The organism is Streptomyces sp. NPDC088747 (assembly GCF_044751025.1).
Taxonomy (GTDB): Bacteria; Actinomycetota; Actinomycetes; order Streptomycetales; family Streptomycetaceae; genus Streptomyces.
In genome coordinates, this window is the sequence record NZ_JBIVKZ010000009.1 from 1 (window position 1) to 56,047 (window position 56,047).

50 protein-coding genes and 5 pseudogenes (1 of these 55 cut by a window edge) are annotated in these 56,047 nt (G+C 70.8%); 31 read left to right on the forward strand and 24 right to left on the reverse strand.

Features of this window, described 5'->3' with window-relative positions; all coding sequences use genetic code 11:
- Positions 1–1,088 precede the first annotated feature (1,088 nt).
- A complete protein-coding gene (locus ACIP79_RS21595) occupies positions 1,089–1,613 on the reverse strand; it encodes a DUF1877 domain-containing protein (RefSeq protein WP_401225668.1) in 525 nt (174 codons plus the stop codon).
- A gap of 242 nt (positions 1,614–1,855) precedes the next feature.
- Here ACIP79_RS21595 and ACIP79_RS21600 point away from each other — a divergent pair.
- The 4 genes and pseudogenes from ACIP79_RS21600 to ACIP79_RS21615 form a co-directional block, all read left to right on the forward strand.
- Positions 1,856–2,004 (forward strand): annotated as a pseudogene (locus ACIP79_RS21600) (DDE endonuclease); the annotation flags it as partial.
- Between the two features lie 10 nt (positions 2,005–2,014).
- Positions 2,015–2,862 (forward strand): annotated as a pseudogene (locus tag ACIP79_RS21605) (IS5 family transposase).
- A 166-nt stretch (positions 2,863–3,028) separates the two neighbouring features.
- Positions 3,029–3,079, forward strand: a pseudogene (locus ACIP79_RS21610) (hypothetical protein); the annotation flags it as partial.
- Positions 3,080–3,204: 125 nt separating this feature from the next.
- The gene (locus tag ACIP79_RS21615; protein WP_401226252.1) at positions 3,205–3,492 is read left to right on the forward strand and encodes a winged helix-turn-helix domain-containing protein; all 288 of its coding nucleotides are present in this window, start codon (positions 3,205–3,207) and stop codon (positions 3,490–3,492) included.
- A 96-nt stretch (positions 3,493–3,588) separates the two neighbouring features.
- On the opposite strand, the gene ACIP79_RS21620 is transcribed toward ACIP79_RS21615, so the two are convergent.
- From ACIP79_RS21620 to ACIP79_RS21635, 4 genes and pseudogenes are all read right to left on the reverse strand, one after another.
- Entirely contained in the window at positions 3,589–3,744 is a 156-nt protein-coding gene (locus ACIP79_RS21620) for a winged helix-turn-helix domain-containing protein (protein WP_401226254.1), read from the reverse strand.
- Positions 3,745–3,986: 242 nt separating this feature from the next.
- Positions 3,987–4,628 (reverse strand): annotated as a pseudogene (locus ACIP79_RS21625) (carbohydrate esterase); the annotation flags it as partial.
- A 168-nt stretch (positions 4,629–4,796) separates the two neighbouring features.
- Positions 4,797–6,206: an RICIN domain-containing protein gene (locus tag ACIP79_RS21630; RefSeq protein ID WP_401225670.1), complete on the reverse strand. Its 1,410-nt coding sequence runs from the start codon at positions 6,204–6,206 to the stop codon at positions 4,797–4,799.
- 379 nt (positions 6,207–6,585) lie between these two features.
- Positions 6,586–6,993 carry a RidA family protein gene (locus tag ACIP79_RS21635; protein ID WP_401225672.1) on the reverse strand — a complete coding sequence of 136 codons (408 nt, stop codon included), beginning with the start codon at positions 6,991–6,993 and terminating at the stop codon, positions 6,586–6,588.
- 126 nt (positions 6,994–7,119) lie between these two features.
- Here ACIP79_RS21635 and ACIP79_RS21640 point away from each other — a divergent pair, with 126 nt between their 5' ends.
- Together ACIP79_RS21640 and ACIP79_RS21645 are read left to right on the forward strand one after the other, a co-directional pair.
- The gene (locus tag ACIP79_RS21640; protein ID WP_383683995.1) at positions 7,120–7,500 is read left to right on the forward strand and encodes a winged helix-turn-helix transcriptional regulator; all 381 of its coding nucleotides are present in this window, start codon (positions 7,120–7,122) and stop codon (positions 7,498–7,500) included.
- Between the two features lie 119 nt (positions 7,501–7,619).
- On the forward strand, positions 7,620–8,402 hold the full coding sequence (locus ACIP79_RS21645; RefSeq protein WP_401225674.1) for a PIG-L deacetylase family protein: 783 nt from the start codon (positions 7,620–7,622) through the stop codon (positions 8,400–8,402).
- Between the two features lie 58 nt (positions 8,403–8,460).
- Here the strand turns inward: ACIP79_RS21645 and ACIP79_RS21650 are convergent, their stop codons facing one another.
- The 3 genes and pseudogenes from ACIP79_RS21650 to ACIP79_RS21660 form a co-directional block, all read right to left on the reverse strand.
- Positions 8,461–9,243 (reverse strand): class I SAM-dependent methyltransferase, encoded by a 783-nt coding sequence (locus ACIP79_RS21650; protein WP_401225677.1) that lies wholly within the window; start codon positions 9,241–9,243, stop codon positions 8,461–8,463.
- Between the two features lie 195 nt (positions 9,244–9,438).
- Complete coding sequence (locus tag ACIP79_RS21655) at positions 9,439–11,187, reverse strand: amidohydrolase (RefSeq protein WP_401225679.1); 1,749 nt, start codon at positions 11,185–11,187, stop codon at positions 9,439–9,441.
- Positions 11,188–11,368: 181 nt separating this feature from the next.
- Positions 11,369–11,521, reverse strand: a pseudogene (locus ACIP79_RS21660) (beta-1,3-glucanase family protein); the annotation flags it as partial.
- Positions 11,522–11,624: 103 nt separating this feature from the next.
- Between ACIP79_RS21660 and mmuM the strand changes: the two are divergent.
- The 3 genes from mmuM to ACIP79_RS21675 all read left to right on the forward strand — a co-directional run bounded on the left by mmuM (position 11,625) and on the right by ACIP79_RS21675 (position 14,538).
- Positions 11,625–12,566, forward strand: a complete 942-nt coding sequence (gene mmuM, locus ACIP79_RS21665) for a homocysteine S-methyltransferase (protein ID WP_401225682.1) — start codon at positions 11,625–11,627, stop codon at positions 12,564–12,566.
- A gap of 116 nt (positions 12,567–12,682) precedes the next feature.
- Positions 12,683–12,967, forward strand: coding sequence for a hypothetical protein (locus ACIP79_RS21670; protein WP_401225684.1), 285 nt, complete (start codon positions 12,683–12,685; stop codon positions 12,965–12,967).
- The gene (locus ACIP79_RS21675; protein ID WP_401225687.1) at positions 12,964–14,538 is read left to right on the forward strand and encodes an amidase; all 1,575 of its coding nucleotides are present in this window, start codon (positions 12,964–12,966) and stop codon (positions 14,536–14,538) included. Before ACIP79_RS21670 ends, ACIP79_RS21675 begins: the two co-directional genes overlap by 4 nt.
- A gap of 858 nt (positions 14,539–15,396) precedes the next feature.
- Here ACIP79_RS21675 and ACIP79_RS21680 read toward each other — a convergent pair.
- A complete protein-coding gene (locus ACIP79_RS21680; RefSeq protein ID WP_401225690.1) occupies positions 15,397–16,983 on the reverse strand; it encodes a carboxylesterase/lipase family protein in 1,587 nt (528 codons plus the stop codon).
- Between the two features lie 490 nt (positions 16,984–17,473).
- Here ACIP79_RS21680 and ACIP79_RS21685 point away from each other — a divergent pair, with 490 nt between their 5' ends.
- A complete protein-coding gene (locus tag ACIP79_RS21685; RefSeq protein WP_401225692.1) occupies positions 17,474–18,526 on the forward strand; it encodes a LacI family DNA-binding transcriptional regulator in 1,053 nt (350 codons plus the stop codon).
- Here the strand turns inward: ACIP79_RS21685 and ACIP79_RS21690 are convergent.
- Both ACIP79_RS21690 and ACIP79_RS21695 read right to left on the reverse strand, forming a co-directional pair.
- Complete coding sequence (locus tag ACIP79_RS21690; RefSeq protein ID WP_401225694.1) at positions 18,504–19,157, reverse strand: ThuA domain-containing protein; 654 nt, start codon at positions 19,155–19,157, stop codon at positions 18,504–18,506. The genes ACIP79_RS21685 and ACIP79_RS21690 overlap by 23 nt on opposite strands.
- A 34-nt stretch (positions 19,158–19,191) precedes the next feature.
- On the reverse strand, positions 19,192–19,824 hold the full coding sequence (locus tag ACIP79_RS21695; RefSeq protein ID WP_401225696.1) for a hypothetical protein: 633 nt from the start codon (positions 19,822–19,824) through the stop codon (positions 19,192–19,194).
- Between the two features lie 115 nt (positions 19,825–19,939).
- Between ACIP79_RS21695 and ACIP79_RS21700 the strand changes: the two genes are divergently transcribed.
- On the forward strand, positions 19,940–20,341 hold the full coding sequence (locus ACIP79_RS21700) for a VOC family protein (RefSeq protein ID WP_401225698.1): 402 nt from the start codon (positions 19,940–19,942) through the stop codon (positions 20,339–20,341).
- Between the two features lie 9 nt (positions 20,342–20,350).
- Here the strand turns inward: ACIP79_RS21700 and ACIP79_RS21705 are convergent, their stop codons facing one another.
- On the reverse strand, positions 20,351–21,067 hold the full coding sequence (locus tag ACIP79_RS21705) for a helix-turn-helix domain-containing protein (protein WP_401225701.1): 717 nt from the start codon (positions 21,065–21,067) through the stop codon (positions 20,351–20,353).
- A 10-nt stretch (positions 21,068–21,077) separates the two neighbouring features.
- The gene (locus ACIP79_RS21710) at positions 21,078–22,013 is read right to left on the reverse strand and encodes an AraC family transcriptional regulator (RefSeq protein ID WP_401225704.1); all 936 of its coding nucleotides are present in this window, start codon (positions 22,011–22,013) and stop codon (positions 21,078–21,080) included.
- Positions 22,014–22,093: 80 nt separating this feature from the next.
- On the opposite strand from ACIP79_RS21710, the gene ACIP79_RS21715 reads away from it, so the two are divergent.
- Positions 22,094–22,942: an NAD(P)H-binding protein gene (locus tag ACIP79_RS21715; RefSeq protein ID WP_401225706.1), complete on the forward strand. Its 849-nt coding sequence runs from the start codon at positions 22,094–22,096 to the stop codon at positions 22,940–22,942.
- A 17-nt stretch (positions 22,943–22,959) separates the two neighbouring features.
- On the opposite strand, the gene ACIP79_RS21720 is transcribed toward ACIP79_RS21715, so the two are convergent.
- Positions 22,960–24,132, reverse strand: coding sequence for a YihY/virulence factor BrkB family protein (locus ACIP79_RS21720; protein ID WP_383683968.1), 1,173 nt, complete (start codon positions 24,130–24,132; stop codon positions 22,960–22,962).
- A gap of 17 nt (positions 24,133–24,149) precedes the next feature.
- Between ACIP79_RS21720 and ACIP79_RS21725 the strand changes: the two genes are divergently transcribed.
- The 15 genes from ACIP79_RS21725 to ACIP79_RS21795 all read left to right on the forward strand — a co-directional run bounded on the left by ACIP79_RS21725 (position 24,150) and on the right by ACIP79_RS21795 (position 39,615).
- Positions 24,150–25,784: an acyl-CoA dehydrogenase family protein gene (locus tag ACIP79_RS21725; RefSeq protein WP_401225709.1), complete on the forward strand. Its 1,635-nt coding sequence runs from the start codon at positions 24,150–24,152 to the stop codon at positions 25,782–25,784.
- A 284-nt stretch (positions 25,785–26,068) separates the two neighbouring features.
- A complete protein-coding gene (locus ACIP79_RS21730; RefSeq protein ID WP_401225711.1) occupies positions 26,069–27,391 on the forward strand; it encodes a GAF domain-containing protein in 1,323 nt (440 codons plus the stop codon).
- Between the two features lie 415 nt (positions 27,392–27,806).
- A complete protein-coding gene (locus ACIP79_RS21735; protein ID WP_401225713.1) occupies positions 27,807–29,195 on the forward strand; it encodes a hypothetical protein in 1,389 nt (462 codons plus the stop codon).
- A 165-nt stretch (positions 29,196–29,360) separates the two neighbouring features.
- On the forward strand, positions 29,361–29,933 hold the full coding sequence (locus ACIP79_RS21740; protein WP_401225715.1) for a GNAT family N-acetyltransferase: 573 nt from the start codon (positions 29,361–29,363) through the stop codon (positions 29,931–29,933).
- 160 nt (positions 29,934–30,093) lie between these two features.
- Positions 30,094–30,177, forward strand: coding sequence for a putative leader peptide (locus ACIP79_RS21745; protein ID WP_309500612.1), 84 nt, complete (start codon positions 30,094–30,096; stop codon positions 30,175–30,177).
- A 133-nt stretch (positions 30,178–30,310) separates the two neighbouring features.
- Complete coding sequence (locus tag ACIP79_RS21750) at positions 30,311–32,005, forward strand: nitrite/sulfite reductase (RefSeq protein WP_401225717.1); 1,695 nt, start codon at positions 30,311–30,313, stop codon at positions 32,003–32,005.
- Positions 32,002–32,181 (forward strand): hypothetical protein, encoded by a 180-nt coding sequence (locus ACIP79_RS21755; RefSeq protein WP_383683959.1) that lies wholly within the window; start codon positions 32,002–32,004, stop codon positions 32,179–32,181. Before ACIP79_RS21750 ends, ACIP79_RS21755 begins: the two co-directional genes overlap by 4 nt.
- Positions 32,178–32,888, forward strand: coding sequence for a phosphoadenylyl-sulfate reductase (locus tag ACIP79_RS21760; RefSeq protein ID WP_401225719.1), 711 nt, complete (start codon positions 32,178–32,180; stop codon positions 32,886–32,888). The genes ACIP79_RS21755 and ACIP79_RS21760 overlap by 4 nt, the downstream gene beginning before the upstream one ends.
- A gap of 95 nt (positions 32,889–32,983) precedes the next feature.
- Positions 32,984–33,520 (forward strand): adenylyl-sulfate kinase, encoded by a 537-nt coding sequence (cysC, locus tag ACIP79_RS21765; protein ID WP_401226257.1) that lies wholly within the window; start codon positions 32,984–32,986, stop codon positions 33,518–33,520.
- Entirely contained in the window at positions 33,517–34,452 is a 936-nt protein-coding gene (cysD, locus tag ACIP79_RS21770; RefSeq protein ID WP_401225722.1) for a sulfate adenylyltransferase subunit CysD, read from the forward strand. The genes cysC and cysD overlap by 4 nt, the downstream gene beginning before the upstream one ends.
- A gap of 2 nt (positions 34,453–34,454) precedes the next feature.
- Positions 34,455–35,810, forward strand: coding sequence for a sulfate adenylyltransferase subunit 1 (locus ACIP79_RS21775; RefSeq protein WP_401225725.1), 1,356 nt, complete (start codon positions 34,455–34,457; stop codon positions 35,808–35,810).
- 230 nt (positions 35,811–36,040) lie between these two features.
- A complete protein-coding gene (locus tag ACIP79_RS21780) occupies positions 36,041–37,153 on the forward strand; it encodes an aliphatic sulfonate ABC transporter substrate-binding protein (protein WP_401225727.1) in 1,113 nt (370 codons plus the stop codon).
- A gap of 36 nt (positions 37,154–37,189) precedes the next feature.
- Positions 37,190–37,978, forward strand: coding sequence for an ABC transporter ATP-binding protein (locus ACIP79_RS21785; RefSeq protein ID WP_401225730.1), 789 nt, complete (start codon positions 37,190–37,192; stop codon positions 37,976–37,978).
- Entirely contained in the window at positions 37,965–38,870 is a 906-nt protein-coding gene (locus tag ACIP79_RS21790) for an ABC transporter permease (RefSeq protein WP_383684370.1), read from the forward strand. The genes ACIP79_RS21785 and ACIP79_RS21790 overlap by 14 nt, the downstream gene beginning before the upstream one ends.
- Positions 38,871–38,877: 7 nt before the next feature.
- Positions 38,878–39,615, forward strand: coding sequence for a sirohydrochlorin chelatase (locus ACIP79_RS21795; RefSeq protein WP_401225733.1), 738 nt, complete (start codon positions 38,878–38,880; stop codon positions 39,613–39,615).
- 677 nt (positions 39,616–40,292) lie between these two features.
- Here the strand turns inward: ACIP79_RS21795 and ACIP79_RS21800 are convergent.
- Complete coding sequence (locus tag ACIP79_RS21800; protein ID WP_401225736.1) at positions 40,293–40,895, reverse strand: TIGR03086 family metal-binding protein; 603 nt, start codon at positions 40,893–40,895, stop codon at positions 40,293–40,295.
- A gap of 88 nt (positions 40,896–40,983) precedes the next feature.
- On the opposite strand from ACIP79_RS21800, the gene ACIP79_RS21805 reads away from it, so the two are divergent.
- Positions 40,984–41,874 (forward strand): aldo/keto reductase, encoded by an 891-nt coding sequence (locus ACIP79_RS21805; RefSeq protein WP_401225738.1) that lies wholly within the window; start codon positions 40,984–40,986, stop codon positions 41,872–41,874.
- On the opposite strand, the gene ACIP79_RS21810 is transcribed toward ACIP79_RS21805, so the two are convergent.
- Positions 41,834–42,391: a DUF1697 domain-containing protein gene (locus ACIP79_RS21810; protein WP_401225741.1), complete on the reverse strand. Its 558-nt coding sequence runs from the start codon at positions 42,389–42,391 to the stop codon at positions 41,834–41,836. The genes ACIP79_RS21805 and ACIP79_RS21810 overlap by 41 nt on opposite strands.
- Positions 42,392–42,654: 263 nt before the next feature.
- Here ACIP79_RS21810 and ACIP79_RS21815 point away from each other — a divergent pair, with 263 nt between their 5' ends.
- Positions 42,655–44,952 (forward strand): MMPL family transporter, encoded by a 2,298-nt coding sequence (locus ACIP79_RS21815; RefSeq protein WP_401225744.1) that lies wholly within the window; start codon positions 42,655–42,657, stop codon positions 44,950–44,952.
- 190 nt (positions 44,953–45,142) lie between these two features.
- Here ACIP79_RS21815 and mgt read toward each other — a convergent pair whose 3' ends face one another.
- The 4 genes from mgt to ACIP79_RS21835 form a co-directional block, all read right to left on the reverse strand.
- Positions 45,143–46,351 carry a macrolide-inactivating glycosyltransferase gene (gene mgt, locus ACIP79_RS21820; protein ID WP_401225747.1) on the reverse strand — a complete coding sequence of 403 codons (1,209 nt, stop codon included), beginning with the start codon at positions 46,349–46,351 and terminating at the stop codon, positions 45,143–45,145.
- Positions 46,352–46,486: 135 nt separating this feature from the next.
- Positions 46,487–47,764, reverse strand: coding sequence for an ABC transporter substrate-binding protein (locus ACIP79_RS21825; RefSeq protein WP_401225749.1), 1,278 nt, complete (start codon positions 47,762–47,764; stop codon positions 46,487–46,489).
- Positions 47,764–48,597: a carbohydrate ABC transporter permease gene (locus ACIP79_RS21830; RefSeq protein ID WP_401225751.1), complete on the reverse strand. Its 834-nt coding sequence runs from the start codon at positions 48,595–48,597 to the stop codon at positions 47,764–47,766. The genes ACIP79_RS21825 and ACIP79_RS21830 overlap by 1 nt, the downstream gene beginning before the upstream one ends.
- On the reverse strand, positions 48,594–49,529 hold the full coding sequence (locus ACIP79_RS21835) for a carbohydrate ABC transporter permease (protein ID WP_401225754.1): 936 nt from the start codon (positions 49,527–49,529) through the stop codon (positions 48,594–48,596). Before ACIP79_RS21835 ends, ACIP79_RS21830 begins: the two co-directional genes overlap by 4 nt.
- 202 nt (positions 49,530–49,731) lie before the next feature.
- Between ACIP79_RS21835 and ACIP79_RS21840 the strand changes: the two genes are divergently transcribed.
- Positions 49,732–50,595: a phosphotransferase enzyme family protein gene (locus ACIP79_RS21840; RefSeq protein ID WP_401225756.1), complete on the forward strand. Its 864-nt coding sequence runs from the start codon at positions 49,732–49,734 to the stop codon at positions 50,593–50,595.
- Positions 50,596–50,699: 104 nt separating this feature from the next.
- On the opposite strand, the gene ACIP79_RS21845 is transcribed toward ACIP79_RS21840, so the two are convergent.
- The 4 genes from ACIP79_RS21845 to ACIP79_RS21860 form a co-directional block, all read right to left on the reverse strand.
- Entirely contained in the window at positions 50,700–51,422 is a 723-nt protein-coding gene (locus ACIP79_RS21845; RefSeq protein ID WP_401225758.1) for a 3'-5' exonuclease, read from the reverse strand.
- Between the two features lie 114 nt (positions 51,423–51,536).
- A complete protein-coding gene (locus ACIP79_RS21850; protein WP_401225761.1) occupies positions 51,537–52,775 on the reverse strand; it encodes an SAV2148 family HEPN domain-containing protein in 1,239 nt (412 codons plus the stop codon).
- Positions 52,776–52,890: 115 nt separating this feature from the next.
- Positions 52,891–54,240 (reverse strand): copper amine oxidase, encoded by a 1,350-nt coding sequence (locus tag ACIP79_RS21855; protein ID WP_401225764.1) that lies wholly within the window; start codon positions 54,238–54,240, stop codon positions 52,891–52,893.
- 74 nt (positions 54,241–54,314) lie between these two features.
- Positions 54,315–55,127 carry a Tat pathway signal sequence domain protein gene (locus ACIP79_RS21860; protein WP_401225766.1) on the reverse strand — a complete coding sequence of 271 codons (813 nt, stop codon included), beginning with the start codon at positions 55,125–55,127 and terminating at the stop codon, positions 54,315–54,317.
- 178 nt (positions 55,128–55,305) lie between these two features.
- On the opposite strand from ACIP79_RS21860, the gene glgX reads away from it, so the two are divergent.
- On the forward strand, positions 55,306–56,047 hold the 5' portion of the coding sequence (gene glgX / locus ACIP79_RS21865) for a glycogen debranching protein GlgX (RefSeq protein WP_383684343.1). It continues 1,367 nt past the right edge of the window; the window shows 742 of its 2,109 coding nt (coding positions 1–742); its start codon is at positions 55,306–55,308; the stop codon falls past the right edge of the window.

Genomic DNA, 56,047 nt, shown 5'->3' on the forward strand with positions numbered 1-56,047 from the left:
ACGCGGTAGGTCTTTCCGTCCCGGGTGATGCTCGCCAGCGCGTCCTGGGAACCGCCCCCGGAGAAAGTGACGTCAGCCGCGGAGGCTTTCGGTACGACCTCACCGGACGGGGTGGTCTCCAAGTTGGTGTCGACCGGGATCCACCCGGACGCCTTCTTCACACGCACCGGTACCGGATCAAACCCGACGGTAAACGTGCCGTCCGGCTGGGCCGTGACGAGTTGCGTGGGAGTCGTCTCCGCACTTACCTCAACGGGTGAACCGGATTCCGCGGCCTTTTGTGCAGCGGCGGCCTCGGGCGATAGGTCGCCCGTACCAGACGTCGCCGATGGGATATCCGAGGCTGTCGCGGGGCCCGCCTGGGCATTCGCTGCACCCATCAGGGGCACGAGAAGTACCGACGCCAAGACCCAGGTTCCCACCGGCACCCGTCTGCCGCTTGCACGCACGCCGACAGCGCGACGCCCCCCACCCCACCACATAGCCCCCACCTTGCTCTTTACAGGTCTCTCACAGCTGGGTGAGCAAAGCCCGGAGGGGCACTTCTCGTCAATCACATCCCGGCGACACCAAGTCGAGTAAATCCACCCAAACACCGCATTGAGAAGGTAAAGGAAAGGAACACGGTTAGCGATCTAGAGGACATGGGAAGACCAGGGAATCCCAAAGAGATCACTCGCAAACGCTCGCAAACCCAAAAGATCAACAAGATGAAGCAAATCACTGTCCGCTCATCGACCGTCGGGAAAGACCCGGAGAACTTTCCATCGCCGACCTCGTAACCGAGCCGTTCGGCCCACACCGACTCATCTCGCCGTCGCCACCAGCCGTGTAGGCGGACCACCCGTCGCCAAGGTCCGTTCCGCCCAAAGGGAGCTTCCGACCAGGCAACGACGGCGCACAGATGTAGGCATGCGGACCGCCCCCGTTACCTTCTTCGTGGCTCCACAATGGGGCCTTCAGGCCCGGCATGACTTCCCCCTCCTGTTGTCGATGCCTCCGGGGTGTGGACGTTCGCGTAATTCCCCAGCCGGAACGTCACGTAATTCCCCAGGTGCTGGGTCGTGAGCCGACTCTGAAGTCCGGGGTCAGTCCCACCAGAGCACGAGGAGGAGGTGCCGTTGGGATGCGGCAAGGTAGAACTCGTGCAGGGCATTGAAGTGCCCCAACAGGTACTTCCTCGGGCCGCCGACGATCTTGTCCGCCCCATGGCCGATCAAGGAAGCGGCTTCGGTGTCTTCGGTCGGCAGGACGGCCAGGACGGCCGAAAAGTCGATTTGGCCGAGCAGTTCCGAGACGCGGTCCACTTGAGCTTCAAGAAGCGCAGCGGGAGGCGGTCCGAAGGGACCGATGGCATGCGGGTGCGTGTTGAGGAAACCGAGATCGATCACCGAGTCTCCCTCGGTGGCTTGCCGAAGAGCAGCCAGATGGACACCGTCGAGACCTGCCAGCTCGCAGACGCGTTCCAACATGGCTGGCGCCCAGTCCAGGTCCAGGACATCCGCCGACGACGGATCCCAATGGGGATCTCCATCGGTCGATGTTCCGGCTGACTGACGGCAGGCGGACAGATATTCCGCCGAGACGCGGGCGAGTTGCTGGGTGACGGCCATGACGGCAGTATCCCGACAGCGTCCACCGGTTTTCCTTCTTGGTTGGGGTCCTGCCGTTCTTGTCGGTGGGGCTCTTCGGGCGCTTGTTGGGGCGGTAGCTGGGGCCGTTCATGATGACCTGGTGGCTGGTGTTGATGAGCCGGTCCAGGAGAGACTCGGCGACTACGGGGTTGGGGAAGAGGGGATACCAGTCGCTGGGCGCTCGACGCCTGGCTCGTGTTCGAGACGAGGCCGGCTTCTCGATGACGCCGCCCACCACCGCACCTGGTCCCGGCGCGGCCACACACCGATCGTGCGGGTCCGCGGCCGTTCCCGCCGCCGCTTGTCGATCGCAGCCCTGGCCTGCTACAAATCCGGACAACCGTCCCGACTGATCTACCGCCCCCGTCCCGGGGGTTGGGGTGTGCGGGCTGCGTACCCGTTACTCGACGGATCTGTCCGATGCGGAGTGGGCGATCCTCTGTCCGCTGGTTCCGGCAGTCAGGCCCGGTGGACGGCCGGCAAAACATACACGACGGGAGATCCTCAACGCACTGGTGTACTGGCTGCGGGCCAGCTGCGCCTGGAGACCGCCGCCGCATGACCTGCCTCCGTGGCAGACGGTCTACCACTACTGGCGCCGGTGGCAGCAAGAGGGCGTGTGGGAACGAATGTTGATAGCTCTGCGGGAACGCGAGCGGGCACAGCTCAGCCGTGAACCCACTCTCCCAGTGCGGCCGTCGTGGACAGCCAGAGCGTGCGGGCCAGTGAGCGCGGTGGCCTGCACGGCTACGACGGCGGCAAGAAGGTCAGCGGCATCAAACGCCACTTACTCGTCGATACCCGCGGCACCGTCCTGGTGGCATGTGTGAGCCCGGCGAGCGTCGGCGATCGGGATGGCGTCGTTGTGTTGCTCTCTCGGGCTGCCGACACCTTTCCGCTTCTGCGGCATGTGTGGGCTGACCAGGGTTACCGCGGCGCCGACTTCCATGCCTGGGCCCGGGAGGCCACCGGCATCACCGTGGAGGTCGTGCAGCGCCGCGACGGAGAATTCCGCTCAACCTGGACCCGGGTGGGAGAACCGCCTCCAGCGGTGCCTCTCTTCGCCGTGGTCCCGCGACGTTGGGTGGTAGAGCGGACGTTTGCCTGACTGGGACGATGCCGCCGCCTGTCCAAAGACTACGAGTACCTGCGCGTCTGCTCGGAGAACGCCATCTACCTCACCATGGCCATGCTCCTCGTCCGCCGCATCGCAAGACCAGCCCGATGACAGGCTTTTCAGACGCCCTCGAGAGATCTTTAACGGTGCGGGTTACGTCTGGTCGTGACGGTTGGCGTCGGCTGCGCTATGCCGGAGGGGTGAGGTATCCCGATGGCGGTGGCTGACGGCCGAGGAGCGCGATCGGCGTGAGCAAGTCCGGCTCGCGGCAGCGGACTTGATCGAGGCGGGGGTCAGTGACTGCGAGGTGGCCCGGCGGTTCCGGGTGACCCGGATGCCGGCGAACCGCTGGCGTCGGGCCCTGGCCTCGGGCGGCCGCCAGGCGCTGGTCTCCAAGGCCCCGGCGGCGCCCGCTGCAAGCTCAGCGCCGGTCAACTGCGTGCTTTGGAGGCGGTGTTGGAGGCCGGTCCGGCCGTGTGCTGCTGGAATGACCAGTGCTGGACGCTGGCCCGCATCGGTGAGGTCGTGCGCCGCCAGTTCGGGGTCGAGTACACCCTGGCCGGGCTGGATCTGCTGCTGCACCGCATCGGCTGGAGCGTGCAGGTCCCGGCCCGCAGGGCCACCGAGCGGGACGAGTCGAAAATCGCCACCTGGAAGGACGAGCAGTGGCCCGTCATAAAAAGAAGGCGGCGGACCTGGGCGCCTGGCTCTGCTTCGAGGACGAGGCAGGTCAGGGCCTGAGGCCGCCCAAGGGCCGCACCTGGGGCCGCCGGGGCCGCACCCCGGTCGTGAGGATCACCGCCGCGGGCACCAAACGGGTCTCCATGGCGGCGCCTCTTACCCGCTGCCAGACCTCCGGTTCCCATAGCTCCATCGCGCTCGATCGCGCCCGATCGCGCGTCGAGCAGGCTGCTGCCAGGACCAGCCGTGCCTCCTCAGCAGCCGCCACGTGCCCTCCACCGTGTACGAGACGTGGCACAGTCGGACGATCATCGTCTTCACCTGGGCCAGCGTCGACGCACGCGGTTCCCGCAAATCGGGGATGTGGTTGTAGAGGGTGCCCGGGGAGACGTTCAACAGCTTGGCGATCGAGGTGACGGAGCGGCCGGGTTCGGCAGGAGGTCGCGGGCGGCCTTTTCACCCACGTCGTAACCGCAACCGTGCGGGCAGTCGGACTCGGACTGCTCCGCCCGACACCCGGCCTTCAAGAAACGAAGCAAAGATGAAGGCATTACGGTCGTCTTGTCGTTGTGGGCGAGCTGGATGAGGACCAGGTCGTGCCGGCGGATCAGCGGCTGAACGGTCGGGAAGAGTGCCGGGTCGGCGAGATAGCTGACCGTACTCTCCCCGGAATCCGCGTAGTTGGCGACCGAGACCCCACGGCGGAGGTACTGCGGCAGTTGCTGGCCCCAGCCCGAGTACGGATCGCCGGGCTGGTCGCAGACCGTGGAGTCGCCCACCAGCAGGATCTGCCGGGTGCGGGGGTGGGCCGGCGTCACCCGGATCCCGGCCAGGGCGGGCGCCGAACCGCCGAGCACCAGGTCGAACCCGGGTGATCCCGCGGGGCCCTTCGGTTCACCCTCGGGAGTGCGGACGTCGACCGTGAAAACGCGGGTCACGGGCCTGCCGGCCTCGGTGGCGGTCTCCGGGAGCAGCGAGCGACGCGTCTCGCCGCTGACGCTCGTACTGGCGGCCGCGTCGCCACCGAGGACCACACGGACGTCGTACGTGCCGGGCTCGACGTCGAAGTGACAGGCACTGGCGGAGCAGTCCTCAAGACCGGGGACGCCCGGCCCCTCGGACGCCCCCGCGGGTGCGACCGACAGCGCGCCGGCGGCTGTCACCACTGCCAGCACGACAATGCTGAAACGTCTCATGCGACTCCTCCAACGGGACGACGGGACGACGGGTAGGCAGGACAGCAGGACGGCAGAGCGATAGGACGGCAGGACCACAGGTCTTGGCCGCTGGACCGTACCGCGCCGGGAAAGCGCTTTCTAGTAGTCGGGCCTCGACTTCACACGATCGTCAACACCCGGTCGCCGTCAACCGCCGCGTGTCCACTGCTGGTTGGTCGCTCCGTTGCAGGTGTACGTGATCACCGCGGCGGAGTTGGCGGTGGACGCGCCGTTCACGTCGAGGCACTCGCCGCTCGCCCGGGACCTGAGGGTGCTGTAACCGCCCGAGGCGGTGACCGTCCACTGCTGGTTGGTGGCGCCGGTGCAGTTCTCCTGGGTGACGTCGGTGGCGCCCTCGGTCAGGCAGAGCGAGCTGTTGCGGACGACGAGTTGGTGGTAGCCGCTGCCGACCGACTTGAACCAGTACCTCTGGTTGTTGCCGCCGTTGCAGTCGTACTGCTTGATCTGGGCGCCCTGCCAGAGCGACTGGCTGGTCACGTCGGCGCACCGGGCGGAGTGCCGGGCGATGAGCGTCTGGTAGGTGGCGCCGGTCCCGACGACCGTCCCCGCGGTGGTGTCGAGGGTGACCTCGGGCGACCAGGCCATGGACATCGTGGTCGAGCTCGGGAAGGTCAACGGCAGCCACACGTAACGGGAGTCGTTGACGGTGCCGCCGAAGGAGTTGCCCCAGCGGTCGCCCATATAGAGGTACGAGGTGCCCGAAGTGCCCTGCACGGGAAGGACGTACGCGGTCTGCGAGCCGTAGGTCGTCGAGTCGCCGACGTTCGTCATGGCGGTCCACGGGCCGGTGATGCTGGTGGCCGTCGCGTACTGCTGCTGGTTCGGGCTCCAGCCCGTGGCACCCGAAGTCAGCATGAAGTAGACGCCGTTGCGCTTGAAGAGGGCAGGTGCCTCGCGGTGTCCGCCGTGCCAGGGGTCGGCGACCAGGGCGGCGATGCCGGTGTAGTCGGCGGTGAGCCGGTAGATCTGGAGGTCGTAGTTCTCCCGGGCGGCGGAGATCATGTAGCCCGTGCCGTCGGTGTCGACGAAGACCGTGATGTCGCGGGACATGTGGGTGCCGAGCGGGCGGAAACTGCCCTGCCAGGTGTAGTTGCCGTCGACGGTGTCGGACACGGCGACCGCGGCACGCGCCTCGGCGTAGTCGGTGCCGTTCTCCTTGTGCATCCACATCACGAACTTGCCGGTGGACGCGTTGTACATGACCTTGGGACGCTCGATGTTGGCGCTCGCCAGTTCGCTCGCGCTGGACCGGGTCAGGACGTGGTTGCGGAACTCCCAGTTCTTCAGGTCGGTTGAACGGTAGGCGTCCACGTACTGGAAGGTGTTGTCGGCGTTGCGGTGCTCGCCGAACCAGTAGTAGTAGCTGCCGACCTTGAGGACCCCGCCGCCGTGGGCGTGCAGTGAGCTGCCCGAAGTGTCGGTGAACTGGGTGCCGTTGGCGATCGTCTGGGGTGCCGCGGCTGCCGGTCCGGCGGTCGCGAGTGCGGCGGTGAGTGCCAGACAGAGGGCGACGAGGACGGCGTACACACGTCTCATTTCACACACACTCCTTGAGAGGGGCGGGCGGCTCATGCGGCGGCCACCCGTCCGTCATTTCGTCCCTCCGCCCATCCACCGCCCACCGTCCATTTGTCCGGCATATCGAACGGTATCTGCGATGACGAACGTGCGGCCGCCGAAAAGGTAAGCGGTTGCCATGGCGAGGTCAACGGGTCTGACGGGACGGGTCCTTGAGGTCCACCGCTCGAACGGCCTTGGGGCGATCCCTTCGGGCCGCCACGTGTGGCCGGTTCGGGGATGCCTCGGGCCCCCGTGGGCCCGGCCGCCCCGCGACCCGGCACGTTCGCGAGCTGCTGGGCCATGTGCGGAGCGTCTGATCCGCCGCTCGCGCTCTCCACACCCCCGGCGGGCGTGGTCAGTCGAGGATCGCGGTGACCTCGACCTCGACCAGGTGGTCGGGGATGTCCAGCGTCGCCACGCCGATGAGCGAGGCCGGTGCCATCGGGGTGATCCCCAGCTTCGCCGCCGCGCGGGAGACGCCCTCCAGGAAGAAGGGCATCTTGTCGGCGGTCCAGTCGACGACGTAGACGGTCAGCTTCACGGCGTCGTCGAAGGAGGCGCCAGCCGCGGCCAGGGCGGTGCCTGCGTTGAGGTAGCTCCGCTCGACCTGGGCGGCGAGATCTCCCTCGCCCACCGTGACCCCGTCGGCGTCCCAGGAGACCTGTCCGGCAACGAAGATCATTTTTGTTCCCGTCGCGATCGACACCTGCCGCATCACGTCGATCGCCGGAAGTCCGTCGGGGTTCACCAGGGTGATGGCCATACTGTCCGCCTCCTCGTCGCACGAGTTCGGTCACGCCGGGCTCGTGCTCTCTTGTGGTTACTCGGGAACCGTAGGAGAGTGAGCCCTGACATGGAAGAACGCACTTTTCAGTGACTGGGGAACCTCATGGTGACCAAGCAGTTCAGCGGCTCGCGCGACGAGGCGGACCTGCGGCGGGCGGACACCCTGGCGCGGGAGATCTTCTCCGACGTCGCCAACAAATGGGCACTCCTGATCATCGAGGCCCTGGGAGAGCGCACCCTGCGCTTCAGCGAGCTGCGGGGTGAGGTCGAGGGCATCAGCCACAAGATGCTCACCCAGAACCTGCGCATGCTGGAGCGCTACGGCCTGGTCGACCGGTGCGTGCACCCCACCGTGCCGCCCCGCGTCGAGTACACCCTCACGGTGCCGGGCCAGGGACTCCGGGCGACGGTCGACGGCATGTGCGGCTGGACCCATCAGTACCTCGGCCACATTGAAGAGTCCCGGCGTCGTTTCGACGGTTGAGACGGGGGCTCCCCCGCCCGCCGGGGATCACCAGGGATCGCGGGGAATCGCGCGGGATCGCTTGGGATCGCTTGGGACCTCTTGGGATCCGGGCTTTCGTCTCCAGGAGGTGACCGCCGGTGTCCGCGCCGAGCCTGCTCGGGGTTTTCGCCCACCCGGACGACGAGTCCCTGTCGGCGGGCGGAGTGCTCGCCCGCCATGCCGCCGCGGGCGCGCGCACCGCGGTGGTCACGGCGACCTGGGCCGCGGACACCCCGCGCGCCGGGGAACTGGCCGAGGCGCTGCGGATCCTCGGCGCGGGCCGCCCACGGCTGCTCGGCTACGCCGACGACCGGGTGCCGCGGTCCGCCCCCGGCCGGGCGCGCTTCCGGGACGCACCGCTGGACGAGGCGGTACGTCAACTGGTCGCGGCGCTGCGGGAGTTCCGACCGGAGATCGTCGTCACCCATGACGCGTACGGCGGGCTGACCGGCCATCCGGACCACGTGCACACCCACCGGGTGACCGTGCTCGCGGTCGAGGCGGCCGGGCTTGAACGGCTGTACCCGGAGGCCGGTGCCCCCTGGCGGCCGAGCGCCCTGTACCTGGCCACGCACCCGCACTCCGCCCTGCGGGTGTGGGGCGGACATCTGGCCGCCGCGGGCAAGTCGTTGCACAGTGTTCCGGACGAGTGGATCAGCGCGACCGTCGATGTGCGTCCCTGGCTGGAGCGGAAGATCGCGGCGCTACTGGCCCACCGCACCGAGGTGGCACGGGGAGCCGCCCCCGGGCTGGTCGCCGGCCTCGCGGAGTCGGAGCGGGCACGGCTGCTCGGCACCGAGTGGTTCATCCGCCATTCCCTCCGCTCCCCCGCCCTCTCTGCCCTCCCCACCGGGACCGTACGTACGGAACTGACCGTCTGAACGGCGCCGTCGAGGGGCCGGGGATCGGAAGTCAGCCGTGCCCGTGCCTGGCGATCTCTCAGGCCACGCGGTGGCCCGTGATGAGGTCGTGGATCGTGCGCTTGGTGACGCTGCCTCCGTTGTGGTCCTCGATCAGGTCCGTGACGCAGCGGAGCAGGCCGGTCAGCGCGGTGGGGTCCAGGGCGCGGTGGTTGGAGAAGGTGCGCAGGAGGTCGAGGTAGGCGGGGGCGGAGTACGTGATCTCCTGGCCGAAGCGCCGGGTCCGCACCGTGTCGAGCCGGTCGGAGCGGTCCAGTTCGCCGGTGTCGGGGATGAGGTCGGACTCGTCCGGCATGCGCAGGCCCGGAGTGGTGGCGGGGTCCCAGCGTTCGTAGCAGCGTTGGATCCGGTCGCAGAAGTCCTGGTCCCAACTGCCGCCCGCCACATGCCTGGTGGTGACGAGGGCAAGGATGCCGCCCGGGGCGAGGGCGTCCGTCGCCTTGGGGACTCGTACCGCCGGGTCGATCCAGTGGAAGGCGGTGGCGCTCACCACCAGGTCGAAGGGCTCCGGCGGGAGGCTCCACTCCTCGAAGGCCGACAGTTCGACGCGGGCGTTCGGGAAGGGCCGCAGGTTGCGCCGGGTGACCGCCGCGAGCGCGGGTCCCAGCTCGACGGCCGTGATCCGGCAGCCCAGCCGCGCCAGCGGAACGGTGAGCTGGCCGGTCCCGGGACCCACCTCGAGGACGCGGCTGTCCGGAGTCAGCCCTGCCACGGCGACCAGCGCCTCGACCAGCGGGGCCGGGTAGGCGGGCCGGGCACGGTCGTAGAGTTCGGCGTCCTCGTCGAACGTGTCGCGGAGCATGACTCAAGGCTAGGCCCTGTCGTCATATTGCCGTCCGCCGCGCGACGCCATGCACGCGGTGATACCGGGCCACCGGAGGGACGCCCTCGCCCCGGCGCCCCTGCGGTGCGGGCCCGCCCTGGCTGAGGGCGGGCCCGCACCGGTGGGTCGGCCATCGCTGTCCGGCACGTGGCCGTGGAAGCGGGAAGGCCCTGCTCAGACCTGCGGCTCCAGCGCCGGCCCGAGGGACGCGAACTTCTCCTTGCTGACGACCCGGCGCGGCGGCCAGGTGATGTTCTTCGGCGGCCAGTGCTGCCCGGTCTTCTTCAGGAACCAGGCCGGCGGCTCGTACATCGGGGGCTCGTAGCCCTCCGGCAGCGCGGTCTTCCAAGTCAGGCCCTTGGTCCGCTGTTCGAACTCCGCCTTGATGCCCCGAAGAAGCTCCGGCTTCACCAGGAGGTCGACGGCGGTCGCGGCCAGATAGGCTGCCGCCGTTTTGATCGCCGCGTGGGCGGGTGACGATCCCGCGCAGGAGGCGGTCGACCAGGTGTGCATCTTCGACCCGATGGGTGCCAGGGCCACTCCCATCGAGACCGTCGGCACCTGCCAGCTGATGTCGGCCACATCGGTGGAACCGCCGCCCAGGAAGAGCGGGTTGGGCGGCGCCAGCTCGCCGACACTGGCGTGCAGGCCGTACTCCGGAAGCCCCAGCGAGGCCTGGAGCTGCTTGGCCAGCCGCTGGGCGTCCGCCGAGAAGACCGGCGGCCCGATCTGCCGCATGTTGTCGTACATCAGCTCGGCGAAGGCCTTGGACGGGAGCTGGTTCCAGCACGCCGAGGTGATCCTGTGCTGCACCGAGGTGTTACTGGCGGTCGCCGCGGCCTTCGAGACAGCGATGACCTTGTCGAGCAGCGAGGTGACGCGGGCGACGCTCCCCTCGCGCACGTAGTAGGAGATCTCCGCTATCTCCGGTGTCACGTTGGGGATGTCGCCGCCGTTGTTGATCACCCAGTGCAGCCGGGCGGACGGGGCCATGCTCTCCTCGCGGAGGAACTCCGACATGGTCGCCATCATCACGGCCGCGTCCAGCGCGCTCTTGTTGCCCAGCGGGGTGCCCCCGTGCCCGGCCACCCCGAGGAAGGTGAAGGTGACGGCCGTCATCGCGTTGGTGGTGCCCCAACCTGTGCCGGTTCCAGGGGAGGGGTGCCAGTCGAGGAACGCGTCGAGCCCTTCGTATACGCCCTTGCTGACGGCGTACGTCTTTCCGATCAGCTGCTCCTCGGCGGTGGAACCGAAGAACTTCACGGTGACGTCGAGCTTGTGGCGCCTGGCCGCTTCAGCGACGGCGGCGGCCGCGGCCGCGGCGGCGGTCCCCAGGGAGCAGTGTCCGCAACCGTGACCCGGGCCGTAGCCGGGGGCGAAGGGGTCGTGGATGTACACCTTCGGGTCGTGCTCGCCCACGCCCTTGTTCTGGGAGAGGCCGGGCAGCGCGTCGTACTCGCCGCTGAAACCGATGACCGGCCCGCCCTTGCCCCGGGTGTAGGTGGCGGTGAAGGCGGTCGGGAAGCCAGCCGTGCCGAACTTGACGTCGAAGCCCGCCTTGCGCAGGAAGTCGGCCTCGGCGAGGGAGGAGTTCCACTCCCGCAGGCTCAGCTCGGCGTGCTCCCAGATCTCGTCGTTCAGCGCGGTGATCCGGGAGGCGTTCTGGTCGATCCAGCTGAGTGCGGTCCGCTTGGCGGCCGAGTCCTCGGCCAGCCCCTGGGGCGGGGCGTAGGCGGTCGCGTCGGCCTCGACGAGTCCTGCCGCCTCGTCGGAGGTGGCCGCCATGGCCGGATCCACGGTCGCGGCCATCACGGTGGTGGCGATCCCCGCGGCCCCGAGTACCTGCATGATTCTGCGACGGCTGAGCCCGTCGGCCGTCTGTATCGCGTGGTCGTGGTCGCTGGAGTCGTGCAGGTCGCACACGGGGCGCCTCCGGTCCGATGGCCTGTGGTCGGTGTATCGACCCGCACTCTCCATTCCGGATGTTGCGACGGCAACAGCTACACGAGTCACCGGAGTTACGCGTTCCGCTCGGCGTGGACAGGCGTCCCTCGCCCGTCCACCGGCGCGTCCGGGACCGCGGCGGCCCCGCGTCGACGGCTGCTCAGGAGCCCACGGTCACTGCGGAGTTGCCCGGATCGCCGTCGTGCGCCGCCCCCGAGGCGTCCCAACTCCCCTTCCGGGCGCACATCGCCGTAGGAGAACGCGTATCCAATGGGGAGTCCGCGTGGACGACGAGCGGCCGGTGGTCCGTCACGGCACCCTCGCGACAGTGCCCGGACCTCCGGAGCCGACGGGACGCAATGCCCATTAGGTGGACATCCCGGGGCGTTCGGATCCGCTTCGACTAGCGTCGTGACATGACCAGCGACACCACCGGCAACAGCGGCAGTACCGGCACCTTCGCCGCCGCTCTCACCACCGGCACGCTCGTCCTCGACGGCGGCATGTCCAACCAGCTCGAATCGGCCGGGCACGACCTGAGCGACGAGCTGTGGTCGGCGCGGCTGCTCGCGGAGCGGCCGGAGGCGATCGTCGAGGCCCACCTCGCCTACTACGAGGCCGGCGCGGACGTGGCGATCACCTCCAGCTATCAGGCCACGTTCGAGGGATTCGCCAAGCACGGGATCCCGCACGAGCGGGCGGCCGAACTCCTCGCTCGTAGTGTCGAGTTGGCGCGTGAGGCGGCTCGTCGCGCACACGCGAAGGGCGTCACCCGACCGCTGTGGGTGGCCGCGTCGGCCGGACCGTACGGGGCGATGCTGGCGGACGGCTCGGAGTACCGGGGGCGGTACGGGCTGAGCGTCGACGAGCTGGAGCGGTTCCACCGGCCGCGCCTGGAGGTGCTGGCCGCCGCCGCTCCCGACGTGCTGGCCCTGGAGACCGTGCCGGACACCGACGAGGCGAGGGCGCTGCTGCGGGCGGTGCGCGGGCTCGGCGTACCGGCGTGGCTTTCGTACAGCGTCGCCGGTGACCGGACGCGGGCCGGACAGCCGCTGGCGGAGGCCTTCGCGCCGGCCGCCGACGCCGACGAGGTCATCGCGGTCGGCGTGAACTGCTGCGCCCCGCAGGACGTGGACGCGGCGGTCGAGACCGCCGCGCGGGTGACCGGGAAGCCGGTCGTCGTCTATCCGAACAGCGGCGAGGTGTGGGACGCGCGGGCACGGGCCTGGAGCGGAGAGTCCACGTTCGCGGCGGCGCGGGTCGAGGGGTGGCACCGGGGCGGGGCGCGGCTGATCGGAGGGTGCTGCCGGGTGGGACCGGCCGCGATCGCGAAGATCCACGAGGCGGTCGGGGACTGAGGGTGCGCTGAGGTTGGCGTAACTCCGGTGAATCACGGGCTCAATGAGGACTTCACGGACAGGTGATGAAGTCCCCGTACTCGTCAGCCGATCACGAGCCGACCTGGGAGAACCCCTTGAGCGAGCCCACCGCCGAAGAACTGGACACCTACGTACGGACCCGCCTCAAACTGGCGGGTTTCGATCTCTCCCTGCTTCCCGAGACGTTCGACGCCGGGACGGGGGTGCCGACACGGGCCCAAGTGCTCACCTCGCTGCGGTCGTTCGTGGCGTCCACCCCGGGTGCGATATCCGGGTGGACCCCGCCCGCGGACAGCCCCGCGTACGCGCAGCAGGCCTCGCCGCCCCTCATCTACCCGTCCATCACCGAGGCCTGGACCGGTAAGGCGGCCGACCGATGAGCCGTGCCCTCAACAGACGTGTCTTCCTGGCGAGTTCGGCGGCGGTGGCGAGCGGACTCGCACTGCACGGCGCCGCTCCCGCGAGCGCGGCCTCGGCCGGCACGCCCCGCGTCCCCGACATCGACGTACGCGAGGCCGCCCGGCGGGACCCCTCCGAGGCCACTCTCGCCGAGGCCGTCGTCCTGATGCGGCGCGGGAAACTGACGTCGGCGACGCTGACCGAGGCATACCTGGAGCGGATCGAGCGGTACGACACCACCTACCAGGCGTACGCCGAAGTGACCGGCGACGCGGCGCTCGCGGCGGCCCGGAAGGCAGACCGAGGGCGGGGCACCGGTGGCGTGCTGCGCGGAATCCCCCTGTGCATCAAGGACAACTACTTCACCAAGGGTGTGCCGACGCGCTGCAACTCCCTTATCTTCGAGGACTTCGTGCCCGACGAGGACGCCACGGCCGTGGCCCGGCTGAAGGCGGCCGGCGGCATCGTCCTGGGCAAGGGGCAGATGGGTCCGCTCGCCACGACCCGGGCGACGCTGCCGAACGGGACGGTGACCACGGTCAACGCCTGGACGCCCGAGGATCCGGGGGTCGATCCGGGCGGCTCCTCGACCGGGCCCGCCTGCTCGGTGGCCGGACGTCTCGCGTCCTCCTCGATCGGCACGCAGACCGGCGGCTCCATCGTGCTGCCGTCCAACCAGCAGAACCTGACAGGGCTGAAGCCCACCATGGGCCGGGTGTCCATCCACGGCGTCATCCCGCTCTCCTTCACCCGCGACCACGCCGGCCCGCTCGCCCGTGACGCCATGGACGCGGCGCTCATGCTCCAGGTCATGGCGGGCCCTGACGCCCAGGACCCGCGCACGCTCGGGCTGCCGGCCGTGCCCGACCTGATCCGGTCCGCGACACCCGTCGTCTCGCGCGGTGGTGCGGTACGGGTGCGCCGTGCCACCCGGATCGGGGTGCCGGCCGACTTCCTGGGCGCGCAGAAGGAGTTGCGCGGCGCGCTCCTCGACAAGCTCGACGCGATCTCGGGCGTCACCCTGGTCGACGTCACCTATCCCGCCGACTGGGCGACGCTGACCGGCACCTTCAACGCGGCCCGGCTCGCCGAACGCACCGAGCCCTTCCGGCACTGGCTTCGCGCCGACCCGACCAAGTTCGGGGTTTCGCTGCTGAGTTGGCTCCAGGGGCTGATGCTGTCCGGTGACGAGTGGATCACCGCTCAGCGGGCCAAGAACCATCTGCTGCGGGAGGTCCTGGACGGGGTCATGGGCCGCTGCGACGTGCTCCTGCAGACCGGGCCGGTGCCGTTCGACATCCTCGGGCTGCCCGAGATCGCCTTCCCGATCGGCTTCGACGCGTCCGGAGTGCCGGTCGGTGCGATCCTCGGCGGTCAACCCTACGAGGAGGAACGGCTGTTGGAAGTGGCCGCCGCCTATCAGGCAGTCACCGACTGGCACACCCGACGCCCCGCCGACCCGGTCTCCACCACCCCGGCCACCGCCCGCCTGAAGGCCACCCCCACCCGCCCCCGCCTGTCGGCCGAGGAGGCAGCGGCAACCTCCGCCTGACACCAGCCGATCGCGGCACCGGCCGCCGCCCAACCCCGGCAGCCGGCCGGGGCGACGGCAGCGGCCTCCGCCGGAGGCCAGCCGGCCGCGGCGGGGGGATACCCGCCCGGCTCGGCGCCAACCGCAGCGACCGCGCGCCCAGCCGCGACCGTCGGCGGAGGGGACGGCAGCCACCCCCAACTGACGCCAACCAGCCACAGCGAGAGCGCCCGCCCGGCTGCCGACCGGGGAGACATAGTCCGACCAGCCCCGGCATCGACCGCAGTATCCGCGCCTGCCCAGCCGCCATTATCGGTCGCGGGAACGCGGCAGCCACCTCCAACTGACGTGAGCCAGCCACCGCGAGGGCGCCCGCCCTGCTGCCAGCCGAGGAGACCTAGTCCGACCAGCCCCGGCATCGACCGCGGCAACCGGGCCTGCCCAGCTGCGCTTGTCGGCCGAGGAGACGGCAGCCACCTCCAACTGACGTCAGCCAGCCACAGCGGGGCCCGCCGGGCTACCGGCCGACGAGGCACAGTCCACCCGGTCCCGCCCTGGCCGCCGACCGCGGCGACCACGCCTGCCCAGCCGCAGTTGCCGGCCGAGGGGACGCGGCAGTCACCTCCAACTGACGCCAGCCGACCGCGGCAGGAGCGCCCGTCCGTCTGCCTGCCGAGGAGACACAGCCCACCCAGTCCCACCTGGCCGTCGACCGCAGCGACCACGCCTGCCCAGCCGCAGTTGCCGACCGAGGGGACGCGGCAACCACCTCCAACTGACGCCACCCAGCCAAGGGAACGGCAGCAGGCTATGCCCGACACCAACCAACCGCGGCAACCCCGCCCACCCACCCGTCCCGGGTCAAGGCCCGCACCGAAGTCACGGCCGCGCCGCTCCCCCCGGCCCCCGGAAGCGGCGTACGGCCGACTGTAGGGCCGTGGCTCGATTGCGGGAACCGGCGGCGGGGAGGGCCGCCGGGGTGGGCTCCGTGGACGGCGGGCGTCTTGAGTCGGCGGTCCACAGGGCGAGTTCGCGGTCGCGCGGCCCGTGGACGGTGTGCGGCTCCCCGGAGCCGAAGATCCGCACCGGGTGCGAGGCGTCCCAGGCGGCCCAGCCCGGGTCGCCCTCGACCGCGAACCGCACCCACGCCGCGTGCATCCAGTCGGCCAGCTCCTGCGGCGCTCCCTCGCCCGCGAGCCGCGCCGACTCCGGCATGTCGACGGTGTCGAAGACGAACCCGAGCTCCAGGGCGTGGCAGGCGCCGAGCCCCGGAACGTTCGAGGGCCAGGTGAACTCGTATACGTACGAGGGGGATCGGGCGTCGGCGAGGCGGTGCAGCGGGACCCTGAGCAGGTGGTCGGCGACCAGTTGGCCGACCAGGTCGGCCGTGCCCGCCTCCGGGTGGACCGCCCGGTAGCCGCGGGGCACCTCGTGGCCGCAGTGACAACGGGCCATGGCACCGGCCAGGGCGACCGGGCCGAGCCGGTCGATACGCTCCAGAAGACCGCCGGGCACCAGCCACAGCCGGTGCTCCTCACTGGTCCAGCCCATGAGCAGGCTCACGCCGGGCGCGGCGCCGCCCTCGACGAGGGCCTCCAGCGGGTCGCGCGGCACGATGTCGCCGTCGACGACGATGCCGAAGGCGGGCCCGCCGAGCACCGGGCTGCTGCGCCTGCCCACCTCGGCCTGGGTGCGCAGCAGCAGATCGCGGTCGACGGCGGCGAACGCCCGCGCCGTCGCCGGGATCCTCAGCCGGGTGGCCATCCTGCGCACCATCCGGCGCACCTTGTCCCGGTCGCTCGCCTCGGGCGGCCCGCTCTGCAGGACGGCCCGGTGGAAGAGACCCTCGGCGCGCGGACCGGCCAGCAGCGCCCCGACGCTGATGGCCCCGGCCGACTCCCCGAAGACGGTCACCCGGTCGGGGTCGCCGCCGAACTCCGCGATCGACTCGCGCACCCACTCCAGCGCGGCGAGCTGGTCACGCAGCCCGGCGTTGGCGGGCACGTCCGGGAAGAGGCCGTAACCCTCCACGCCCAGACGGTAGTTGAGGGACACCAGGACGACGCCGTCGCGGGCGAAGCGGCTTCCGTCGTAGACGGGCACGGCCGAGGAGCCCCGGGTCAGCGCCCCGCCGTGGATCCACACCATGACGGGAAGGCGGGCGCCGGTGCCCGGCTCGGGTGTCCACACGTTCAGGTTGAGACAGTCGTCGCCGGGCACGACGGGGTCGGCGAGGAGCTTGGCGAACGCCTCGGAGTACGGCGGCTGCGGCGGGGTCGCGCCGAAGGCACCCGCGTCGCGTACGCCGTCCCAGGGCTCGGGCGGCTCCGGGGGCCGGAAGCGGCGGGGGCCGAACGGCGGTGCGGCGTACGGGATGCCGCGGAAGACGGCGATGCCGTTCTCGAACCTGCCGCGCACCGCTCCGTACGGGGTGCCGACCACGGGATCCACCGCGTCCACAGTCATCCGACCACCAGCTCCTCTCCGGTGCCTGAACCTGAACCTGAACCTGAACCGCTCAGGTCCGGGAATCACATCACCCCCGGCGCCCCCATCGCGTGCATTTCGGACGAAGAATTCGCCGTCCGCCATCGACTCCGCGTCCGGTCTCCTTCCCCGGTTTCCTTCCCCGGTCCCTTTCGGTCCCGTCGCGCCCCGTCGCGCCCGGTCGCGGGTCCGAAAGGGTTCCCTTTCGAGCCGCCACATGTCCGCCAGCGGCGCCGAACCGTCCCGAGTGCGGCGCCGAGTGCGGCCCCGAACCGCGTCCCGGTCCGCGCTCCGGTTCGGCTGATTCCATGAACCCCCGCTTCTTCACGCCGAGTTGAGCCCGACCTACCTTAGGAAGCGCTTGCTACGCGGTCGGGGACTCCGTCGCGTGGGCAGCCGTGCGCGAATCTTTCGATGGCCCTCGCGGCCGTATCGGCGAGCCCTCGGGCGGGCCGGAGGGGTGGGCTCCATGGTCCGTACGGGAGGCGCGGGCGGGCCGACTCTGTCGGTCGTCGCACGTGAGGCCGGGGTGTCCGTGCCGACGGCGTCGAAGGTGGTCAACGGCCGCGAGGACGTGGCCCCCGAGACCCGCCAGCGCGTCACCGAGGCCCTCGACCGCCTCGGCTACGTCCGTAGACCCCGCGGCGAGGCGTCGAAGGCCCCGGGCCTGGTCGATCTCGTGGTGCACTCGCTGGACAGCTCCTGGTCGGGGCCGGTGCTGCACGGCGTCGAGCAGGCGGCGCACGACGCGGGCCTTGAGGTGGTGGTCTCCGCCGGCCTCTCCCGCTCCCGGGGCGGCCGTCCCGACCGGGGCTGGCTGGACAAGCTCACCCAGCGCGGCTCGTCGGGCGTGCTGGTCAACCTGGCCGGGCTGACCCCCTCGCAGTACGCCTCGCTCAGCCGGCACCGCATCCCGTACGTGATGATCGACCCGGTGCACGAACCGCCCGCGGGCGTCGTGTCGGTGGGCGCGGCCAACTGGCAGGGCGGGCTGCTCGCCACGGAGCACCTGCTCGCGCTCGGCCATCGGCGCATCGCCGTCATCGGCGGCCGGCGCCGCAGGATGTGCGTCGGCGACCGGATCGCCGGCTACCGCTCGGCCCTCGCCTCGGCGGGAGTCCCTGTCCACCCCGAGTACGTGCGCCACGGCGGTTTCGGCGAGGCCGACGCGCACCTCCGCACGCTCGAACTCCTCGACCTCCCCGACCCGCCGACCGCCGTCTTCGTCTGCTCCGACGCGATGGCGCTCGGCGTCTACCGGGCCCTGGCCGAGCGGAGGTTGACCGTCCCCGACGACTTCAGCGTGGTCGGCTTCGACGACCTTCCCGAGGCCCGCTGGCTGAGCCCGGCGCTCACCACCGTGCGCCAGCCGCTGTCCGAGATGGCTGCGACGGCGCTGCGCCTGCTGGTGCGGATGATGGCGGGCGACCAACCCGAGGGAAGGCGTACGGAGTTGTCGACCCTCCTGGTGGAACGGTCCAGCACGGGCCCGGTGCCGGTCAGACCCCGGCCGCCCAGGTGATGCCGCCCAGCAGGTGCGCCCGGAAGTCCGGGTCCTCGTAGGCCTCGGACGCGTGGCCGAGCGCGGTGTAGAAGACCCGCCCGGCACCCTGCTCACGGCACCACACCAGCGGATGGTCCGCGCCCATGCCCCCGCCTTCGTACGACGACTCGTCGGCGGAGGCGAGAACGCGCACCGCACCGCGCGGGTTGACCCGGAAGTCGTACCACTCGTCGGTGAACTCCCAGACGGGCGGCAGGTGTCGGGTGGCCGGGTGGGTACGGTCCTCCACCACGGCCTTGCCCGGCTGGAGTCGGGGATGCCGGTCGAACCACGCTCCGAGCATTTCGCCGTAGTACGGCCAGTCGTACTCGGTGCAGGCCGCGGCGTGCACGCCGACGAACCCGCCGCCGCCATCGACGTACGCCGCGAGCCGGGTGCGGCCCTTCGGCGTCAGCACGTCCCCGCTGGTGGAGAGGAAGACGACGGCCGCGTACGGGTCGAGGGGCGCCTCGAACGCGCCCGGGTCCTCGGTGGCGTCGACGCCGAAGCCGTGCGCCTCGCCCAGGGCCCGTACGGCGGCGACGGCGTCCGGGATGGACTCGTGGCGGTAGGCGGTGGTCCGGGTGTGGACGAGTACGCGGGTGGTCATGAAGCCGAGCCTACGACAGCCGTCCGGGCTGCCCTCAACCGCTCGTCCCCACCCCGTTGTCGGGCGCCCCGTCCCCCACCGGCGGAAGGTCGCCGCGCTCGACCGGTGCGGTGGCGGCCGGAGCGGGAGTCGGGAAGAGGGCGGCCAGTTCGACGTTCCCCGGGCGATGGACCGCCTTCGCGGCGTCGAGGAGGACGGCGCGGTCGACCGTGGCCGAGTCCGCGACCAGCCGGACGACGACGTCCCCCTTCTCGGGCAGCAGGTACTCGTGCTGCCCGCTCCCGGTGCGGTACCAGCGGGGCCCGTCCCGCTCGCAGTCGGCGTGCGCGCCGGGGGACGGCTCCGCGCAGCTCTGCGCCGTCATCGTGCCCCGGTCCGAGTAGAGCTGGATCTGACCGCCGGTCTCCTGGGACCAGTACGCGGCGGAGAAACCGTCGCCCCCGTACACCCCCACCGACTGCTGGGCCACGGTGAAGCCCGCCGCCTCGGTGACGTACACCAGCTCGGGCGCGATCTGCGACGCCCGGACGCGGGCGTCGAGTTCGGTCCGGTCGGGACCGGCGGGACCGGGGTCGGTCGTCCCGGTGCCCGCCTTCTCCGTGCCGCAGCCGGCGAGCAGCACGGGGAGCAGCAGCGCCAAAAGCAGCGCACGCACAGTTCGGATCATGGGATCATCCTGCCGCACTCGCACAGGCGTTTCCCAGGCCACGCACAGATCCAGGTGCTCGGGCACGTCCGATTCGTTCAAGACCCGCCGCACGCGCCCCGCCTACGGTGGCCGTATGACTCCACGTTTCGATCTGATCGGCATCGCCGTCTCCGACATGGCCGCCTCCCTGGCCTTCTACCGCCGCCTCGGCCTCACCTTCCCGGACGGCTCCGAGGACCAGCCGCACGTCGAGACCGAACTCCCCGGCGGACTGCGGCTCGCCCTCGACACCGACGAGGTGATCCGTTCCTTCCACGCCGGGTACCGCCCCTCGTCCGACGGCGGGCGGGTCTCCCTCGCCTTCCTCTGCGACAGTCCGGCCGAGGTCGACTCCGTGTACGAGGAGCTCGTCGGCGCCGGACACCACGGCGAACTGAAGCCGTGGGACGCCGTCTGGGGCATGCGGTACGCGGTCGTCCTGGACCCGGACGGCAACGGCGTCGACCTGTTCGCCCGGCTGCCGCAGGCCGAGTAGCGGCTCGCACTAACCGCGGGCCAGCAGCTCACCCAGCGGCGCGCCCGCCAACTCCCTTACGTCCCGGGCCAGATGGGGCTGATCCGCGTACCCCGCCCGAGCGGCGGTGTCCACGAAGGGCACGCCGCTCCGCGCGAGGGCCAGCGCCCGCTGGAGCCGCAGTACGCGGGCGAGTGTCTTGGGGCCGTACCCGAACGCGGCCAGTGAGCGGCGGTGCAACTGGCGGGCGCCGAGGCCGAGTTCGTCGGCCACGGCGGACACCGGGCGGCCCGCGTCCAGCGCCGCGACGACCTCCCGCAGCAGCGGGTCGACGGGCTCCGACTCCGCCGCCCGGCCCAGCGCCACCTCTTCGAGCGCGTCGGCCGGGTCGGCGGCGGAGTCGACGCGCGCGGTGAGACGCCGTACCTCCGGGGCGGCCCACAGATCGGCCAGCTCCACACGCCGGTCGAGAAGTTCGTGGGCCGGTACGCCGAGGAACGCGGGCGCGGTCCCGGGGAAGAAGCGGACGCCCGCCCAGCGGCCGGAGGCGCCGCCGGGGTCGTACGCACGGGTGTCGGGACCCGCGACCAGCAGCCGCCCCTCGGTCCACAGCAGGTCCATGCACCCGTCGGGCAGCACGGGCCGCGCTCCGGACGCGGCCGGGGTGTTCGTCCACACCACCGCGCCGGTCAGCCGGGACGGCCTCTCGGCGTATCCGGAGGCTGTCGGAAGGCGCTCGGCGGACATGTACGACAGGCTACGCCGCTCGTGTCCGGTGCTCCTGCGGGCTGACGCCGTACACCCGCTTGAAGGCGCTGGAGAGGGCGAAGGCGCTGCCGTAGCCGACCTGGCGGGCTATCGCGCCGATGGTCTCCTCGGTGTCGCGCAGCCGGTCGGCGGCGAGGGCGAGCCGCCAGCCGGTCAGGTAGGTCATCGGGGGTTCGCCGACGAGGTCGCTGAAGCGGCGGGCGAGCGCGGCGCGCGAGACACCGGCCTTGGCGGCGAGGCTCGCGACCGTCCAGGGGTGGGCCGGGTCGTCCTGCACCAGCCGCAGCACCCGGCCCACCACGGGGTCGGCGAGTGCCACGTACCAGGCGGGGGCCTCGGCCTCGGGGCGCGAGAACCAGGCCCGCAGCGCGGCGATGACCAGCAGGTCGAGCAGGCGGTCGAGGACGACCTCCTGGCCGGGCTCGTCGCGGACGATCTCCTCGGCGAGGATGTCGGTGAGCGCGCAGTCCCACACGTCCGCGGGCAGCGTGAGCACCGGCGGCAGGGCGTCGAGCAGCCTGCCGCTGATCTCCCCCTGCATCATGTACGTCCCGATCAGCATCACCGCGGCCCCGTCGAGCCGGTCGCCCCAGCTGCGCACGCCGAGGTCCCAGTGACCCCTGAGAGGGCGGCCGTCGGGGTAACTGCACTCGCCGCCCGGCAGGATCACCGCCTGCGGGACCGTCCCGGGAGTGTCGGCGACGGTGTACGGGTCCGGGCCACGCGCGATCGCGACGTCGCCGGCGCCCAGCCGCGTCCGCTCTCCGTCGTCCCCCGTGATCCACGCGTCACCGCGCACCAGCAGCATGATCGTCAGAGGGGCGCGGTCCTCGATGCGGATGCTCCAGGGCGGGTCGAAGCACGCACGGATCATGAAGGCGCCACGGGCGCGTGGGCCCTCCAGCAGGCCTGCGAGAGCATCCATGGAGCAAGCCTAGACGCGCACATATGGGAATGAGCGGTTCAGCGATGGTTCCTCGCCGCGCACGGAAGTTCACTGGCGTCATGACGGAGAACACGGCAGGTACGAAGGACATGACGGTACTGGTCACCGGGGCCACCGGGCGTACGGGCAGCCGGGTCGCGGAGGCCGCGCGGGCGGCCGGACTCACGGTGCGGGCGGCGTCCCGCTCGCAGGGCACCCGCTTCGACTGGGCGGACCGCTCGACGTGGGCGGACGCTCTGCGCGGCGCCGACGCGGCCTATCTCGCGTATCCCACGGACGTCGGCTCCCCGGCGGCCACCGAGGCGGTCGGCGCCCTCGCGCGGGAGGCCGTCGCGCTGGGCGTACGGCGGCTCGTGCTGCTGTCGGCGCGGGGCGAGGAGCGGGCCCGGCCGACCGAGGAGGCGCTCAGGACGTCGGGGGCGGACTGGACGGTCGTACGGGCGGCGTGGTTCGCGCAGAACTTCAGTGAGGGTCCGCTGGTGGAGGGGCTGGTCCACGGGGAGCTGGTGTTCCCGGCCGGTGAGGTGCGGGAGCCCTTCGTCGACGTACGGGACATCGCGGACGTGGTGGTGGCCGCGCTGACCTCGGGAGACCGGTACGTCGGGCAGGACCTCACGCTCACCGGGGCGCGGCTGCTGACGTTCCGGGAGGCGGTCGCGGAGATCTCGGCGGCGACGGGCGCCGAGCTGACGTACACCCCGGTGTCGGCGCGCCGGTACGGCGACATCCTGGCCGGGTTCGGGGTGCCGCCCCAGGAGGTCGAACTCCTCGTCGAGGTCTTCGAGGGGCTCCTCGACGGCCGCAACGCGCACCTCACGGACGGTGTCCAGCAGGTCCTGGGGCGCGCGCCGCGGGAGTTCACGGACTTCGTCAGGGAGGCCGCGGCCGCCGGGGTCTGGAAGGCCTGAGCGTTCCCGCCGCGGTGTCACTCCCCCGGCGGCGGCGCGTCCCCGTTCTTGTGCTGCTGGTGATGCGTGCTCTTCACATGGGTCCGGAGCCGGGACGTCACGTCCTCCGGGGGGAGGAAGCGGGACCAGCGCTCCGGGAACTCGGAGGGCATGTCCGGGTCGTCGGAGTCCTCGGACTCGCCGTCGTAGGAGCGGGACGCGGCGACGCGGGCGACGTACTCGGCGACCTGGGCCTGGCGCAGGCGTTCGTTGTTGGCTCGGGCCGCGGCCGTGGCGGCGGCCGGCCAGACCCGGTCGATGGCGGCGTTGACGGCGGCGCCGACCAGGACCGCGAACGCGGACACGCCGATCCACAGCAGGACGGCGACGGGCGCGGCGAGCGAGCCGTAGATGGTGGGGCCCTCGACCGTGTTGGTCAGGTAGATGCGGAGCAGGAGGCTGCCGAGGACCCACATGGCGAGGGCCACCAGGGCGCCCGGCACGTCCTCCACCCACGGGGAGCGCACCGGCACTGACACGTGGTACAGCGTCGTCAGGAAGACGACTCCCAGGACGATGACGACAGGCCAGTACAGGATCTGCACGAGCGTCTCGGACCACGGCACGATGTTCACGACCGCGTCCGGGCCCGCCACCATCAGCGGCAGCGCGATCGAGCCGATCAGCAGGGCCACGATGAAGAGCAGGAACGACATGATGCGGGTCTTCACGATCCCGCGGGTGCCGTCGAGGCCGTACATCACGGTGATCGTGTCGATGAAGACGTTCACCGCGCGCGAGCCCGACCACAGGGCGAAGAGGAAACCGAGCGAGATGACGTCGGGGCGGCCGCCCTTCATCACGTCGTGCAGGATCGGCTCGGCGATGTCGTGCACACCCTTGTCGGAGAGGACTGTGCGGGCCGCCTCCAGGATGTTGTTCTCCAGGCTGGCGATGGTGTCCGCGCCGGTCCAGTCGTCCACGTAGCCGAGCAGGCCGATCATGCTCAGCAGCAGTGGTGGCACGGAGAGCAGGGTGAAGAACGCCGCCTCCGCCGCCAGACCCAGGATCCGGTACTCCATGCACGAGTTGACCGTGTCCTTGAGCAGCAGCCAGGCGGTCCTGCGCTTCGACACGTTCCGGTAGAGCGCTCTGGCGCGGTGAAGACGACCCGTGGGAGGCCGTTCAGGTGTTTCTTTTGCCTGGTGCACATCCTTACCGTAGCTGTATGGCAGCCACCACCCACACCGTGACCAACCAGCCTCCGCCGCTGGTCGGATATGACGTATTCGCCGCCGACCGAGCTCTTGTGGAGGCGGTCGAGCGACATCTCGATCCGGCGCTCCTCGACGAGGCGCGCGGGGACCTCTCGGCGCTCGGGCTCACCTCGGGATCGGCCCAGGTACAGGAGTGGGGCGTCCAGGCCAACGAGAACCCGCCCAAGCTGCGCACTCACGACCGTTACGGCCACCGGATCGACGAGGTCGAGTTCCATCCGTCCTGGCACCGGCTCCTCGGCAAGGGCGTGTCGGCCGGGCTGACGTCGGCGTGGTCGCGGCCCGGCGGGCATGTGCGACGCGCCGCAGGTTTCGTGATCTGGACGCAGGTCGAGGCGGGCAACGGGTGCCCGCTGTCGATGACCCACGCGGCGGTGCCCGCGCTGCGCACCGACCCGGCGCTGGCCGCCGAGTGGGAGCCGCGGCTGACCTCCACCATCTACGACCAGGAGCTGGTCCCGGCCGCGCGGAAGCCCGGCGCGCTCTTCGGCATGGGCATGACCGAGAAGCAGGGCGGCAGCGATGTACGCGCCAACACGACGGAGGCACGGCCGCTCGCCGAGGACGGGACGTACGAGCTGACGGGCCACAAGTGGTTCTGTTCGGCGCCGATGTCGGACGGTTTCCTGGTGCTGGCGCAGGCGCCCCAGGGGCTGACGTGCTTCCTGGTGCCGCGGGTGCTGGCGGACGGCACGCGCAACGTCTTCCGTATCCAGCGGCTCAAGGACAAGCTCGGCAACAGGTCGAACGCGTCGAGCGAGGTCGAGTTCGACGGGACCTGGGCGCGCCGGGTCGGGGACGAGGGGCGCGGGGTGCGCACCATCATCGAGATGGTCGCGGCCACCCGCCTTGACTGTGTGCTCGGTTCGGCCGCCCTGATGCGGCAGGCCGTCGCACAGGCCGTGCACCACGCCGCCCACCGCGAGGCGTTCGGCGGCAAACTCGTCGACAAGCCGCTGATGCGGAACGTGCTGGCCGATATGGCCCTGGAGTCCGAGGCCGCGACGGCGCTCGCGCTGCGGCTGGCGGCCGCCTACGACGACGGGAGCGAACGGGAGCGGGCGTTTCTGCGGCTCGCGGTGCCCGCCGCCAAGTACTGGGTGACCAAACGGTGTACGCCGGTGGCGGTCGAGGCACTGGAGTGTCTGGGGGGCAACGGGTACGTCGAGGAGTCCGGCATGCCGAGGCTGTTGCGCGAGTCGCCGCTCAACTCGGTGTGGGAGGGCGCGGGCAACGTCCAGGCGCTGGACGTACTGCGCGCGCTCCAGCGGGAGCCGGGCGCGCTCGACGCGTATCTGCGCGAGGTGGGCCAGGCACGCGGCGCCGACCACCGGCTGGACGGGGCGATCAAGAACCTGCTGACCGAACTCGCCGATCTGGAGGGCGTCGAGGGCCGCGCCCGCCGTCTCGTCGAGCGGATCGCGCTGGTGCTCCAGGGATCGCTGCTGGTCCGGTACGCGCCGCCGGAGGTCGCCGACGCGTTCTGCGCCTCACGGCTGGGCGGCGACTGGGGCTCGGCCTTCGGCACCTTGCCGCACAGTCTGGATCTGGCCACGGTGGTGGAGCGGGCGCGGCCGGTGTCCTGAACGTCTTCGCGGCGGCCGGTTCTTCCGGCCCGCTGATACGGGGGTGGTGCCGCGCCGACACGGCACCACCCTCGTTCTCAGGCCCCGTTCAAGGAGCAGGGGCGCCGCACGGGCGGCGCCGCTGTCATTTTCAGGGGAACTTGTGACCGTTGGCGAGAGTTGCAGACCGTTGCATTCCTTTGGCACCTTGTGCGAACCCTCCGCGCCCGTTGTCGAGAGCGGGCACGATAAGGGGTGACGGTGACGTCACAGCGTGTACGCGGTACTGGTTTCGGGAGCGCCCAGTGAAGACCACATCGTTCGGCCCGGCAGCGTTCAACCCCGCCCGTTTCGCTCCGCTCAACGCGTCCGAGACCGCCCGGCGTCTCCAGGAGACCTGGGCCGCGACGGTCAGAGGTGAACATTCCGCGATCGCACCTCGCCCTGTTATCGGCCAGTCCTGGCAACGGGTGAAACGATTCGGCATGAATCCGGAGCAGGGCACGGACAGTGTCCTGTTGCGCACGGACGAGATCGAGCACCGTCGGCACTCGACCGCCCTCGCCGACGTGATGCCGGTCCTCAGCGGCGGCGTCGGCTCGGTCACCGACGCCTCCCTCCAGATCATGGTGGTCACGGATCCGGAGGGCCGGGTGCTGTGGCGCGAGGGCAACGCGGGTGTGCTGCGCCGCGCCGACTCCATCTGTCTGGCCGAGGGCGCCGCCTGGGACGAGGACACCGCGGGCACCAACGCGATCGGCACGGCGCTGTCCGCCAGAGCCGCCGTACAGGTGCACTCGGCCGAGCACTTCCTGCGCACGCTGCACAACTGGACCTGCGCCGCGGCGCCGGTGCACGACCCGCGGGACGGGCGGCTGCTGGGCATCGTCGACGTGAGCGGACCGCGGAGCACGTTCCATCCGGCCATCCTCTCGCTGGTCGACTCGGTGTGCCGGCTTGCCGAAAGCGAACTGCGCGCCCGCCACCTGGCGTCGGTCGAGCGGCTGCGCGCGGTGGCCGCGCCCATCCTGTGCCGGCTGGACGGCAGGGCACTGGTCGTGGACCCGCACGGCTGGCTCGCGGCCGTCACGGGGATGCCGCCCGTCGACCGGGTCCCGCTGCCCAACTCCTTCGGCGCGGGCCACTGCTGGCTGCCGTCCCTCGGGAGCTGCGTCGCGGAACCACTGCCCGGCGGCTGGCTGCTCCGGGTCACCGAGGGCGACCCCCCGGGGCCCGCGAGCCGGGTGGTCCTCGACCTCAGCGGCCTGCGACGGCCGTGCGCCACCGTCACGGGCCCCGCGGGCAGTTGGTCCCAGGACCTGAGCCCGCGGCACGCGGAACTGCTGTACGTGCTGGCCGTGCACCGACAGGGGCGCAGCGCCGCCCAGCTCGCCCTCGACCTCTTCGGCGACCCGACCCGCACGGTCACCGTCCGCGCCGAACTGTCCCGGCTCCGCCGCCGCCTCACGGGGCTCTTCGACCACCGTCCCTACCGCTTCCGCGAGGAGGTCGACGTCGAGGTCGTCCTCCCGGACGACCCGGCCGGGCTGTTGCCCCGGTCGACGGCGCCCGCGGTGCTGGGGGCGCGGTTCGGTGGAGGTGGAGGTGAAGGTGGAGGCCGCGGGTGAGGGGAGCGTGTCGCCCTGTGAACGGGTGGACGGCGCGGGTGCGTTCACAAGTGGGTTACGGAAGGGGCGGGTTGAGCGCGGCATCCGGTGGACGCCTGTTGCGTGGGGTCACCGTCCGGGTGAGCGCGCCGGGTGAGCACACGGGGCGAGCCCGCGGGGTGACAACAGGGCGTCACGCGACGGCTCGACAGGGTGACGTGGACGCGGGACGGGATCACCCGCGCGCGTCCATCCGGGGCGAATGGCGGCCGATCGCGGCCGCATTCTCCACCCTGGACGTATTTCGTCAGTGTCTTCCGGGGTATTTGACCGGACCCGCGGGTCTCTGCCGTAGCATCCCTTGACAGGCCACCCCACCCGCCTCTTCGTCAACGCACCGAGTGCGAGAGGTAGTTGGCCTGACTCGGGAGGACGCATGAAGCAACGCGGCAGGCATCGTCGTCGTAGGAGGGGTCAGGCGCTGCGCGCCACGCTGGCCGGGACCGCCCTCGCGCTCACCGCGGCAGCCACCCTGATCAGCACCTCCCAGGCCACGAGCAGCGGCAGTCCGGGCGCGCTGACCCGGCTCAGCTCCTCCTCGCAGACCGCGCGGTTCGGCCTCCAGGAGAAGCTGGTCGCGCCGGGCACGCTGGACACGCTCACCCGCCGTATGGGCGGGAACGTCGGCGTCGCCGCCGTCCTGGACAGTGCCGACCACTCGATGCGCACCGAGGACGGCTGCGCCGGTTCCGAGCGCGCCGCGCTGCCCGTGGAGCCCGCCGCCACCCGCGCCTACTGCTGGGACGGCGCCGACGCGACGGCCACGCAGTGGCTGCCGAGGTCCGTCACGACCTCCGGGGACGCCTACGCGGACGGCACCTGGGGCGACCGCCGGGTGATCCTGGCCGGCTGGACGCACGAGACCCCGCAGGCCGCCGACGACCACCGGACGGGCGGCCCGACGCGCGACGAGGGCCTGGCCCGGGTCGCGTTCATCGACGCGACGGACCCGCACTCCCTCAGGTACCGCCACGCCCTGCTCGTCGTCCCCGAGGACGGCGGGAAGGACTTCGAGGCGGTCCGCTCCGGACTGGGCGGCATGGTCTGGTACCAGGACAAGCTGATCGTCACGGCCCGCAACGGCACGGCCCTGCTCGCGTTCGACCTGCGCCGCATCCTCGAAACCGACGTGAACAGCGCCGCGATCGGCAAGGTCGGCGGCGGATACTCCGCGGACGGCTACCGGTACGTGCTGCCCGCCATCGGCTCGTACGACCTGACCGGCGGCACCTGTACCACGGGCGACGACCGGTCGGTTCCCTGTTTCGGATCCCTCTCCCTGGACCGCACCTCGGCACCCGACAGCCTGGTGGCCACCGAGTCGGCCACCCCCGGCAGTTCGGACCGCGCCCGCGTCTGGCGTTACCCGTACAGCACCGCGACCGACCGTACGGGCCTGCTCGCCGCGGGTTTCCGGGGCCGGGTCGCCGCGGACGAGGTCTACGTGACCAAGGCGTCCGAGGTGTCCGGGGTCCTCTCGCACACACCGTCCGGCAGCGGCGAGACCGACTGGTACGTCGCCCAGTCACCGGCGAGCGACGGCAAGCACGGCACTCTCTGGCGGCAGACGGACAACGGCGCCGACGTCGCCACCTGCACCGCGGACCAGTCGCACGCCTGCTGGGGCCTGCGTACCGCGTCCCTGTCGTACTGGCAGGAGACCGGCGAGCTCTGGACGCTGACCGGGACGGCCGCCGACGATGGCGCCTCGGGGCGGACGCTGTACGCCGTTCCGCTGTCCGCGGTCGACAGTTCGCTCGACTAGCCCGCACTCCCGGCGGGCGGCCCGGCGGACACGGGCGGCCCGGTCCGGCGGACAGGAGGGGCCCGCTCCGGCGGACCCGCGCGGCTCAGGACCACGGACCGCGCAGCTCAGGGCGGGGCGGGGCCGTTTTGGGACGCGGCAGTGCCGCGTGATTCCCTGGCCCGCATGAGCACCCTCACTGTGACCACCTGGTCCCTGGAGCAGACATCCCCGGCCGATCTGCTCCCCGCGAGCCCGCCCGCCGGTGACGTCCGGATCGTCCGCGCCGAGGTCCCCTCGCCGGAGTTCAGCCGGTTCCTGTACGCGTCCGTGGGCGGCGACATTCTCTGGACCGACCGGCTCGCCTGGTCGTACGAGCGGTGGCGCGAGGTCCTGGAGAAGCCGGGCGTGGAGACCTGGGTCGCATACGACCGGGGTACGCCCGCCGGGTACATCGAGCTCGACCCCCAGGACGACGGTGTCGTGGAGATCGCCTACTTCGGGCTGATCCCCGCCTTCCGGGGGCGCCGGATCGGCGGGCACCTCCTCTCCTACGGTGTCGCCCGGGCCTGGGACCTGGCGGGCCGGCTGCCGGGGCGGGCCGAGACGAAGCGGGTCTGGCTGCATACCTGCAGCAAGGACGGGGAGCATGCGATGGACAACTACCTGCGGCGCGGATTCAGGCTCTTCGACACCAAGGTGGCGGAGGAGCCCGAGGTGGCCGCACCCGGTCCCTGGCCGGGAGCCCGAACCGTCTGAGCGCCTTTGACCAGCGGCGCCACGGGCTGTCGACGGGCAGCACCGGAGTGCGGGCCCGGCCGTGTGACCGACAGCACCTGCATCTCACGATCCGGGACCAGGGTGTCCACATGATGGATGACGGTGGACTGTCCCGAGACCCCCGTGACACGCTTCCGTCATGTCTGGAACTGGGATTGCCTTGGTGAGTCGGCGGCACGTCGACCTCGGCCGCATGTCCAGCGCCATCTGTCCGGCGGGCTGACAGCCCCGGCACAGCCGGTTTTCCCCGTCTGCCTCCCCCTGCGCAAAGCGGCGCGCGTACTCACGTATGCGCCCTACAAGCAGGTCCGGGCCGCTCTCCTTCCTGTCCCGCAGTCCCGAAGGACGTATTCACCATGGCCGCCACCCCGCAGAATCCCGACGCCGCGCCCCGCCGCAAGGTGAGCCGTCACCGCGGTGAGGGTCAGTGGGCCGTGGGTCACTTCACCCCGCTCAACGGCAACGAACAGTTCAAGAAGGACGACGACGGTCTCAATGTGCGGACACGCATTGAGACGATCTACTCCAAGCGCGGCTTCGACTCGATCGACCCCAACGACCTGCGCGGCCGGATGCGCTGGTGGGGCCTCTACACCCAGCGCAAGCCCGGGATCGACGGCGGCAAGACCGCGATCCTGGAGCCGGAGGAGCTGGACGACAAGTACTTCATGCTGCGTGTGCGTATCGACGGCGGGCGGCTGACCACCGAGCAGCTCCGGGTCATCGGCGAGATCTCCCAGGAATTCGCGCGCGGCACCGCCGACCTCACGGACCGGCAGAACGTGCAGTACCACTGGATCCGCATCGAGGACGTCCCGGAGATCTGGGAGCGACTCGAAGCCGTCGGACTCTCCACCACCGAGGCCTGCGGTGACACCCCCCGCGTCATCCTCGGCTCGCCCGTCGCCGGGATCGCCGAGGACGAGATCATCGACGGCACGCCCGCGATCGACGTGATCCACCGCCGGATCATCGGCAACAAGGACTTCTCGAACCTGCCCCGCAAGTTCAAGTCCGCGATCTCCGGCTCGCCGCTGCTCGACGTGGCGCACGAGATCAACGACGTCGCCTTCGTCGGCGTGAACCACCCCGAGCACGGCCCCGGATTCGACGTCTGGGTCGGCGGCGGCCTCTCCACCAACCCGAAGATCGGCCAGCGCCTGGGCGCCTGGGTCCCGCTGGACGAGGTCCCGGACGTCTACGAGGGCGTCATCTCGATCTTCCGCGACTACGGCTACCGGCGGCTGCGCACCCGCGCCCGTCTGAAGTTCCTGGTCGCCGACTGGGGTGTCGAGAAGTTCCGCCAGATCCTGGAGGACGACTACCTCAAGCGGAAGCTCGTCGACGGCCCCGCGCCCGACCAGCCGGTCGCCCGCTGGCGCGACCACGTCGGTGTGCACCGGCAGAAGGACGGCCGCTTCTACGTCGGTTTCGCACCGCGCGTGGGCCGGGTGGACGGCGCCACCCTCACGAAGATCGCCGAACTGGCCGCCGCGCACGGCTCGGGCCGGCTGCGGACCACTGTCGAACAGAAGATGATCGTGCTCGACGTGGAGCAGGAGCGGATCGACTCGCTGGTGGAGGGCCTTGAGGCACTCGACCTGACAGTCAGGCCCTCCACCTTCCGGCGCGGCACGATGGCCTGCACCGGCATCGAGTACTGCAAGCTCGCGATCGTCGAGACCAAGGCGCGCGGTGTCTCCCTGATCGACGAACTCGAGCGCCGTATCCCCGAGTTCGAAGAGCCGATCACCATCAACATCAACGGCTGCCCGAACGCCTGCGCCCGTATCCAGGTCGCGGACATCGGTCTCAAGGGCCAGTTGGTCCTGGACGGCGAGGGCAACCAGGTCGAGGGCTTCCAGGTGCACCTGGGCGGCGCGCTCGGTCTCGAGGCCGGTTTCGGCCGCAAGGTCCGTGGCCTGAAGGTCACTTCGGACGAGCTGCCCGACTACGTCGAGCGCGTCCTGAGGCGTTTCCAGGAGGAGCGCGAGGACGGCGAGCGTTTCGCCGCCTGGGCCACCCGCGCGAGCGAGGAGTCGCTGACATGAGCGAGCGGGCCGCCCCCTTCTACTGCCCCTACTGCGGTGACGAAGACCTTCGTCCGAGCGAGCAGGGCCACGGCGCGTGGGAATGCGCGGCGTGCAATCGGGCCTTTCAGCTGAAGTTCCTCGGGTTGCTTTCCCGGGGTCTTCAGCGGAACGACGATGGAGGGGCAGGGACATGACGGCGATTCAGGAAGAGCGCACGGACGAGGACTTGAAGAACCTCGCCGAGCGGGCGGGACGCGACCTTGAGGACGCGTCCGCCCTGGAGATCCTCCGGTGGGCGGTCGGCACCTTCGGCGGGAAGTTCTGCGTGACGTCGTCCATGGAGGACGCGGTGGTCGCCCACCTCGCCTCCCGCGCCCTCCCCGGCGTGGACGTCGTCTTCCTCGACACGGGCTACCACTTCCCGGAGACCATCGGCACCCGGGACGCCGTGGAGGCCGTGATGGACGTCAACGTCATCACGCTCACCCCGCGCCAGACGGTCGCCGAGCAGGACGCCGAGTACGGTCCCGCGCTGCACGACCGCGACCCCGACCTGTGCTGCGCGCTGCGCAAGGTCAGGCCCCTGGAGGAGGGGCTGACCCGGTACAGCGCGTGGGCGACGGGCCTGCGCCGCGACGAGTCCCCGACCCGGGCGAACACTCCGGTAGTCGGCTGGGACGCGAAGCGCCGCAAGGTCAAGGTCTCCCCGATCGCGCGCTGGACGCAGGACGACGTGGACGCGTACGTCACCGAGCACGGCGTGCTCACCAACCCGCTGCTGATGGACGGTTACGCCTCCGTGGGCTGCGCGCCCTGCACCCGGCAGGTCCTTGAGGGCGAGGACGCGCGCGCGGGCCGCTGGGCCGGCCGCTCGAAGACCGAGTGCGGGCTGCACGGATGACCGCGACCGCACAGACCGCCGCGACGACCACGGCCACCAGGTCCGTCGGTACGGCCGCGACCGCCGAGAACCCCCAGATATCCCGGGAGAAGCAAGTGACGACCGGAGCCACCGTCTGGCTCACGGGTCTGCCGAGTGCCGGCAAGACCACCATCGCGTTCGAACTGGCGGGCAGGCTGCGCGAGGAGGGCCACCGCGTCGAGGTGCTCGACGGCGACGAGATCCGCGAGTTCCTCTCCGCGGGCCTCGGTTTCTCCCGGGCGGACCGCGACACGAACGTGCGGCGCATCGGTTTCCTCGCCGAACTGCTCGCCCGCAACGGCGTCAAGGCGCTCGTACCGGTCATCGCGCCGTACGCGGACAGCCGTGAGGCCGTACGGGGGCGCCACCAGAAGGGCGGCACCGCGTACCTGGAGGTGCACGTGGCGACTCCCGTCGAGGTGTGCAGCGAGCGGGACGTGAAGGGCCTGTACGCCAAGCAGGCCGCGGGCGAGATATCAGGGCTCACGGGGGTCGACGACCCGTACGAGGAGCCCGAGTCGCCCGATCTGCGCATCGAGTCGCACACCCAGACCGTGCAGGAGTCCGCGGCCGCGCTTCACGCGCTGCTCACCGAGAGGGGTCTCGCATGACGACCGTCGTGAACGTCTCCCAGGGGACCGGCAGCCCGTACGCGCTGTCGCACTTGGACGCGTTGGAGTCCGAGGCGGTGCACATCTTCCGCGAGGTCGCGGGCGAGTTCGAACGACCGGTGATCCTCTTCTCCGGCGGCAAGGACTCCATCGTCATGCTCCACCTCGCCCTCAAAGCCTTCGCACCCGCCGCGATCCCCTTCACCCTCCTGCACGTCGACACCGGCCACAACTTCCCCGAAGTCCTCGCCTACCGCGACCGCACCGTCGAACAGCACGGACTGCGCCTCCACATCGCCTCCGTCCAGGACTACATCGACCGCGGCATCCTGCGCGAACGCCCCGACGGCACCCGCAACCCCCTCCAGACCCTCCCGCTGACGGAGAAGATCCAGACCGAACGCTTCGACGCCGTCTTCGGCGGCGGACGCCGCGACGAGGAGAAAGCCCGCGCCAAAGAACGCGTCTTCTCCCTGCGCGACGAATTCTCCCAATGGGACCCCCGCCGCCAGCGCCCCGAACTCTGGCAGCTCTACAACGGCCGCCACGCACCCGGCGAACACGTCCGTGTCTTCCCCCTCTCCAACTGGACCGAGCTCGACGTCTGGCAGTACATCGCCCGCGAACACATCGAACTCCCCGACATCTACTTCGCCCACGAACGCGAAGTCTTCCCACGCGCCAACATGTGGCTCACCGCCGGCGACTGGGGCGGCCCCCGCGAAAACGAAACCGTCGAGAAACGCCTCGTCCGCTACCGCACCGTCGGCGACATGTCCTGCACCGGCGCCGTCGACTCCCACGCCACCACCCTGGACGCCGTCATCGCCGAGATCGCCGCCTCCCGCCTCACCGAACGCGGCGCCACCCGCGCCGACGACAAAATGTCCGAGGCCGCGATGGAAGACCGCAAACGCGAGGGGTACTTCTAGACATGACCAGCACCACCGAACCCACCGAGCCCCTGTCGGTCGAACAGTTGTCGGCGACCACCCTGCTGCGCTTCGCGACCGCGGGCTCCGTCGACGACGGCAAGTCCACCCTCGTAGGACGGCTGCTGCACGACTCCAAGTCGATCCTCACCGACCAACTGGAGGCCGTCGAACGCGTCTCGGCCGACCGCGGTCAGGACACGCCCGACCTGGCGCTGCTCACCGACGGCCTGCGCGCCGAGCGGGAACAGGGCATCACGATCGACGTCGCCTACCGCTACTTCGCGACCGCGCGCCGCCGGTTCATCCTCGCCGACACCCCCGGCCACGTGCAGTACACCCGCAACATGGTCACCGGCGCCTCCACCGCCGACCTCGCCGTCGTCCTCGTCGACGCCCGCAACGGTGTCATCGAGCAGACCCGCAGGCACGCCGCCGTCGCCGCCCTGCTCCGCGTCCCGCACGTCGTCCTCGCCGTCAACAAGATGGACCTGGTCGCGTACGAGGAGACCGTCTTCGCGGCGATCGCCGAGGAGTTCACGGCGTACGCCTCCGAGCTGGGCGTCCCCGAGATCACCGCGATCCCCATCTCGGCGCTGGCCGGCGACAACGTGGTGGAGCCCTCCGCCAACATGGACTGGTACGGCGGTCCGACGGTGCTTGAGCACCTGGAGACGGTGCCGGTCAGCCACGACCTGGCGAGCTGCCACGCCCGGTTGCCCGTGCAGTACGTGATCCGCCCGCAGACCGCCGAGCACCCCGACTACCGCGGCTACGCGGGTCAGATCGCGGCCGGCACCTTCCGGGTCGGCTCCCCGGTCACGGTCCTGCCTTCCGGGCGTACGACCACGATCGCCGGGATCGACCTGCTGGGCACAGCGGTCGACGTGGCCTGGACCCCGCAGTCGGTGACCCTGCTGCTCGACGACGACGTCGACATCTCGCGCGGCGACCTGATCGTGCCGACCACGGACGCGCCGCCGACCACCCAGGACGTCGAGGCGACCGTCTGCCACGTCGCCGACGCGCCCCTGGTCGTCGGGCACCGTGTGCTGCTCAAGCACGGCACCCGCACGGTCAAGGCGATCGTCAAGGACATCCCGTCCCGGCTGACCCTCGACGACCTGTCCCTGCACCCGCACCCCGGACAGCTCGTCGCCAACGACATCGGCCGCGTGAAGATCCGTACGGCCGAACCGCTGCCGCTGGACTCGTACGCCGACTCCCGGCGCACCGGCGCGTTCATCCTGATCGACCCGGCCGACGGCACGACACTGACCGCGGGCATGGTCGGCGAGTCGTTCGCCGCGCCGGAGCCGGTCAAGTCCGAGACCGACGACGACGGCTGGGACTTCTGACATGAGCCTCAGGGACTTCTACTCCACGTTCGCGAAGGAAGGCGGCCGCGTCGGCAGCGGCGCCCTCGGCAGCGGGCAGGGCGGAGTCGGGCGATGTGCGCGATGACGTACGCGCACCGCTTGCGCGCCCCGTCCCCCCACCCGACGTCGCGGACGCGACGAAGACCTGTCGACCTTCCCGGCCACGCACCGAAACCGTGACCGCCGGGCCAACGAGAGGAACACCTCCCGTGCCTGCCAACCGCTCAGCCGCCAAGCGCGGTCTCGCCCTGATAGCCGCGCTTCCCCTGCTCACCCTCGCCGCCTGCGGCTACGGTTCCGACTCCGACTCCAAGGACGAGGGCACCACGAAGGTCGCCGCCGGCGCCGAGAAGATCGACGGTCTCGACTCGGTGAAGATCGGCTACTTCGGCAACCTGACCCACGCGACCGCGCTGGTCGGCAACCAGAAGGGCTTCTTCCAGAAGGAGCTCGGTGCCACCAAGGCGGAGTACGCGATCTTCAACGCCGGTCCCTCCGAGATCGAGGCGCTGAACTCGGGCTCCATCGACATCGGCTGGATCGGCCCCTCGCCGTCCATCAACGGCTACACCAAGTCCAAGGGCACGAACCTGCGCATCATCGGCGGTTCGGCCTCCGGCGGGGTCAAGCTGGTGGTCAACCCGGACAAGATCAAGTCCCTGAAGGACGTCGAGGGCAAGAAGATCGCCACCCCGCAGCTCGGCAACACGCAGGACGTGGCGCTGCTCAACTGGATCTCGGAGCAGGGCTGGAAGGTCGACGCGGAGAGCGGCAAGGGCGACGTGTCGGTGGTCCGCACGGACAACAAGGTCACCCCCGACGCCTACAAGAACGGCTCGATCGACGGCGCCTGGGTTCCTGAGCCGACCGCGTCCAAGCTGGTCGCCGCGGGCGGCAAGGTGCTGCTCGACGAGGCGGACCTGTGGCCGGACAAGAAGTTCGTGATCACGAACATCATCGTGTCGCAGAAGTTCCTCAAGGCGCACCCCGCCGTGGTCGAGGCCGTGCTGAAGGGCTCGGTCGAGACCAACAAGTGGATCAACGCCAACCCGGACGAGGCGAAGGCCGCGGCGAACGCGCAGCTCAAGGTCGACTCCGGCGCCGAGCTCCCGGCGGAGGTGCTCGACCCGGCGTGGAAGTCCATCCAGATCCTGAACGACCCGCTGGCCTCCACCCTCACCACCGAGGCGAACCACGCGGTGACGGCGGGCCTGCTGGAGAAGCCCGACCTCGACGGCATCTACGACCTCACGCTGCTCAACAAGGTCCTTGAGGCCGAGGGCGAGAGCGCGGTCGACGACGCCGGTCTCGGCGCCAAGTAAGCCCGGTTCCCGATGAGTTCCCAGGAGGTGACGACCATGGCCACCACACTCGCCAAGGCTGCCGACGGCGCCGAAGCGGTGCGGCATGCCGCCCGTATCGAGCATGTCTCGAAGTCCTTCGCCGGGCCCGCCGGGCAGCAGCTGGTCCTCGACGACATCACCCTCGATGTCGCGCCGGGCGAGTTCGTCACCCTCCTGGGGGCCTCGGGTTGCGGCAAGTCGACGCTGCTGAACCTGGTGGCGGGGCTCGACGCCCCGTCCGCCGGCAGCATCTCGACGAACGGCCGCCCGGCCCTGATGTTCCAGGAGCACGCCCTCTTCCCGTGGCTGACCGCGGGCAAGAACATCGAACTGGCCCTGCGTCTGCGGGGCGTCGCGAAGACCGAGCGGCGCGAGAAGGCCGAGGAGCTGCTCGGACTCGTCCGCCTGAACGGCGCGTACGGCAAGCGGGTGCACGAGCTGTCCGGCGGTATGCGGCAGCGGGTCGCGCTGGCCCGCGCGCTCGCGCAGGACAGCCAACTGCTGCTGATGGACGAGCCGTTCGCGGCTCTCGACGCCATCACCCGGGACGTGCTGCACGACGAGCTGACCCGTATCTGGCGTGAGACGAACGTGTCGGTGCTGTTCGTGACGCACAACGTGCGTGAGGCGGTCCGGCTCGCGGAGCGGGTCGTCCTGCTCTCCTCCCGTCCCGGGCGGATCGCGCGCGAGTGGACGGTGGAGATCCCGCAGCCGCGCCGCATCGAGGACGCCGCCGTGGCTGAGCTGTCCGTCGAGATCACCGAAGAACTGCGTGGGGAGATCCGCCGTCATGGCCAGCACTGAGACCAAGACCGACGCGGCCGTCAGGGACAGGCACGACCTCTCCGGTCTGGAGGCGGGCCTCGACGCCCTGGAGACGACGACCCACACGGGCCGGACCCCCTTCCGGCAGACCTTCGTGCAGAAGATCCTGCCGCCGGTCATCGCCATCGCGCTGGTGCTGCTGGTGTGGCAGGCGCTGGTCTCCTTCGAGATCGTCACCGACCCGAGCAAGCTGCCCTCGCCGGGCGCCGTCTGGGACCAGATCCAGCAGGCCTGGCTGGAGGGCAAGCTCCTCGGCTACATCTGGACGAGCGTCTCGCGCGGCCTGGCCGGCTTCGTCCTGGCGCTCGCCATCGGTACCCCGCTGGGGCTGCTGGTGGCGCGCGTGAAGTTCGTCCGGGCGGCGATCGGCCCGATCCTGTCGGGACTCCAGTCCCTCCCGTCGGTGGCGTGGGTCCCGCCGGCCGTGATCTGGCTGGGTCTGAACAACTCGATGATGTACGCGGTGATCCTGCTCGGCGCGGTCCCCTCGATCGCCAACGGCCTGGTCTCGGGCATCGACCAGGTGCCGCCGCTGTACCTGCGCGCCGGCCGCACGATGGGGGCGACCGGGCTGCGCGGCACCTGGCACGTGGTCATGCCGGCCGCGCTGCCCGGCTATGTCGCGGGGCTTAAGCAGGGCTGGGCGTTCTCCTGGCGTTCGCTGATGGCGGCGGAGATCATCGCGAGCTTCCCCGATCTGGGCGTGGGCCTGGGCCAGTTGCTGGAGAACGGCCGCAACAACAGCGACATGGCGACCGTCTTCCTCGCCATCCTGCTCATCCTGTTCGTCGGAATCGCCATCGACCTGCTCATCTTCAGCCCGGTGGAGCGGTGGGTGCTCCGCAGCCGTGGCCTGCTGGTGAAGAGCTGAGCCGAACATGCGCCCTCAACCGGTCCTTCTGGTCATCGCCCACGGCAGCCGCGACCCGCGGCATGCCGCGACGGTGCACGCCCTGGTGCGGCGGGTACGGGCGCAGCGCCCCGGAGTCCGGGTCGAGACCGGCTTCCTGGACTTCAACATCCCGTCCGTGAACGGGGTGTTGGAGTCCCTGGCGGCCGAGGGCGTACGGGACGTGGTCGCCCTGCCGCTGCTCCTGACCCGCGCCTTCCACGCGAAGTCGGACATCCCGGCGGTCCTGCGCGCCGCACCGCGACAGCTCCGGATCCGCCAGGCGGAGGTGCTCGGCCCCTCGCCGCTGCTGCTCTCCGCCCTCGAACGGCGGCTGTACGAGGCCGGGTTGACGCCTGCCGACAAGTCCTCGACCGGTGTCGTGCTGGCCTCGGCGGGGTCCTCTGACCCGGAGGCGATCGCGGTGATCGCCGAGATCGCGCGGGAGTGGCGGCACACCGGTTGGCGGGCCGTGCGGCCGGCGTTCGCCTCGGCGGCGCTGCCCCGTACGGAGGACGCCGTGCGCGAGCTGCGCCGACGGGGCTGTGACCGGGTCGCGGTGGCGCGCTATGTCCTCGCGCCCGGTTTCCTGCCGGACCGCATCGCGCGGGGCGCCGCCGAGGCCGACGTACTCGCCGAGGTACTCGGCCCCGCACCGGAGGTGGCGCGGCTCCTGCTGGAGCGCTACGACGAGGCTTCCCTGCCGGCCCTGGCCGCAGCGGGCTGACCACCCCCGCGCGGAGTCCCGGCGACGGCTTGGCCTCGCGCGGAGTCCCGGCGTTGGCCCGGCCCGCGTGCAGTCCCCCGCGGCACCCCGAACCCGCGCGCAGTCCCGGCGGTTCCCTAACCCACGCGCCGCCCCCCGCGGCACCCCGAACCCGTGCGGAGTCCCGGCAGTGGCCCGACCCCGCGCGGAGTCCCGGCAGTGGCCCAACCCCGCGCAGTCCCGGCCCGGCGATGGCCCGGCCCGCGCGCAGCCCCGGCGACACCCCGACCCACGCGCAGTCCCCCGCGGCACCCCGAACCCGCGCGCAGTCCCGGCGGTTCCCTGACCCGCGCGCAGTCCCCACGCCACCCCGAACCCGCGCGCAGTCCCGGCGGTTCCCTGACCCGCGCGCAGTCCCCACGCCACCCCGAACCCGCGCGGAGTCCCGGCGGTGACCCGACCTCGCGCGCAGTCCCGGCGGTTCCCTGACCCGCGCGCAGTCCCCACGCCACCCCGAACCCGCGCGGAGTCCCGGCAGTGGCCCGACCCCGCACGCAGTCCCCACGGCGCCCCGAACCGCCCGAAGCCCCAGCAGCGCCCCGAAGCAGCCGAAGCCCCCGCAGCACCCCAACCCGGCCGAAGCCCTCACGGCACCCCCAGCCGCCCGAAGCCCCGGCAGCGCCCCAACCCGTGCCGCGTCAGCTCTCCACGCGGTCCGTGGCGGGCCGGTGCGGATCGCGGCCGCTTGTCGCCAGCGCCCGTTCGAAGGCGGGCGCGTCGGCGGGCACGGTCACCGGGTCGGCGAAGCCGTCGTACTGGCGGTAGAGGTCGCCGTGTGTCTCGACGACGTCCAGGACGAGTTGTCCGGCGCCGTCCGAGACGTGGAAGTCCTGGCCGGTCGCCGTGGCGACGTCCCAGCCGTGCACCGCCATCTCCTTGACGATCATCGAGGCGAGTTCACCGGCCGGCATCCTCCCGCCTCCGAGGTCGACCTCGCCCTCCCACACGGCGGGGTCGGCCCAGGCGGCGACGGCCCGGTCGAGCTGCTCGGCGTACGCCGCCGCCCAGCCGGGACCGGCCGTGAAGTCCCGCCCGGTGAGCTCCTCGGAGAGCTGCTCGCGCAGCGCCCGGTGCTCCAGTCCGTGCGAGGTGTAGAGGACCCAGTGGTTGACCAGGGTCCGTAGGTCCCAGTCCGCGCAGGGGGTGGGCCCCGCGAGCCGGCCCTCGGTGACACCGCGGGCCACCCGGGCGGCCTCCGTGGCGCATTCGATCATGTACGGGTGGACGCTCTCTCGGTTCATGAACCCCACGCTAGGGACGCGGCCCGCGCTCCTCTTGAACAAACGCGACAGCCTCACCGCCCAGCGGGCCGCGTGTACTGTGCACCGAATGGGCGAGGAGAGAATCAGGATCGGCGGAGACCTGCCGGTACGGCGGCTCGGTTACGGCACCGCCCAGCTGACCGGGCCCGGTTACTGGGGGCCGCGCGGCGACCCCCGGGACGCGGTGGCCGTACTCCGGCGGGCCGTCGAACGCGGGGTCACGCTGATCGACACCGCCGACAACTACGGCCCTTCGATCGCCGAGGAACTGGTGGCGCGGGCTCTGCACCCCTACCCCGAGGGCCTGTTGATCGCCACGAAGGGCGGAGTCGTCCGTACCGGTGACCAGGCGTGGCACATCGCCGGGCGGCCCGAGCAGCTGCGGGCGATGTGCGAGGCGAGCCTGCGGCGGCTGCGGCTCGACACGATCGGCCTGTACCAGTTGCACCGGCTGGACCCGGAGGTGCCGGCGGCCGAACAGCTGGGCGCACTCGACGAACTGCGCGCGCAGGGCAAGATCCGGCACATCGGGCTGGACACCGTCACCGTCGAACAGCTCGCGTCCGCACTGGAGTCGACCGGCATCGCCGCCGTGCAAAACCGCTACAACCTGCTCGACCGCGGCTCGGAGGCGTTGCTGGAGCTGTGCGAGGCGCGGGGGATCGCCTTCCTGCCCTGGTTCCCGCTCGGCAACGGCTCCCTCACGTCCGACCCGGTGTGCGCCGAGGTCGCCGCCGCGCACGGGGCGACTCCGGGCCAGATCGCGCTGGCCTGGCTGCTGCGGCGCTCCCCGGTGCTCTGTCCGACACCGGGCACCGGCTCGCTCGCGCACCTCGATGAGAACCTCGACTCGGCGGGCGTGCGGCTCACCGACGAGGACATGTCATGCCTCGACGCGCTGGGCGGCGTACCCCAGGTCACTCCGCGGCGGGGGCGGCGGTCAGCTCCTCCAGTTTGACGACGGTGTTCCAGTTGCGGGTGGTGGCCGTGAAGCCCTTGAGGAGTCCGGGCCTGGACAGAGCCTCCGCGAGCTTGGAGCGGCCGAGGCCGTCGGGGGCGTACAGGTAGAGGACGCGGTCGCCGAGGCGGAACTCCTCCGGGAGGAAGGCCGCCTGGTCGACGGGGGCGAACCGCTCGGGGTCCACGGGGCCGGAGAAGTACGTGACGTGCAGCTGCTTGGCCTCCAGTTCGGCGGCCGGGAACGGGCAGCCCTCGCGAACGGCCCTGAGGTACGCGTGGTCGCGGACCAGGACCCCCACCGTGAAGCCGAAGTGCTTCTCGATCGCCGCCGCCAGCTCGGCGGCGAGGGACTCCTCGTCGCCCTGGCCGGCGGTGAAGACGGCGTTGCCGCTCTGGAGATACGTGCGTACGCCGTCGTACCCGAGACCCTCCAGCAGCGTGCGCAGTTCGGCCATCGGCACCTTCTTGCTGCCGCCCACGTTGATCCCGCGCAGCAGCGCCGCATACGTCGTCATCCGCCCACGATAGGTGCGGTCACGGCAGGTCCGCACTCGATGGGCGGGAAGATCGCCGACCCTGATCACGACCCCCGAGAGGCCCCGATATATGTAAGGGGCCCTCATCCTCCGCAGTGCGGAGACCTTCCGGTCCGAGGGGAGGAGTCCGGGCCCCGGCGGCTCACCGGGGAGTACGACGAGACGCTCTTATCCGGCCCATACCTTCGAAGTGCGAGGTGGCGGCAGGTGGCTGTCACCGCGGACGAGGGGGCTTGCCCGTCATGCGGAACGGAGACACGAGGGTGCGGGGGATCGCCGCCAGAGCGGGCGGCTGGAGCGCCCGCCACCGATGGGCGGCCGTCGGAATCTGGGTGCTGTTCGTCGTCCTGGCGATGGGGCTCGGCTCGGCCGCGGGTCGCGTCGACGTCAAGGACAGCGACCAGCTCAAGGGCGAGACGCACACCGCCGCGAAGATAGTCGAGGACGCCGGGATCGAGGAGCCGGCCAGTGAGAGCGTCCTGATCCAGGCGAAGGACGCCGGCACCAAGGCCACGGACGCCGGGTTCCGCAGCGCCGTCTCGGACGTCGTCGAGGCGGTCGAGGGCACCGGCGAGGCCACGGACGTGACCTCGCCGTACGACACCGGGACCATCTCGAAGGACGGTCGCAGCGTCCTGGTGCAGTTCGACATGCGCGGCGCCTCCGACACCGCGGGCGAGCGGGTCGAGCCGGTCCTGAAGGCCGTCGAGGGGGTGCAGAAGGAGCACGCGGAGCTGCGGATCGAGGAGATCGGCGGCGCCAGCATGATGAAGACCTTCGACGACGCGTTCGGCGAGGACTTCAAGCGGGCCGAGATATCGGCCGTGCCGGTGGCCTTCGGCATCCTGCTGATCGCGTTCGGCGCGCTGGTGGCGGCGCTGGTGCCGGTGGCGCTCGCGGTCACCGCGATCATCGCGACGATGGGCCTGATGGGCATCGTCAGCCATGTGATGCCGATGAGCGACACGGCCAACTCCGTGATGCTGCTGGTCGGTCTGGCCGTCGGCGTCGACTACTGCCTGTTCTACCTCCGCCGTGAGCGCGAGGAGCGCGAGGCGGGCCGCGACGCGCAGACCGCGCTGCGGATCGCCGCCGCCACCAGTGGCCGCGCGATCGTCGTCTCGGGTGTGACGGTGTGCGTGGCGATGGCGGGCATGCTCTTCACCGGGCTCGCCGAGTTCGAGGCGATGGGCCTCGCCTCGCTGATGGTCGTGGCCGTCGCCATGGTCGGTTCCGTGACGGTGCTGCCGGCCCTGCTGTCGCTGCTCGGCGAGCGGGTCGAGAAGGGCCGGGTCCCGTTCCTGCACCGCGCCAAGCGTCGCGCCAACGGCAAGGACAACGGCAAGGGCAAGGGCAAGGGCAAGGGCAAGGGCAACGGCGAGAGCCGCTTCTGGGGCGCCGTGCTGAAGGTCGTCCTCGCCAGGCCCGCGATCGCGCTGGTCATCGCCGCGGGCACGCTGCTGGCCATCTCGGCTCCCGCACTCGGCATGAAGACCCAGAACCTCACCCTGGACCAGGAGTTCGGCGACTCGCTGCCGATCGTGGGCACGTACAACCGGGTCAACGACGCCTTCCCGGGCGGTTCCGAGCCCGCCGAGGTGGTCGTCAAGGCCGACGACATCAACGCCGCCGACGTGAAGGCCGCGCTCGCCGACTTCCGTACGGAGGCGGTCGGTTCGGGTGCCTCGCTCGGCCCGGTCGACATCAAGGTGCACGACGCGCAGAACGTCGCCTTCGTCTACGTACCGCTGGTGGGCGGTTCCGACCAGGACAAGGCCGAGAAGAGCCTGACGCTGCTGCGCGACACCGTGCGTCCCGACACGCTCGGCAAGGTCGACGGGGTGCAGGCGCCGATCACCGGGCAGGTCGCCGGATCGGCCGACTTCAACGAGCAGTTGGTCGGCTCGGTGACCCCGGTCTTCGCGTTCGTGGTCGTCTTCGCCTTCCTGCTGATGCTGCTCTCGTTCCGCTCACTGACCATCGCGATCACCTCGATCGTCCTCAACCTCCTCTCGGTCGCGGCCGCCTACGGCATCCTGGTCGGCGTCTTCCAGCACGGCTGGGGCGCGTCGCTGGTGGGCGCGGAGGGCGTGGGCGCCATCATCACCTGGCTGCCGCTGTTCCTCTTCGTGATCCTCTTCGGGCTCTCGATGGACTACCACGTGTTCGTGGTCTCGCGGATCCGCGAAGCACGGCTGCGGGGCCTGTCGACGACGGACGCCATCCGGCACGGCGTGGTCACCACGGCCGGTGTCGTCACCAGCGCCGCGGTCATCATGGTCGCCGTCTTCGCGATCTTCGGAACGCTGTCCATGCAGTCCATGAAGCAGATGGGTGTGGGCCTGGCGGCGGCGGTGCTCATCGACGCGACCATCATCCGCGGCGTGCTGCTGCCGGCCGTGATGGCCCTGCTCGGCGAGCGCAACTGGTACCTGCCGAAGTGGATGAACCGCCTCCCCGACCTGACGCACGACGAGGCGGCCGAGGCCCTGGCCCCGCCCCAGCCGCCCGCCGTCGAGGGCGAGAAGGTGGGCGTGTAGAGACACCCGACCGCGGTGCACGGCCTGTAAGTGGCCGTGCGCCACGGTCACTTACCGCCGTGCGGCTGTACGGCCGGGGTGTAGCGCCGGGCCGTACGGCTCGGCTGTAGGGCTCCGCCGTACCGCTCGGCTGTACGGCTACACGTGGACGTCGGCGGGCAGTTCGGCCTCGATGAGGTCGGCTGTACGGCTACACGTGGACGCCGGCGGGCAGTTCGGCCTCGATGAGGTCGGCTGCCCGCCGCGTTCCGCCCTCCCCCGCCATTCCGTCCCGGATCTCCGCCAGCCGCCGCGCCACCTCGGGGTCGTCGGCGAGCGCGAGAACCGCCTCCCGGAGGGCCTCGGCGGTCGCCTCCTCCATCGGCAGGTGCCGGGCCACGCCCAGCGCCTGGAGCATGTCGGCGTTCCCGAACTGGTCGACGGCCTGCGGTACCGCGACCATCGGCGTCGCCGTCGCCAGCCCTTCCTGGCTGCCGCCCGCCCCGGCGTGGGTGATGAACGCGTCGGCCTGGCGCAGGATCGAGAGCTGCGGCACCCACTGGCGCACCTCCACGTTGCCGGGCACCTCGCCCAGTTCGGCGGGGTCGACGAACTTCCCGACCTGGAGCACGACATGCCAGCCGGGCATGTCCCCGAAGGCCTTGACGCACTCGCGGTAGAACCCGGGCTGCTTGGTGAAACTCGATCCCAGCGACACGAGCAGCACCCGGTCGGCGCCGACGGGCCGCCGCCACTCGCCCTGCGCCGACCGGTCGCCCTGACAGGCGCCGACGAAGGAGTAAACGGTCTCGTCCACCCGGTCGGCGTGCGGCTGGAGCACCTTGGGAATCAGGACGAGGGAGCGGGCGGGACGTCCGGCGAAGGAGTCGGGGTCCTGCGTGATCCCGTTCTCCGCGAGCCAGGCCTCGAAGCGCGCGTAGTACGCCTGTCCGCGCTCGGTGCGGCGGGGCTCCGCCCACATCGGCTCGGCGACCTCCTCCTCGTATCCGGTCCAGGCGACGAGGTTCGGTGAGAGGGAGACCGCGGGCACACCCCAGCGGTGCGCCAGGACCCGGGCGGGGTACGAGGTGATGTCGTGCAGCACGAGATCCGGCTCGTCGCCCTCGTACGCCTTCACGAGCTGCGGCAGCGCCTGGATCGCGTCCGCCAGGAAGGGTTCGACGTTGTCGAGGAGGGTGGTCCCCCAGGCGGCGGGGTCGTCGTCGGGTGACGGCAGCGTCGACGTGTAGAGGACGGGCTCGGCACCGGTGGCGGCGACCCTGTCGGCGAAGACCGGCGGGATCGCGTACGTGACCCGGTGCCCGCGGGCCACGAGCTCCCGGATCACCTCGATGCTCGGGTTCACGTGCCCGTGGGCGGCGATGGAGAACATGGCGATGTGGGCGCGTCGAGTGGTCATGCGCCGACCCTAAGCGAGACGAGACGTCTCGTGCAATTCATTAAGACGCCCGCGCCTCATCTCGGGTTCCGGCGCCTCATCTCAGTTCCGTCTCCTCATCCCTGGTGCCCGACCCTCGTCTCAGGCGATCGCACCTCACCGCTGGTAGCGGGCCAGCACCAGGTTCCCGTCCTCCACCAGCCGCTTCCTCAGCTCCTCGATGCCGATCGCCCCGCTGTAGTACTCCTGGAACGCGGGGGTGGCGACCTTGTCCTTCCACTCCGGATAGCCGCGTACCGACTGGGCGGGCGCCGAGCGCAACCCGGCCGCGAGCGCGGTGCCGGTCGCCCAGTCGTCCTTGGCGGTGTGCAGGGCGGGGTCCTTGAGGGCCGCGGTGCCGGTGGGCAGCATCCAGTCGCCGAGGGCGAGCCGGACCATGTTCTCCGGCCGGAGCAGGAAGTCGATGAACTCGACGGCCTCCTTCTTGTACGGGCTGTCCTCGGCGACGGACAGCGTCTGCGGGCTGACGCCCTGGGTGAGGCCGTCCGCGCCGGCCGGGGCCGGCAGCACCTGCCAGTCGAAGCCCTTCGGCGCCTGCTGCACGATCTGCTGACGGTAGGAGAAGCCGAGCGGGACCATCGCGTACTTGCCGCCGAAGAACCCGGGCAGGGTGTCCGAGCCGCCCATGCCGAGCGTGGCGCTCGACGCGCTGCCGTCCGTGTTCACCTCGTCGTGGACCGTCCTCGGCACCACCTCGTCCGCCGCGTCGAAACGGACCGTCACCTTGCCGTCGGCGCCCCGGTGGAACATCTGCCCGCCGGTGGAGAGGGAGAGGTTGAGCGTCGCCGAGACCGGTTCCTTGAGCGGCCAGGCGACCCCGTACCTGCCTCCGCCACTCAGCTCCTTCGCGATCGAGCGGAACTCCTGCCACGTCCACGGCTCCTGGGGCGTCGGGACGCGGACACCCGAATCCCTGAGCCACTCGGCGTTGGCGATCAGGACACGCGGCTCCTGGAGGAACGGCACACCGTAGATCCCGTCCCCGAAGGTCGCCGTCTCCCAACTGCGCTCCGGGATGTCGGACTTCAGCCGCTCGGGCAGCAGCTCGCGCAGGTCGGCGAGATACCCGCCGTACGCGAAGTCCGCGAGGTCGTCCGAGGCGTCGTGGATGACGTCCGGCGCCTCACCGCCCTCGAAGGAGGTGAGCAGTTGGTCGTGGACGCTGTCCCAACTCCCCTGCACATACTCGACCTTGACGTCCGGGTGCGTCGCGTTCCACTCCTCGACCAGCTCCTTGTTGGCGTCGACCGACTCCTCCTGCCAGGCGAGCGACTGGAAGCGGAGGGTGACCCTGCCGTCGGAGGCGCCGTCGTCCGAGGAACAGGCGGTCAGCAGCAGCCCCATGACCAGCACGAGGATCCAGCGCGTACGCATCAGCTCTTCACCGCCCCGGCGAACATGCCGCCCGTGATGCGCTTCTGGATGATCGCGAAGATGACCAGCGAGGGGAGTGTGGCGAGGAACGCCGCCGCGGCGAGCGGGCCGAGGTCGGCGACCCCCTCGGCTCCGATGAAGTGGGTGAGGATTACCGGGAGCGTCTGTTTCTCCGGGGTCTTGAGGAGTACGAGCGCGAAGAAGAACTCGTTCCACGCGCTGATGAAAGCGAACAGCGCCGTCGCCACGATGCCGGGCGCGAGCAGCGGCGCCGTGACGGACACCAGGGTGCGCACCCGGCCCGCCCCGTCGACCGCGGCGGCCTCCTCCAACTCGGGGGGCACGGCCCGTACGTAGCCGACCAGCATCCACAGCGCGAACGGCAGCGCCCACACCACGTACACCATGACCAGTCCCGGCAGTGAGTTGATCAGCCGGAGGTTCTTGAGGACCAGGAACAGCGGGATGATCACGAGCACGAACGGGAACGCCTGGCTGACCACCACCCACCCGGTGGCGGCCTTCGCGAGCCGGGTGCGGTGGCGCGCCATGACGTAGGCCATCGGGGTGGCGATCAGTACGGCGACGACCGCGGCGCAGGACGCCGCGATCAGGGAGTTGAACGCGGCCTGGAGCAGCGGCTGTTCGTCGAAGGCCTGCCGGAAGTTGGCGAGGGTGGGGTTCTCGGGGATCCAGGTGGGGTGCAGGCTCGCCAGTTCGCGCGGGGGCTTGAAGGCGGTGGAGATCAGCCAGAGGAAGGGGAAGGCGAGGAAGACGAGATAGCCGAGCAGTGCGAGGTACTGGCCCGCGCGGGCGCCCCTGCTTGTCCTCATGCGTCCGCACCTCCCCTCAGCCGGCCGACGAGGAAGAGGGCGAGGAGGACCGAGACCAGCGCGACCATCACGCAGCCCATCGCCGCCGCATAGCCGAACTGGCCGTAGTGGAAGGCCTCTTCGTAGGCGAAGAGCATCGGCAGCCGGGTCCGGCCGCCCGGACCGCCGTTGGTCAGCACGTAGACCAGGGCGAACGAGTTGAAGTTCCAGATGAGGTTGAGCGCCGTGACGGCGAGCGCGACGGGTCTCAGCGCGGGCCAGGTGACGGTGCGGAAGCGGCGCCAGGCGCCCGCGCCGTCCATCGCGGCGGCCTCGTGCAGTTCGCGCGGGGTGTTCTGCAGGCCGGCCAGCAGGGCCACCGTCGTCTGGGGCATGCCCGCCCAGACGCCGACGACGATGACGGCGGGCAGGGCGGTCGCCAGGCCGCTCAGCCAGTCACGGCCGTCCCCGAGACCGAAGTCGCGCAGCGTCTCGTTGAGGATGCCCGCGTCCGGGTTGTAGACGAGCCGCCACATCACGCCGACGACGACCTCGGGCATCGCCCACGGGATGATCGCGAGGGCGCGGGCGAGCCAGCGCAGCCGGAGTTCCTGGTTGAGCAGCAGGGCGAGTCCCAGTGCGAGGACGAACTGCGGCACGGTCACCCCCACCGCCCACAGCAGCCCGATCCGGAACGAGTCCCAGAACAGCGTGTCGTGCAGCAGGTCCTGGAAGTTGAGCACCCCGATCCACTGGGTGGACCTCGTCCGCCCGGACTGCGAGTCGGTGAACGCCAGCGTGATCCCGTACAGCAGCGGTCCGACGCTGAGCACCAGGATGGGGATCAGCGCGGGCAGCACCAGGAACCAGGCGCCGTGGTCGGCGGCGGGGCGCTCTCCGCCCGCGCCGGACGTGCGCTTCGCCGGCCGCCTCGTCGCGGTCGCCAGTGTCACCGATTCGGCTCCTTCGGGCGGCTCGTGGGGGTCTGGCCGCCCTGGCGGCCCCCGTCATCGTGCTGACGGGCCGACTCCGCGTCAAGGCAGCGCGCGACTCCTTCGTGGGCGTCCGACCTGTGCGAATGCGACACTGGCGGGCGTGAATGGCGTGATCGTGACGTCGGGTGCCGGTACCGGCGGGAACCAGGGGAGGCGCGGGATGGACGAGGCAGAGGCGCGGAACGTGCTGGCCGCGGCGGAGGTGTCGAGGGGGTCGGCGCGGGAGGCGACCCTCCTCGCCCTGGGCGAGAACGCGGTGTTCGCCGCCGGTGACCTGGTGGTCAAGGTGGGGCGCGACGCCGAACTCCTGGACCGTGCGCGGCGGGAGGTGGACATCGCGGCCTGGCTCGCCGACGCGGGCGTCCCGGCGGTGCGGGCGGCCGAGCCGAAGGCGCGGCTGGTCGACGGCCACCCGGTGACCGTGTGGCACCGGCTGCCCGATCCCGTACGCCCCGCGGAGCCCCGCGATCTGGCCGAACTGCTGCGGGTGGTGCACGCACTGCCCTCCCCCTCCTTCGCGTTGCCGCCGCGTGAACTGCTGGGCGGTGTGGAGCGCTGGCTGCGGCTGGCGGGCGACGCGGTCGACCCCGCGGACGCGGCGTATCTGCGGTCCCGCCGCGACGGCTTCGCGACGGCCGCCGCCTCTCTCGCCCCGCACCTGCCGCCGGGGCCGATCCACGGGGACGCGCTGCCACGCAACGTCCATGTCGGCCCCGACGGCCCGGTCCTGGTCGACCTGGAGACCTTCTCCGCCGATCTGCGCGAGCACGACCTGGTGGTCATGGCCCTGTCCCGCGACCGCTACGGCCTGCCGGACGGGGCCTACGACTCCTTCACCGAGGCGTACGGGTGGGACGTGCGCGAGTGGGAGGGCTGTTCCGTGCTCCGGGGAGCACGGGAGACCGCCAGTTGTGCCTGGGTCGCGCAGCACGCGCCGGTGAACCCCAAGGCGCTGGCCGAGTTCGAGCGCAGGGTGGCGTCCTTGCGGGACGGCGACGAGAGCGTGCGCTGGTACCCCTTCTAGAACCCGTGGGCCCCATCTAGAACCCGTGGGCCCCTTCTGGAACCCGTGGGCCCCTTCTGGAACGCGTGGGGGGCCTTTCTGGAATCCGTGTTCGCCGAGCGGGCTCAGACCCGCTCGTCCGCCAGGTCCCGCAGCGGCCAGGTGCCGTCGACCACCGCGTCGGCCTCGCCCTTGCGGCGCAGGAAGCTCTGGAAGTCGGTTGCCCACTCGGCGTACCACTCGATCTGCTTGCGGTGCAGCTCCGCCGGGCCGAGGGACGCGACCTTCGGGTGGCGGTCGGCTATCGCACAGGCCAGCCGGGCCGCGGCGAGCGCGTCGGAGGAGGCGTCGTGGGCGGTGTGCAGCGACACGCCGTACTCCGTGCAGACCGCTTCGAGGTTGCGCTTGCCGCGGCGGTAGCGGTCCACCGAGCGGTCGATCGTGTACGGGTCGATGACGGGCGCCGGATCCATGCCGCCCAGCCGGTCGCGCAGCGACGGCAGACCGTACCTCCGCAACTCGGCGGAGAGCAGGGTCAGGTCGAAGGCCGCGTTGTAGGCGACGACGGGCACGCCTGTCTGCCAGTAGGCGACGAGGACGCCCGCTATGGCGTCGGCCACCTCGTCGGCGGGCCTGCCCTCGGAGGCCGCCCGTTCGTTCGAGATGCCGTGCACCGCCACCGCGTCCGCCGGAATCTCGACGCCCGGATCGGCCAGCCACTCACGGCGCCCTCTGGCCTCCGCGTCCTTGACCTCGATCACGGCCCCCGTGACGATGCGCGCCTCGCGCGGATCCGTCCCGGTCGTCTCCAGGTCGAAGCCGATCAGCAGCTCCCGGTGCCAGCCCATGGGCGGCCCCCCTTCTTCGTGGTGCTTTCCCCCAGTGGTCTCCACGATCCCATGCACCACTGACAATCCGAGGGCCGCATTCCGCTTCCGTCGGCTGCCGGCATGCCCGGAGCGTCAGGACACCGGCCGTGAATCCGCCCAGGCCACCTCGAACTCCTCTCGGTATGTGGAGAAAAGCCCTTCTTCGTCGACCTCGTCCGCCTTGACCACTCGGCTCCCGCCGCGCAGCACCAGTACCGGCGCCTCCATGCCGCGCGTGCGGCGCAGATAGGACTGCACGACCGCGACGCCGTCCGAGCCGTCGCCGTCCACGAGGTAGGCGGTGAAGCGGGGCGTCTCGTCGTAGACCTGGATCTCGAAGGCGCCCGGGTCGCGCAGCCGGGACCGCACCCGGCGCATGTGCAGGATGTTCATCTCCACGGCGCGGCTCAACTCGCCGCGTTTGATGCCCAGTTCCCGCTCACGGCGCTTGACCGCGCTGGACGCGGGGTTCAGGAACAGCAGCCGCACCCGGCAGCCCGACTCGGCGAGCCGCACGAGGCGGCGGCCGGAGAAGTTCTGCACCAGCAGGTTCAGGCCGATGCCGATGGCGTCGAGCCGGCGGGCGCCGCCGAAGAGGTCCTCGGCGGGGAACTGGCGCAGCAGCCGCACCCGGTCCGAGTGCACGCCGACCACGTCCGCGTACCGGTCGCCGACCAGGTTCTCGACGGCGTCCACGGGCAGCCTGCGGGCGGAGGGCACGTCACTGCCGGCGCCGAGGATCTCCAGGAGCTTCGACGCGGCCCGCTCGGCCTGGGCGAGGACCGCCTCGGACAGGGCGCGGTTGCGGGAGACGACGTTCCGGGTGACTTCCAGCTCGTCCAGGGCGAGTTCGACGTCCCGGCGCTCGTCGAAGTACGGCTCGAAGCAGGGCCAGTGCTGCACCATTAGCTCGCGCAGCTGCGGCAGGGTCAGGAAACTGAGGACGTTGTCGTCCGCGGGGTCGAGCAAGTACCCCTTGCGGCGGCTGACCTCGCGTACGGCGACGGCCCGCTGCACCCACTCCTGGCCTGCGGGCCCGGCGGCGGCGACCACCCACTCGTCGCCGTGGACGGGTTCGTAGATGGGCCGGAGAACAGCGGCCACGACCGCGCGCAGCCGCTGTTCGACCAGATTCAGCCAGATGTAGGCACGACCGGCCCGCTGGGCGCGCGTGCGCACCTCGCTCCAGGCGTCGGCGCCCCAGTCCAGTTCCGGTCCAATGGATCCCATTTCCATCGGCCGTGCCAGGGACACCGCACCGGGTGGGACATCTGTGGAGTTCCCCTCGTGACCCTCGTCACCAGGAGGCAACTCCAGCCCTCCCGAGCCCACCCGCGCACCGCCTTCCGCTCCCCCGAGCTCTCGCGTGGAGCAAGCCCCCACTCAACGATCAAGGAAGGGTACTCCGGGAGCGGTCAGCGGTGCAGCCCGATGGACAGGTCGTTTCTCAACTACCGTTTTCCACTTGACCGTTCTGGTTGGCGAGCGCCGGCGGCGTGAGCGGATTCATAGCCGTGACATCGCGCGGGGCGATGGAGAAGCCCTGCCAGTGGACCGGCATGGGCTGCTGGTCCTCGTCACGCGCGACGTGGTGGAAGCCCACGTTGACCCAGGCGACGGGGTGGGTGAGGGTCTGTCCGTTCACCCACTTGTCGACGGACTTTCCGGCACCGGTACCGCAGTTGGCCGGGTTGTTGCTGGCGAACTGCTCGCACTTCTTGTAGTCGGTGAAGTAGATGTCGTGCTTGGTGAAGCTGCGCCCCGGGTACTTGGTGGTGGCGCCGGGGACGATCTCGTACGAGCGCGCGTGCAGGTCCTTGTTCTTCCCGATGTCGCTGACGACCCGCCACCAGCGCATGTTCTTGGCGTCGCCCGCGAGTTCCTTGGTGATCTTGGTGCGGGTGGTCTTGTTGGTCGGCCCCTCGTTGCCGTTCGCGGGCGGGGTGACCTTGGAGTCGTACTGCTCGACCTTGTTCTTGGAGGAGCCGTCCAGGCCGAACTGGAGCCGCCAGAACACGTTGTGGCTGTGACTCGTGGCGTACGACTTGGCGCCCTTGCCGATCGGCCAGCCGCGGCCGTCACCGGCGTCGTAGTCGCCGGGCGAGAGGCTGCCGGTGGCGCCGACGTTCATGTTGACGGTGCCGTCGTCCTGGAAGCGCCACTCGGTGATGTACTCGTACCAGCCGACCTGGTTGACGGTGTAGACCAACAGGTCCTTGCCCTGGGCCTGGTAGACCTTGTTCGCCGAGTCGCCCTGCATGCGGTAGGCGTGGCCGCGCGTACGGGTCGTGGTGCACAGGCCGTTGGCGGTGGGGCGCTCCGGGTCCCAGGCGTTGGGGATCTTGACGGTCTTGATCGTGCCGCCGGGGCACTCGCCGGGGGCCAGGTTCATCAGCCCCTGGCCGAAGCCGGCGCCGGTGAGGTCGTCGTACTCGGCCTTGCCGTCGTCGTAGGGCACGTGGATCTGGGCGAGCTTGGCGCTGGCGAGGACCTTGATCGGGCGGGCCTCGCCCTTGGGCTGGTAGGAGATGTTCTCCAGGACGAGCCCGGCCTCGCTCTCGTAGTGCCAGCACATGCGCCAGGTGGTGCCGGTGGAGAGTCTCTGCTCGATCCGGTAGGACAGTCCGCAGTTGGAGGGCGCCCACGCGGGAGCGGCCTGGGGTTCGGCGACCGCCGGTCCCGCGGAGGTGGCCGCGCCGACGGTCAGCGCGGCCACCGAGAGGGCCACCGCCGCCCGGCTGCGGGTACGGCTGGTTCCCAGCGGCCGGGGGCCGTTGGGCGAGGTCTTGATGGGCATGGCGAAGAGACTCCTTGCGAACGCGGAAAAGGAGGTGGGTGGGACACGTGGACCGACGGTGGCCGGGGCCCCGGTCAGCCGACCTGGCCGACCTTGCGGGCGCTCAGGTCGACGATCACGTGACGGCTGTCGATCCAGGGCCCGTTCGTGACCTTGGGGAAGAGCCGTACGCAGCGATGGGTGCCGCAGTCGGCGAGCGCGGTGGCCGAGCCCGGGACCGCGCGGTAGACCATGCTGTTCAGGATCAGCTGGCCGGGCGAGGTGAGTTCCCTGCCCGTGGCGTCCTTGTAGTCGGCCCGCAGTCCCGCGCCGAGCGGGTCGCCGATCAGCAACCGCGCGGCCTCGGTCATCTCGTCACGGCTGATGGGCGGCTGGACACCGTGCTGGGTGTCGGTCCCCTCGACCTTCCCGGTGTCGAGGTTGACCGTCCGGGTGACGAGCGTGTCGTCCTTGTAGTCGTAGAACCGGACCTCGGCGCGCCGCGGCGCGTCCGGGTCGTCCAGTTCGTCCTCGGCGGGTTCGGCGAGATCGACGCCGATCCGCTGCGGGCCGGTCTCTCCCTCGACGTCCTCGGAGGACACCCGCAGTTGCCGGTTCAGCGCGATCCGCTCGACGCGCTCGGTCTCGTCGTCGGTCAGCGGGTCGCGGCCGACGCCCTTCTCGCCCTCGGCCGCCGCCTCCTCGACGACGCCCGGGAGCACGTCCGCCGTTCCCTGCTGCCCCGCCGCCTGCGAGGTCTGTCCACTGCCGCCCGCCCCGGCTCCGGCCGAGTCGTCGGCTCCCGCCGTGCCCGGCAGCGTGACAGCGGCCATGATGGCCGTCCCCGCCACCGCTATGGCCGTACCCGCCACCACCTTGCCCAGATGGCGGTGCACTATGTTGCGCACGTTTCCCCCTACTCCCCTTGGTCGGTCGGGAGTGTTTCGAGCCCTGCTGGTTCGGCACACGAGGTATGCCTGGTCATTGGGTAAGAGGGACGTAAGTCATATGAGGTTCCCTCACTTTCGGGGAGACTCGGCTCGGAGCAGCCCTCAGGGGCACGGCACTACTGGAAGAGTCATATCCATGCAGGTCTGGCCTGGAGAGGCATATCCACTCGGTGCCACGTACGACGGTGCCGGAACCAATTTCGCGGTCTTCTCGGAGGCCGCCGACCGTATAGAGCTGTGTCTGCTGCACGACGACGGCTCGGAGACGGCGGTGGAGCTGCGCGAGAGCGACGCGTTCGTCCGGCACGCCTATCTGCCCGGGATCATGCCCGGGCAGCGCTACGGCTTCCGGGCGCACGGGCAGTACGCGCCGGAGCGCGGGCAGCGCGTCAACTCCGCGAAACTACTGCTCGATCCGTACGCGCGCGCCATCAGCGGCGCGATCGAATGGGGCGAGGAGGTGTACGGCTACCACTTCGGGGAGCCCGACAAGCGCAACGACCTCGACTCGGCGCCGCACACGATGACGTCGGTGGTGGTCAACCCGTACTTCGACTGGGGCGACGACCGGCCGCCGCGCACGGAGTACCACCACACGGTGCTCTACGAGGCCCATGTGAAGGGCCTCACCATGCAGCACCCCGAACTGCCCGAGGAACTGCGTGGCACGTACGCGGCACTCGCCCACCCGGCGATCATCGAACACCTGACCAAACTGGGCGTCACCGCCCTGGAACTGATGCCCGTGCACCAGTTCGTGAACGACCACCGGCTGGTGGACATGGGCCTCAACAACTACTGGGGCTACAACACGATCGGCTTCTTCGCCCCGCACAACGCGTACGCCTCCTGGGGCGACCGCGGCCAGCAGGTCCTGG

What these genes read in the sequence shown, in the direction of transcription:
- ACIP79_RS21595 (WP_401225668.1), bottom strand. Translation starts at nt 1,613, where the DNA reads ATGGCCGTCACCCAGCAACTCGCCCGCGTCTCGGCGGAATATCTGTCC.
- ACIP79_RS21620 (WP_401226254.1), bottom strand. Translation starts at nt 3,744, where the DNA reads ATGATCGTCCGACTGTGCCACGTCTCGTACACGGTGGAGGGCACGTGG.
- ACIP79_RS21630 (WP_401225670.1), bottom strand. Translation starts at nt 6,206, where the DNA reads ATGAGACGTGTGTACGCCGTCCTCGTCGCCCTCTGTCTGGCACTCACC.
- ACIP79_RS21635 (WP_401225672.1), bottom strand. Translation starts at nt 6,993, where the DNA reads ATGGCCATCACCCTGGTGAACCCCGACGGACTTCCGGCGATCGACGTG.
- ACIP79_RS21640 (WP_383683995.1), top strand. Translation starts at nt 7,120, where the DNA reads ATGGTGACCAAGCAGTTCAGCGGCTCGCGCGACGAGGCGGACCTGCGG.
- ACIP79_RS21650 (WP_401225677.1), bottom strand. Translation starts at nt 9,243, where the DNA reads ATGCTCCGCGACACGTTCGACGAGGACGCCGAACTCTACGACCGTGCC.
- mmuM (WP_401225682.1), top strand. Translation starts at nt 11,625, where the DNA reads ATGACCAGCGACACCACCGGCAACAGCGGCAGTACCGGCACCTTCGCC.
- ACIP79_RS21675 (WP_401225687.1), top strand. Translation starts at nt 12,964, where the DNA reads ATGAGCCGTGCCCTCAACAGACGTGTCTTCCTGGCGAGTTCGGCGGCG.
- ACIP79_RS21680 (WP_401225690.1), bottom strand. Translation starts at nt 16,983, where the DNA reads ATGACTGTGGACGCGGTGGATCCCGTGGTCGGCACCCCGTACGGAGCG.
- ACIP79_RS21685 (WP_401225692.1), top strand. Translation starts at nt 17,474, where the DNA reads ATGGTCCGTACGGGAGGCGCGGGCGGGCCGACTCTGTCGGTCGTCGCA.
- ACIP79_RS21690 (WP_401225694.1), bottom strand. Translation starts at nt 19,157, where the DNA reads ATGACCACCCGCGTACTCGTCCACACCCGGACCACCGCCTACCGCCAC.
- ACIP79_RS21695 (WP_401225696.1), bottom strand. Translation starts at nt 19,824, where the DNA reads ATGATCCGAACTGTGCGTGCGCTGCTTTTGGCGCTGCTGCTCCCCGTG.
- ACIP79_RS21700 (WP_401225698.1), top strand. Translation starts at nt 19,940, where the DNA reads ATGACTCCACGTTTCGATCTGATCGGCATCGCCGTCTCCGACATGGCC.
- ACIP79_RS21705 (WP_401225701.1), bottom strand. Translation starts at nt 21,067, where the DNA reads ATGTCCGCCGAGCGCCTTCCGACAGCCTCCGGATACGCCGAGAGGCCG.
- ACIP79_RS21710 (WP_401225704.1), bottom strand. Translation starts at nt 22,013, where the DNA reads ATGGATGCTCTCGCAGGCCTGCTGGAGGGCCCACGCGCCCGTGGCGCC.
- ACIP79_RS21715 (WP_401225706.1), top strand. Translation starts at nt 22,094, where the DNA reads ATGACGGAGAACACGGCAGGTACGAAGGACATGACGGTACTGGTCACC.
- ACIP79_RS21725 (WP_401225709.1), top strand. Translation starts at nt 24,150, where the DNA reads ATGGCAGCCACCACCCACACCGTGACCAACCAGCCTCCGCCGCTGGTC.
- ACIP79_RS21735 (WP_401225713.1), top strand. Translation starts at nt 27,807, where the DNA reads ATGAAGCAACGCGGCAGGCATCGTCGTCGTAGGAGGGGTCAGGCGCTG.
- ACIP79_RS21740 (WP_401225715.1), top strand. Translation starts at nt 29,361, where the DNA reads ATGAGCACCCTCACTGTGACCACCTGGTCCCTGGAGCAGACATCCCCG.
- ACIP79_RS21745 (WP_309500612.1), top strand. Translation starts at nt 30,094, where the DNA reads ATGTCTGGAACTGGGATTGCCTTGGTGAGTCGGCGGCACGTCGACCTC.
- ACIP79_RS21750 (WP_401225717.1), top strand. Translation starts at nt 30,311, where the DNA reads ATGGCCGCCACCCCGCAGAATCCCGACGCCGCGCCCCGCCGCAAGGTG.
- ACIP79_RS21755 (WP_383683959.1), top strand. Translation starts at nt 32,002, where the DNA reads ATGAGCGAGCGGGCCGCCCCCTTCTACTGCCCCTACTGCGGTGACGAA.
- ACIP79_RS21760 (WP_401225719.1), top strand. Translation starts at nt 32,178, where the DNA reads ATGACGGCGATTCAGGAAGAGCGCACGGACGAGGACTTGAAGAACCTC.
- cysD (WP_401225722.1), top strand. Translation starts at nt 33,517, where the DNA reads ATGACGACCGTCGTGAACGTCTCCCAGGGGACCGGCAGCCCGTACGCG.
- ACIP79_RS21775 (WP_401225725.1), top strand. Translation starts at nt 34,455, where the DNA reads ATGACCAGCACCACCGAACCCACCGAGCCCCTGTCGGTCGAACAGTTG.
- ACIP79_RS21785 (WP_401225730.1), top strand. Translation starts at nt 37,190, where the DNA reads ATGGCCACCACACTCGCCAAGGCTGCCGACGGCGCCGAAGCGGTGCGG.
- ACIP79_RS21790 (WP_383684370.1), top strand. Translation starts at nt 37,965, where the DNA reads ATGGCCAGCACTGAGACCAAGACCGACGCGGCCGTCAGGGACAGGCAC.
- ACIP79_RS21795 (WP_401225733.1), top strand. Translation starts at nt 38,878, where the DNA reads ATGCGCCCTCAACCGGTCCTTCTGGTCATCGCCCACGGCAGCCGCGAC.
- ACIP79_RS21800 (WP_401225736.1), bottom strand. Translation starts at nt 40,895, where the DNA reads ATGAACCGAGAGAGCGTCCACCCGTACATGATCGAATGCGCCACGGAG.
- ACIP79_RS21805 (WP_401225738.1), top strand. Translation starts at nt 40,984, where the DNA reads ATGGGCGAGGAGAGAATCAGGATCGGCGGAGACCTGCCGGTACGGCGG.
- ACIP79_RS21810 (WP_401225741.1), bottom strand. Translation starts at nt 42,391, where the DNA reads ATGACGACGTATGCGGCGCTGCTGCGCGGGATCAACGTGGGCGGCAGC.
- ACIP79_RS21815 (WP_401225744.1), top strand. Translation starts at nt 42,655, where the DNA reads ATGCGGAACGGAGACACGAGGGTGCGGGGGATCGCCGCCAGAGCGGGC.
- mgt (WP_401225747.1), bottom strand. Translation starts at nt 46,351, where the DNA reads ATGACCACTCGACGCGCCCACATCGCCATGTTCTCCATCGCCGCCCAC.
- ACIP79_RS21825 (WP_401225749.1), bottom strand. Translation starts at nt 47,764, where the DNA reads ATGCGTACGCGCTGGATCCTCGTGCTGGTCATGGGGCTGCTGCTGACC.
- ACIP79_RS21830 (WP_401225751.1), bottom strand. Translation starts at nt 48,597, where the DNA reads ATGAGGACAAGCAGGGGCGCCCGCGCGGGCCAGTACCTCGCACTGCTC.
- ACIP79_RS21840 (WP_401225756.1), top strand. Translation starts at nt 49,732, where the DNA reads ATGGACGAGGCAGAGGCGCGGAACGTGCTGGCCGCGGCGGAGGTGTCG.
- ACIP79_RS21845 (WP_401225758.1), bottom strand. Translation starts at nt 51,422, where the DNA reads ATGGGCTGGCACCGGGAGCTGCTGATCGGCTTCGACCTGGAGACGACC.
- ACIP79_RS21855 (WP_401225764.1), bottom strand. Translation starts at nt 54,240, where the DNA reads ATGCCCATCAAGACCTCGCCCAACGGCCCCCGGCCGCTGGGAACCAGC.